This is a genomic window from Levilactobacillus fujinensis (genome assembly GCF_003946335.1).
In the GTDB taxonomy this organism is placed as follows: domain Bacteria; phylum Bacillota; class Bacilli; order Lactobacillales; family Lactobacillaceae; genus Levilactobacillus; species Levilactobacillus fujinensis.
In genome coordinates, this window is record NZ_RHNX01000021.1 from 1 (window position 1) to 55,229 (window position 55,229).

Consider the following 55,229-nt stretch of genomic DNA (forward strand, 5'->3'; position numbering starts at 1 on the left):
TCATACAAAAAGAGCCCTAATCACCAAGTGATTAGAACTCCAATATTTTGTTCACCAACAACAGTTGACGAAGAACCTCTAATCATGCTCTTTATTTTCGCTAGTAACCCTATTACCTGGGGAATTCGTCCTGTCTGTACTGTGATGATTTATCCGGTTGATAATAGATTATTCTCATAATAATTTTATTTTATTACTTGTTGACCGTGCATGTACTTCTGCAAAACCTCCGGAATCTTAACGGTGCCATCTGCTTGTTGATAATTTTCCAAAATCGCAGCAACGGTCCGACCAACGGCCAAACCAGACCCGTTTAACGTGTGGACGTAAGCCACGCTACCATCAGCCTTGCGATAGCGAATCATGGCCCGCCGTGCTTGGAAGTCCAGGCAGTTTGAACAAGAACTGATTTCACGGTAGATGCCTTGCTCTGGCATCCAAACTTCGACGTCATAGGTCTTGGCGGAAGAGAAGCCCGTGTCCCCAGTGGATAACTTGATTACGTGATAGGGCAGGTTAAGTTCCCGCAGAACTTCTTCAGCGTTATCGGTCAATTTTTCCAATTCGGCGTATGAGTTTTCTGGCTTGCAGTACTTGACCATTTCGACCTTGTGAAATTGGTGCATCCGAATCAAGCCCCGAGTATCGCGACCAGCACTCCCCGCTTCGGAACGGAAGCAAGGGGTCATTGCAGTAAAGTAAGTTGGTAATTGATCTTCGCTAAGAATTTCGTCAGCGTAGTAGTTGGTCAATGGGACTTCAGCCGTTGGAATCAGTGTCATACCAGTCGATTCAACCGTGTAGACGTCTTCCTTAAACTTAGGGAATTGACCGGTTCCAAACATGGTCTTACCGGTAACCAAGTATGGTGGAATAATTTCGTGGTACCCCTGCTTTTGCGTGTGCAGGTCTAGCATAAAGCAGTAAACGGCCCGTTCTAGCAGCGCACCGGCATCCTTGTAGTAAACGAAGCGGGCACCAGAAACCTTAGCAGCACGGTCGAAGTCGAGGATTCCCAAGTTCTCCCCGATTTCCCAGTGGGCTTTCGGTTCGAAGTTGAACTTTGGAAATTCACCCCAGGTCCGCATTTCAACGTTGCTGTCTTCGTCAGGTCCGATCGGAACATCGTCGGCTGGCAGGTTCGGGAAACGAACGGCTAAATAGTGGAGGCGTTCGGCGACTTCTTCTTGCGCCGTTTCGGTACTCTTAATATCGTCATTGATCTTCTTAACGTCGTTGATCAACTTTTGACCGGCTTCTGACTTGGGGTCGCTCTGGCTGATTTGCTGCGTCAATTGATTTTTTTGGGCCTTGATTTTTTCAACTTTGGTTAGGGCATCGCGATTTTGTTGATCGAGTTGGAGGTATTCATCCACTTCAGCTGGATCTACTTTCCGTGTCTTCAACTTTTCTTTGACTAATTCTTGATTATTCCGAACAAATTTTGGATCTAACATATGAAAATCCCCTTTGCTAAATAGAATAGACTGAGAAAAAATAAAAACGCCTCATAACCCGGTTAATCCAGGTTATGGGACGTTAGTTTATTAACGTGGTACCACCCAACTTGACACAAGAATGATTGTGTCCTCTGCGAGTATAACGCCTCACCGTGTCTCCTTCGAACGGAAACAAACGCTAAGTGGCGGATTCACTGGCAACTCCCGCTAACTTCCACCGACCGTTAGCTCTCTAGGATGAAGTAACCAGCTACTGTTCACTATGACTGCGCTTTCATATTACATTCTTAAGGTACTTCTTTTCCGCAGACTTGTCAATAACTTTTTATCATTCTAGTAATCATTTCTCAATTATTTTAACTTACTAATCCGGTGTGATACCGGGGCTGCCCGGCATTGTGGTCAGGCCAAAAAATTATTTAAATATTATAGCCTAGTGGCGCAATCCATGTCTATTTTTGTACAGTAAAGGCCCGGCGCACCGGGCCTTTACTGTACATTTTTAACTTTCAACCTCGTTATAGCCTCAAAGTATTTATTACGACCACTGGCGCAATGCTACTAAGATTCAAATTAGACAGCGTGATTCCGTCATTGCCTCACTGGTCAGCAAATATGAGACGCCTGAACTTGACGCCTTTCAGGCAGTCGAAAGCCCCGTCCTTTGGTTGGTGGCATCCCGCCAGCTAATCGTCTTTTGTCCCCCTCTGCAATCCTAATCCGCATCCTGGGCAACTTTGACCGTGGTATCGGCTGTGGTGCCGCTAACCTTGTAGACTTGTTTCCCGTTCTGCCAAGTCACCGAATTGGCTTCATCATCGTCGGTTTGACTATAAACCGTAATGGCCCCAGTGTCAGCACCTTTCGGCAGGCTTGTCTCGGTAATTTGCTGGTTGACCTGCTTAGCGAACTGTTTCGGTGTCCCAGCCGCATCGGCATTACTGGTAACGGCCGTGACCGACCAGCCGCCTTTATTCCAATGCACGTAGGTATGGCCCATCGTGCCTTGAACCACCGCTGTCGTATTTTTATTCAATTTTACCGAAGCACCGTCTGTGTTTCCACCAACGTAATCGACTTGTTTTTCCGCCGTTGTGCTGGTGCCATACGTCTTTTTCTGAAAGGTGGCTGACTGGTCACTATTGCCATCATACTTAACCGTGTAATTCTGTTTTGTTCCACTAGTACTAGTAGCCGTCAGCGTGGTCCCATCCGTTTTGGCCGATGTTGGCGCCACTGTCTGGCCAACTGAACTTACATCGTTGGCCGCATGCATCTGAACTACGGTGCCTGAACCTAACGTGAGGACGGCTAAAGCGACCGTAACCGCCGTCACGATTTTTGTTTTTTGTTGCATATTTATTCAGCTCCTTTTCCTTATTATTCAGTGACGTACGCCATCTGTGCCGTGACATATTTACCATTACTTAACACGAAATAACGTGATCCGGTCAACCGTTTTTTAACCGCGGTGACCGTAAGGGTCGTTCCCTTTGCCACCTTAGTTGCCCGGTTGGCCTTCTTAAAGGAACTACTCGTGTATTCATAAACCGGCTTCTTACTGGTGATGACCTTATTGGTGCCTAACGACTCATAGTACGCGTGGTCGGAAAATTGTGTATTCGCTGACAGGTAGCCCAGTTTCGTCTTAATCCGGTATGACTTGCCACTTGAGGCCTTAACGACCTTTCCGGCAACTGTATCACCAGCGACATAGTAACTCCCCGTCTTCTTGGTCAGACTTGCGTTCGAATAAACGTACAACTTCTTTTTCAGGTTAAAGGAACCGTGTTGCCCAACCCAGTAGCCAGTAACGTCCTCAGACAGGACCCATTTGTTCAGGCCCTCTAAGTAAATTGCCTGTTGCGACTTCGACTGTGTGACCGACTTGACCTGCGTCACCTGATAAAACTTTTGCCGGTCGCTTGCCGCAATGGCATTGCCGTCCGCATCCTTAGTCGCACCCGTATGTAAATAGACGTGCTGGCCCTTTTTATAGCTGCTATACGCATAAGTCGTGGTCGTCGTGTGCGTTAATGCCGTGGTCACGCCATCGGTCCACCAGGAGACGGGCTGAACCGATGTCACAGCCTTACTGTTGTCGGTATATTCACCCAACGCCGATAAGTAATTGTGGTCTGTATACTGCCACAGTGCATGCGCAATCGTTGGCGTATAGGAGTAATTCGCAATCCACTGGGCGTCAAAACTTTGACGCGCCGTATTCGCATAACTGGTCGCAAATGATTGGTAAGAGTAGAAGACTAACTTTTTATTGGTCAACGCACTCATTTCGTCATACCAGGCCTTAACGGCAGCGTTGGTAGTCCCAGATGTCACGTCATTTTCTTCAAAATCTAGAACGTAAAATTGCGCACTCTTATTCGACCGATTGTAGAAATCCTTAGCCTCCTGTTTGGCACTGGTTGCGCTGGTGAATCGTGCGTAATCATATTCGCCAAACGGAATCCCGTACTTCACGTAAAGCGCGGTATTATTGGCCGCGTACAGGTCTTGGTAGGATGACCCATACTGCCGTCGATTAATGACAAACGAAACCTGACTCTTCAGATTGGCGACCTGACTAGCCGTTAACTTCCCCTGCCATTCAGAAATATCCGGAATGGCTAAGGTGCTCGCGTTGGCAACGGTTTGACCGCCCCATGCGATTCCCATGAGGGCACTAACAGCAATGGCTGCTTGTGCCACCCGTTTGGCCCATAGATGTGTTGACATACTTGGCACTTCCCTATTTAGATTTGGTGAGTTCGTTTGCTTTCTATCAGAAACGTCCTTGATTCTTTCACCACCTCATCTCTCAACCACATTCTACTTTAAGCCACTAAAATGTAGATTACGTGTCAGGGGGATTGCAGTTCAGTTACCGGCCTTTACAATTATATTTATTACAGAAACGCCGCTAAATCAACGATAGTCGTGATAATCCAAGCGTAAAATGGTTGGTAGTTTGAACCGACCAAGATGCCGACTGACCACCATTGCGTCCAGTTCAAATTGGGAAAGGTCGGGTCATAACCGTCATTAGTCAGAATGTTCAGCTCTCGTAATCGTTCAAATAGTTAAGTGACCAATCAATGCGTCTTTTCCTCCGGCTATACGAATATTTATATTTTGTTCCCGTTGATTGTTCGGTTAAGAACACGTATGATGGACATATCTTAGGAAGACTTAAATTAGGAGGTTCTCTCATGCGCCGTGCATTGCTTAGCGTTTCTGATAAAACTGGTCTGGTCGAATTTGCCCAAAATCTGATTGCTCAAAACTTCGAAATTGTCTCCACTGGCGGCACCCAAGCCTTTTTAGCTGCGGCTGATGTCCCAGTCATCCCGATTGAAGAGGTGACGCACTTTCCAGAAATGCTGGATGGACGCGTTAAAACCCTAAATCCGCTGGTCTTCGGTGGTATTCTAGCAAAGCGTGAGAACCCCGTTCACCGACAAACGTTAGTTGAACACAACATTACGCCCATCGACTTGGTCTGCGTCAATCTGTACCCCTTTGCACAAACGATTCAAGAACCCAACGTCACCCTCGCTGCGGCCGTTGAACAGATCGATATCGGTGGCCCCTCTTTGATTCGCGCTGCCGCTAAGAACTACAATGACGTGCTGGTCGTCTGTGATCCCGACGACTACGATCAAGTCAGTCACGCCTTGGCTGAACATACCGATGACACCCGTCTGCGCAAGCACTTAGCCGCCAAGGTCTTCCATCACACAGCTCACTATGATGCCGTCATCGCCAACTACTTGACCGATGATACTAAGCCAGAAACGTTGACACTGACCTATGAACGGAAGCAAGCACTGCGTTATGGTGAAAATCCCCAACAAACGGCGACCTTCTACCAAGACTGTCAGCCAGCGCCCTTCTCAATTGCGGCAGCTAAGCAGCTCCACGGGAAGCCGCTTTCCTTTAACAACATCAAAGACGCCGATGCCGCACTGGGTTTAATTCGCGAATTCGACGATCCAACCGTCGTGGCCTTAAAACACATGAACCCTTGTGGTATTGGCTCAGCCAACACGTTGGAAGCCGCTTGGGACAAATGTTACGCGGCCGATTCCATGTCCATCTTCGGCGGCATCATTGTCCTCAACCGCCGTGTTGACTTGGCAACCGCAACCAAGATGCATCAACTCTTCCTAGAGATCATCATTGCACCAGCCTTCGATGATGATGCGTACGCCGTACTCGCTAAGAAGAAAAACCTCCGTCTCTTAACGGTCGATTTTTCCAATGCCAAAGCACCGGAAGACGACGAATTGATCAGTGTCCGTGGCGGCCTGTTGCGTCAAGAACGGGATAATATTGTCGATGATCCGGCTGAATTTCAGGTGGTGACGACCGCTCAGCCGACCGCTGAACAAATGTCCGCGATTACCTTTGGTCTCAAGGCCATCAAATTCATTAAGAGTAACGCCATCGTCATCAACACACCGGATCAAACGCTTGGCGTTGGTCCTGGTCAAATGAACCGAATCGATGCGGTGAAGATTGCCGTCGGAAAGGCCGAGGTCAAGGAGCACTATGCTCAAGCCGTTTTAGTCTCTGATGCCTTCTTCCCCATGGATGACTGTGTCGCATTTGCCGCTGAACACGGTATCAAGGTTATTGCCGAACCCGGTGGCAGTATCCGCGACAAGGACTCCATCGCCATGGCCGAAAAACATGGCGTGGCCCTCGTCTTCACGGGCAACCGTCATTTCCGCCACTAAACCAACACCACGCAAAGAGAGTGGGATAAAAGGCGCTTAGCTGGCGAGCTGGAAGCCCGTCCTTTGGCTGGAAGCGTTCCCCACAGCCAGCGGAATCCCTGGCAGCCGGAGTGCGGCTGTTTTCACTAATTTAGCCGTAATAATTCCTACTGTCGCAAGAGCAACGTAAACAATTTGGCTTTCAACCTTCAAGTTATCAGTTTTAAGCGGAGTCAGCTGCCTTTTGTCCCACGTTTCAGCAACGTAAATTCGGAGATACCAAAAGAGCCTGGGGGTATCCCAGACTCTTTTATTTACGCCATTATAATGTCGAAACGTGCGCCATAAGGCAGTTTGTTGCGCTTAACCCGATAGCAAAAATTATGCCAAAGTCAGGCATAATCCCTGCTATCACGTTAATACTCGCAAACTAATCGCCTTATGTCCCACTCTCTAACTAAAATTACTGTGCTGAAATACCACCATCCACGACAAATTCAGACCCCGTTGCGTAACTGGCGTCGTCTGATGCCAAGTATAAGACCAGCTTAGAAACTTCTTCTGGCTTGGCGATTCGCCGTAACGGAATCGTTTTCGCAAATTGCTTAACGGCTTCCTCCGTTCCGGGCTGCGAGATCATGGGCGTTTCGATGACTCCAGGATGGACCGAGTTCACACGAACACCGGCGGGGGCTAATTCTAACGCGGCTGCCTTGGTCATCCCTCGTACCGCAAACTTGGTATCGGTGTACCCCACGGCACCACCGACCAGACCATTCAGCGACGAAATATTAACAATAGACCCAAAACCTTGTTCTGTCATGGGCTTCGCCACGGTCTTTACTCCCAGGAACGTTCCCAATTGGTTGATTTTGAAGATCTTCACGTAGTCGTCCACGCTAATATCCTGCAGCGCTTTGGCAAAGGTAATGCCAGCGTTATTGACCAGAATATCGACCTTCCCAAACTTCGCTAATGTTTGCGCCAGTACTTCCTGCCAGCCACGCTCACTCGAAACGTCATGCTTTACGAACAAAGCGTTCTTTCCCAATTCCGCAACTAATTGCTGGCCCTCAGCTTCCTTAATATCCGTAACAACGACCTTAGCACCTTCACTGACAAACAAACGTGCATGCGCAGCACCCATTCCCTGAGCAGCACCCGTAATAATTGCGACTTTATCCGCTAATCTTCCCATTGAAAAAGCCTCCATTTCATCAAAATAGGTATAAGAGGCAGTATAGTCGAATGCGCTTTCATTAGCATCTAATTTGCCTACCATTATAGTTAATCCTACTAAAGAATCTTTAAACATTGAGCGTTCTGGGTACCCTTTACTTCCTCACAGGCCTATCATTTGAACTACATCGTAAGGCTTCATGGGGTGAAGTTCTTACGTCCACCATTGCTGGTGGGACTAATTGATTATGCCTATCCGAAAGATAGCTAAAGTTTTGAGCCAGTTAGTTGTCTTGGCTTCTTATTTTCTAGCTTCGAGTGGGCACACATCTACTTTCTTTGGGGAGGAACCAACATGATAACAACAACTTTGCCAAGTCTGACCATTGTGTCTCCATGCTATAACGAGGAACCCATGTTGCCAGCCAGTGCTCCTATTTTACAGAATATTATGACGCACTTAATTCGCGACCATCAAATTGCAGAAAATAGTAAGATTCTCTTCGTTGACGATGGGAGCCAGGATAACACTTGGCAACTCATTTGCGATTTACAACAGAAAGACCCGCTATTTACGGGTCTGCGCTTTAGCCGTAATTACGGGCAAGAGGCTGCCTTGATGGCTGGCATGCAAACGGCTCACCGACATGCCGACCTGGTCATTACCATTGACGCTGACCTGCAAGACGACCCGACGTTGATTCCTGCCATGGTCGCGCAGGCCCAGCGCGGCTTCGATATCGTTTACGGCGTTCGTAATGACCGCTCGACCGATTCCTGGTTCAAACGAACCACCGCCAACGGCTTCTACTGGACGATGGGTAAGCTCGGCGTTAATCTCGTACCGAATCATTCCGACTTTCGTTTACTGACTAAACGCGTCATCACCGCTCTCATGCAGTGTCATGAAAGCAAACCATTCCTGCGGGGAATTATTCCACAATTGGGATTCCCGTCCACTAGACTCTACTATAAACGGCAGCCTCGTCAGGCCGGCGTCTCCAAGTACCCCCTAAATAAAATGTTGCGATTCGCGTTAGATGGCATCTTATCCTTTTCTATTGCCCCCATTCGTGCCGTGCTGTACGCGGGAACCGTTATTTGTGGCACTGCCCTCCTTATGTTGATTTGGATTCTGGTCCAACACCTCCGTGGCGCCGTCATCACTGGCTGGAGCTCCATCATGGCTTCCCTATGGTTTCTCGGTGGTTTTCAGTTAATTGCTATCAGTATTATTGGTGAATACGTTGGCCGGACCTTCACTGAAGTCAAACACCGGCCACGCTACATCGTTCAAACGGATACCTATTCTGCAACCTTTCATGTCTCGACCCCTGCATTGACTTTGGCGCATCGCTCCGTTAAATGAGGCGATGACTGGACTATGTCGCCTAGTTTAAATCTCAGTATTGCTGTTACAACAGTCATACTAGGTGTTTTAGAACTTTCAATCTTTAGTAAGGAGGAGGTCTCACCATGTCCATTCGGCAGCACACCATGACCTTATTTGGGGGTCTGATTAGTATCACCCTTCTGCTTACGGGCGGACTGGCGCTCCTTTTCCCCGTCACGTTTCGGATCGACCATAATTGGCTGAGCCCCTTAGCAATTGCTTTAGGCACCGGCATCTATTTAGGCACCTTAGGCCTCAGCTTTCGCGCATTACACCGCATCAGTTCCCGTCAAAGTCAGTGGGTCGCCGTTGGCCTTTGGCTCCTGCTTTTGACCATTCAAGGCTGGGTTGCCGTCTCCTGGGTCGCAGCCCCACGTGCCGACCTCTACTTCGTTCATCAGCAAGCTCTAGATCTCCTCCACGGCAGTACCAGTTGGCCCGCCTATTTCCAAACGTATGCCAATAATGTCAGCTTTACCATTTTGCTCAGCGGCCTGTTGCGACTGGGTCAAGGCATCATCTCTAATTCTGGGGTCTGGCTCAACCTACTTCAGTTTATCTGGCTTGATTGTGGCCTTTTAGTGGTCTGGCTAGCGCTACGCAAACGAAATCCAGCCCGGGCCAACCTCTGGATCGGCATGCTAATCACCACTGTTCCTCTGTACGCGTACGCGCTAAACGCTTATACCGACGTCTATGTTTTACCGTTCATGCTCTTTGCCATAGTCGCCTTTACCCAGCTTAAACGCAGTCTGCGAGGGCCCGCCATCTTCGGTTGGGCACTCCTCCTTGGTCTGTCACTAACAGGGGCTTACCTATTTAAGGCCAACTATATTGTATTGACCATTGCTGCCTTATTGTTGCTCTGGCTTATCCCTCTCGCCCATCCTCGTCACTGGCTGGTGCGACTGGGAACGACTGTATTGATCGTTGGTCTCTTATTTGCTGGGATTGCTGGTAACCATAACCTCCAACAGGCTAACGGTTACCACCCTAATGCTGATCAAGCACTTCCTGCCATGAGCTGGGTTGCAATGAGTTGGAACCCCGCACACTACGGCGAATACAATCGTCAAGATGCCACCACGGTCATTCACCAGCCCACAGTAGCAGCTAAAAAAGAGACGGCCACAGGACTCTTACACGACCATTTGCAACAGCTGGGACCCATCGGCATCTTAGGTCATCTTTTTCGCAAGGCCCGCCTCTTCCTCGCAACTGGCACGTTTGATGCCTTTCAAATCAACTCGGCATTTGATCGCGCCCCGCACTGGTATCGCCAGCACCGCAGCACAGCCGACTGGCTACTGGCCAATTGGTGTCAGGTCTCCTACCTGGCACTCATCTTGGTCAACCTGGGCTGGGGGATACAACAGTTACGGCGGCGCCACTTATCATCGGCCTACCTACTAGGTGGCATCTTTATGATGGGACTCGTTGCCTTTCACGTCGTCTTCTGGGAAACAGAGGAGCGCTACGCCCTACCACTACTCCTGCTCCTGTTAGCTGGTGCCGCGTCGGGTTACCGCCAGCCACGTAACTTGTTGCGCTGGTCACGTAACCGCCTGACTTGGTTACCACTCGCCATGGCGGGCGCTTTCACGCTTACTTTAGGGCTCGTCGCCTGGCAGAATAGTGCGTTGACCACCCACCAGTGGGTTCAACCCTTAAATGCAGTTAGCCAAAACGAGGGCCGCTATTACCAAAATCATAAATTGGCGATTAAACCTCATCACGCCTTAAGTCAGCCCATTACAGCAACCATTGCTTTTAACAAAATCATCATCGACCGGGGTGAACAGATTACCGGTCATCTACGTTTAACGAATGCACAAGGCAAAGTTGTGTGGCGCTCTCAAGGGACCAAAACTCTGCTGGCACAATCCATTCCAGACCAACCAGCTGGTCGCTATACGTTGACCCTCACAAACCAAGGGACACACAATCTCCGAGTCGTCACGGCCCCGGCGACGTTCCCACTATTGCCTAAGTCCTTGTTGGGGCATCCCAATCAATATCTCCGGCTCACCGTCCAGCAATACCGCGTCGGCCCCATCCTCACACAGAATAAGTTCTGGCTCCTATTTGCCACGATTTGGTTAGGTGGCCTGCTTATCATCGATCGGTTTTACTGGTATCGCCGACAAATTTGAACAAATGACTTGCCTTAAGCCCACTCGAAGGTACTAGAATGAATAGTATAGATAAAATATTGACGCTGCCTAATGGATTTTAAATCGGTCTTGGCGCGTCAGTCGTTTCATCCAAAAGCCTGTTTGCGCAGCGGAACAGTTGTTACTTCCCTATCATCATAGGCAGTAACGCATTTTCGTTCCATCCCCAGACGGTGCCCACAATCTAGCCACTTAATCGGACAAAAGGAGTCGAATTCAATTTGAAATTTGAAATCAATCAGCAAACTTTAACCGGGGAACGAGCCCTCTTTCAGGCCCACGACCTTCACATCACGAACAGCACCTTCGTCGACGGGGAATCCCCCTTGAAACACGGGAAGAATCTAGCCATCGATCACACTATTTTCAAATGGAAGTACCCCCTGTGGTACACGCACCATGCACAACTAAATCACACCACCTGGCAGGCAGACGCCCACGCCGGCATCTGGTATACCGACGATCTGACCATGGCTAACTCTCTCGTTCGGGCAACCAAAACGTTCCGTCACGCTAGCAATATCCACCTCGACAATGTCACCTTTTCTGACGCCGGTGAGACCCTCTGGTGGTGTAACAACGTCGAGCTCAACAACGTCACGGCGACTGGCGATTACTTCGGGATGAACAACGAAAACGTTGTCGCTCACAACCTGAAGGTGACCGGGAACTACGCCTTTGACGGGAGTAAGAACGTCGAAGTCCACGACTCAACATTTATCACACACGATGCCTTCTGGAACTGCGACAACGTGACCATCTATGACTCGACCATCATTGGCGAATACCTTGCTTGGAACGCGAAGAACATTACCTTCGTCAATTGTTGGCTCGAAAGTGACCAGGGATTGTGTTACGTCGACCACCTGACCATGCAGAACTGTTCACTGATCAACACCGACCTCGCCTTTGAATACTGCAGTGATATCGACGCCACCATCAACACTGAAATTGACAGTGTGAAGAACCCCATTAGTGGTAAGATTATTGCACCGGCCATTGGTAAAGTCATCTTCGACGATGACCAGATCGACCCAGCAAACACGACCATCAAGTTGACCAAGGAGGTCCTCAAGCGATGAGTTATAACTTTTCTGAAATGATCGACCGGCGACACACCAATTCCGTCAAATGGGACGTGAAGGATAACGAGCTCCCCATGTGGGTGGCGGACATGGACTTCCGGACCGCACCCGGAATCGTTGACGCCATTAAACGCAAGGCCGATACCGGCATCTTCGGGTATGAAGAGGTCCCGCAAGACTACTTCGAAGCCGTTCAGCACTGGTATGCAACCGAACATGACTGGGCACCCAACACGGATTGGATGCGTTTCGTCACGGGCGTCGTGCCCGCCATCTCATCGGCCGTTCGTCGTGTCAGTCACGTGGGCGATAACGTCTTAGTACAAGCGCCGGTCTACAACATTTTCTACAACTCCATCGTTAACAACGGCCGCCACGTTCTCTCGAGCGACCTCGTCTATCAAGATGGCAACTACACGGTCGATTGGGACGACCTTGCCGCAAAAATGGCAGCGCCCCTAACGACCATGATGATTCTATGTAACCCCCACAATCCAGTGGGTCACGTTTGGCAACCGGACGAACTTCGTCGCATCGCCGACCTCGCCGCGGCCAACCACGTTACCGTCTTCAGCGATGAGATTCACGGTGACATCACCGACGCCGGCCACGGTTACACACCATTCGCAGCCGTCAGTGATACAGCCGCACAGAATAGCATTACGGCAGTGTCACCCAGCAAGACCTTCAATGTCGCGGCCTTACACGCAGCGACCATCATCATCCCCAACGAAGGCCTTAGAAATGTGGTCGACCGGGGCATCAACACCGATGAGTTGGCCGAACCCAACGCCTTTGCCATCGACGGCAGCATTGCCGCCTACACAACGGGTAGTGAGTGGGTCCACGAACTCAACGCGACCATTACGACCAACAAGCAGACGTTGACGGCATTCGTTAAGAAAAACTTACCCGCCCTACACGTTATCAAGGGCCACGCCACTTACCTGGTCTGGATCGATTGCCACAAACTGACGACCGATACCAAAACACTGTGTGACACCATTCGCCAAAACACCGGTCTCTTCATCTCGGCCGGCGAGGTTTACGGCGGTGACGGCCACGACTTTGTCCGCATCAACGTTGCCTGCCCGGCAAAACGCCTGCAAGATGGATTGGACCGGTTAGCGACTGGCATTAACCAGTTTGAAGAAGATAAGTAATGGCCTGCACCATTTAAACTAAATTGGAATCGGTCGAGGGAATATCATTCACGCATGGTATTCTCTTTTTTTTAGAATAAATGGGTGGCTTTCAGGCGAACTGGCGGTCCGTCCTTTAGCTGGAGACGTTCCCCACAGCCAGCGGAATCCCTTGCAGTCGGAATGCGGTCATTGCCACTGATTAGTCGTGACAATTCCCACGCTCACAAGCGTATTTTGACTTTCACCCTTTAGCTTTAACATCAACCAGTAACACGTTATTATTGAAAGCGTTAATCCAAGACCTTTTGCGAGGAGGATGCGCATTTGAAACGCATATTGCAGAATTGTCTAATCATTTACACCATCATGTTTGTCGGCTTAATCGCTTTACCAATCCTATGGCCAAACAGTTTTAGTTTTAAGTGGTCAACGATTTTATGGATCGTCATTGGGTCAGTAATTGGCTTCACTGCCATCTTTATATCTGAAAGACTAAGGCGGATCAGAAAGACTAAATAATCGCCAAAACCCGTGTTGGCTGGTGCCCACGGGTTTTTAATTTACCCGATCAAACGTTACTGGTGAAAGCCTTTGCATCCCGATAATACGGCTAAGCATGCTATACTAATAAAGATATCCAGTGTGTATTTTGTGGAGCGATTGGGTCTAACGATTGTCTTCACAACAATCAATGAGGAGGAATCTTTACCATGACGATTAATCCAGCCGATGCGCAAGACGTCTACCGCGACGCCGGCGACAACATTATGTTCACCACGTACCTAATCGACCACGACCACCTTGACAGTGACCGCGACGCGCTGGCCGAGTTCGCCGACCGGTTAGCGGCCATTGAACGTAGTATGGCCATCCGCTCCCCTGACGCCAACCTCCGAGTGGCCTTTGGTATCGGGTCAACGGCCTGGGATCTGCTTTTCCCAGACGCCAACAAACCCAAGGAACTCGTGGACTTTGCCGAAATCAAGGGGCCTAAGTACACGGCACCAGCCACACCGGGCGATTTATTCATGCACGTTCGCGCTAAGGACATGGCCGTCGTCTACGAAGTCATGGACCAAGCACGCGAATTTCTTCGCGACTGGACGACCGTGGTCGATGAGACGCCGGGCTTCCGCTACTTTGAAGGCCGAGCTATCATTGGCTTTATCGATGGCACGGAAAATCCGGCCGGTCCCGACGCCACGCAGTACGCCTTAATTGGCGATGAAGACCCCGAATTTGAAAATGGGTCCTACGCCTTTGCTCAGAAATACACGCACAACATGGACGCCTGGAATAAACTCAAGACCGAGGATCAGGAGAAATCGATTGGTCGTCACAAGTTTAGTGACCGCGAACTCAACGACGATGAAAAAATGCCAAACGCGCACAACATTGCGTCACAGGACAACGCTGATGGCATCGAACACAAAATTGTGCGAATGAACGTCCCCTACGCTAAACCCGGTCAAGGCATCGTTGGCACCTACTTTATTGGTTACGCGCGACACTTTACGGTAACGCAGCGGATGCTGGACAACATGTTCAGTCAAAGCGACCGGCTGTTAGACTTCAGTACACCAATCACCGGGGCGACATTCTTTATCCCTTCCCGCCGCCTGCTCGAGCGCATCGCTGACGGCGAACTGTTTCCACAAAAATAAGTGACTGTCATTTAACCTGAACGTCAAAAAACGTGTCCCTCGGCAGTACGGGGGACACGTTTTTCAATTACAGTCTGCCTACGCCAAAAACGTTCCCAATTCCCACTAGACCAATCAATATTGCAATAATCGAAAATAATTTTCGTAATTGCCAATCCCCTTTTCACTAAACGATTGCGAGCGCATACAACTAAGTGCTAAGTGTTGACGTTTCGCCGGCATGCGGGTAATGTAGTGGTCGTTACCATCACGAATAATGGTCAAATCGAGGGGCGTCACAAGCGGTGATTCCGTCGATTAATTCACAAAATAAGGAGTTGAACCACTTTGGATGAAGCTGAAAGAGAGAGCGGCCCATGGCGGCGTAATTTACGCGTGCTGTGGTTCTGTACGTTCGTGGCCGGCATGGCCTTCAGCGAAATCATGCCCTTTTTATCCCTTTATATCAGTAGTTTAGGTGATTTTACTAAGTCACAGGTCACCATGTATAGTGGTCTGGTCTACGCTGCCGACTTCTTCGTCAGTGCGATTGCGTCCCCACTCTGGGGCATGGTCGCCGATCGTAAAGGGCGAAAATTAATGCTACTACGGTCCTCATTGGGGACGGCATTTGCCATGGCCCTGATGGGGTTTGCCACCAACGTTTGGCAACTCGTCGCATTGCGGGCCCTTCAGGGAGTCTTCGCTGGCTTCATTTCCAACGCCCAAGCCTTGGTTGCTTCCCAAACGCCACGAAAACACAGTGGCGCGTCGCTCAGTACGTTGATGACCGGAGTGACCAGTGGGATGTTACTGGGCCCCGTTATCGGTGGGGTCCTAGCGCAAGTCTTCTCCATTCGCCTGACCTTCTTCATCACGGCCGCCTTGCTCTTCTCCACGTTCATTTTGAGTTGGGTCCTGGTTGAGGAAAAATTCAAACCGGTCGCACCCAAACCTGCTGGCGAACGCAGCCACAATCCACTGGCCGCCTTTCCCAATCCGAAATTGATTCTGGTACTCCTATCTTCCACGTTGATCGTTCAATTTGGGAACATCTCTATCTCGCCCATTATCAGTCTGTACGTCAAAGAACTGATGCACAACGTCGGCCCCATTACCGTGGTCGCCGGCATCATCGCGGCTTTACCGGGGATCTCCAACATCTTCGCCTCGCCACGACTCGGTCGTTATGGCGATCAGCATGGGTCCGGGAAAGTTCTGATTTTTGGCTACGTCTTCGCCTTTCTGATGTACCTACCACAAGGCTTCGTTACCAGTATCTGGATGCTCGGGGTCCTTCGCTTCATGATCGGTATTTCCGATGGCGCCTTGTTCCCCGAAATTCAAACACTGTTGACCAAAAACTCGCCGGTCGAATTGACGTCGACGGTCTTCAGTTGGAACCAGTCCTTCCAAGCCATTGGCAACATGATGGGGTCGCTACTTGGCGGCTGGATCGCCGGGGTATTCAATTATAACGCGGTGTTCTTCTCCACAGCGCTACTCATGTTGGTCAACTTGGCCCTCGTCTGGTGGCTCGTCCCCGAAATCCGTCGCAGCAAAACCCAACCAGCTTAATAGAAGATATGACGTGCCTGTGGTTGCCAAATGGTGTTCCAACTACTTCTAATTGGCAACCCAGGTCATAAGCCAACCTATTCAGTCGCCGGTAGCAAGGCATCCAAGCCTACACCGATGACCAGCCCGTCATACAACAAAAAAGACGCTGTCGACCAGCCCAAATTTTTGGACTCGCCGACAACGTCTTTTTTCTATTCTGCTGGAACTTGTAAGCTTTCTATTCATCTATAGTCCTATAACTGACACTAACGGGAATTTCGTAGTGGTCTTTTCAATCGGCACAACAGTCTTATGGTCTCGCTGAGTACCCGTGAGTCGCCTGCGTTTTCCACGGGCTAGCCCTCTGGCGCAACATCCCACTGCCGGAATGCCGCCATTTTAAGCGACACCTTCCTACACTCTAAGCCTGTTTTACCCCGCCAAACCATCTAACGGAATGCCGGCTGAAGTTGCGGTAAAAACACGGGGCGTCTCCAACGCCATCAGCGTGCTGATGCCGGCGAAACCTTCGACCAGATCAAAGTTGATGCCCGCCGTCATCAAGGTGCGCCGGGCATCCCGAATTTCACCCGGTAACTCAACGATATCGTCGGTGCGGCTGACGATGACTTGACCGGCGCCGGCTGCGGCAGCCGCAGTGGCTAACGTCCGGGCCATTTGTGCCAAGTGAATCGTGGGTACTAACGCCACGACCACATCTTGATCCAACATCGCTGCGGTCAGGCCGCCTTCGTCAATGGCCTCACCGGTCAGTGCGGTCACCGTCGTTGGCAACGTGACCGCACTCGGGGTGTACACCGTCAGCTCTAACTGACTATTTTGGCTTAATTGGCGGACAAATGTTTTGCTAGCGGCGTCCAGCGCCCCAGCGAGTAAGATTCGTTTCAAGGTCGTAACTCCCTTTCGTTTTTTGATCATGTTTTAGATTATAAAGGGTTCTAGTAGGTCGAAGGCAACCCCTTTTTTAAAATAATTTCGATTAAAATAAATAAGGTTTTTCTTATCTGAAACACATTCTTTTATGTTACGTTGAGAAGAGTGGTTAACCCGCATACCCGCGGGCTTAAGCACTAATTACGAATTCATTTACACCTGAGTATTATCAACGTCGGCAATAGTTTTTCTTTGGAAAGTCCCTCTAACTCGTGTACAATGGGCGTAATTACAGGCTGACATTCACATACGACCGGTCTCCAGGATGCCCCTTCTTCAGGCGCTTCTCGGCACACCGATCGTTATTTTTATAGCGTGCAGGTCGTGAGTCGTTCACGCTGTGCGATTTCTGTCTGGCCGCTGTGCCCCTCAACCAACACTTACTTATGCTGTGGTTGGTTGTGAATAGTCGTAGCGCTGCGCTACGCCGGTAAGCCGGTCTTGAAACTTCTCAGGGCGACCGGCTTTCTCGAAACAGCTTCAAAAAACCGTAAAATTACAGGAGGTTAATCAATGCTACTTTCAATGGAACATCTACGCAAAGAATATCCCAATGGTAAGGTTGCCGTCGACGACTTCAATTTACAGGTCGACCGCGGCGAGTTCATCGCCTTCATCGGCACATCTGGTTCTGGGAAGACCACGACCATGCGGATGATCAACCGGATGCTCAACCAGACCTCCGGTACCATCACAATCGACGGTAAGGACATTTCTAAAATGGACCCGGTCAAGCTCCGACGCTCCATCGGCTACGTGATTCAAAACACCGGGTTAATGCCGCACATGACGATTCAAGAAAACATCGAAATCGTCCCCAAGTTGCTCGGCTGGTCAAAGGAAAAACGGGCCGAACAAGCGCACAAAATGATTGAACTGGCCCAATTGCCAGACGACATGTTGCAACGCTATCCCGGTGAGCTTTCCGGTGGCCAACAGCAACGAATCGGTGTCGTGCGGGCCTTAGCCGCCGACCAACAGATCATTTTGATGGACGAACCCTTCGGTGCCTTGGACCCCATCACCCGAGAATCCTTGCAGGACCTGGTCAAGCATCTCCAAGAGGATCTCGGCAAGACCTTTATCTTCGTGACCCATGATATGGACGAGGCCTTGCACCTCGCCACCCGTGTTGTCATTATGAGCCATGGTAAACAGGTCCAAGTCGACACGCCCGAAAATATCCTGCGGCACCCGGCCAACGAATTCGTGACCAACCTCATCGGTGAGGAACGACTAATTCGGGCCCAACCGAACATTTTAACGGTCAGCCAAATCATGTTGAAGACCCCCGTGTCCATCACGCCTGACAAGACGCTGGATGACGCCATCGACCTGATGCATGACCGACGCGTTGATACGTTGCTGGTCACCGACGATAAGGGTGTGCTCCAAGGCTTCGTTGACTTGGACGACATCAACCGAATCACCGATGGCACCACGCCCATCAGTCGTTTCACCAACCGCAAAGTCTTTTACGTGCAGGCCAACTCCCTCATCGGGGACACGGTCGATCGGATCTTGAAACAGGGGGTTAAAAACGTTCCCGTAGTCGATGCCAAGAAGCACTTAGTCGGCATCGTTACCAGAACGGCCTTAGTTGACATCGTGTACGATGCACTACGAGGAGCGCCAGACGCCGATGAAGAACCAGCTTCACCGATCAACGCTGACATCCATGCCGCCGCCAATCATGAAGGAGGCGACACTGCCGAATGACCCATTTCTTAGCCACATACGGCTGGCAACTCGTTGCCAAGACCGGCCAACATTTATACATCTCAGCCGCTGCACTGGCCCTCGGGGTCATTGTGGCCGTGCCATTAGGCATTCTGCTGACGCGGATGAAGCACGGAGCCAACTTTGTGATCACCCTCGCTGGTGTCTTGCAAACGATCCCGGCCATGGCGTTACTGGCGATGATGATTCCCATCTTCGGGATTGGCTCCACACCGGCCATTGTCGCCCTGTTCATCTACTCCCTCCTGCCCATCCTGCGCAACACTTACCTCGGAATGCAGGGCGTCTCCCCGACCGTGCGTGATGCGGCCAAGGGGATGGGGATGACCTGGTGGCAAATGATGGTCCGCGCCGAGATTCCACTGGCCGCGCCCGTCATCATGGCTGGTATCCGGCTGTCCGCAACTTACGTGATTGCTTGGGCCACGCTGGCGTCTTACATTGGCGCTGGTGGCCTCGGGGACTTTATCTTTAACGGTTTAAACCTCTACCGGTCCGACCTGATTCTCGGCGGCTCGATTCCCGTTATCCTCTTAGCCCTATTGGTGGACTACTTACTGGGTAAAGTGGAATGGGCCGTCACGCCACGACCCTTACGATAGGAGGTTCGTTTGATGCGAAATAAATTACGTAAATGGCTCGCCGCATTTCTGGTTGCCGTCGTCCTCCTTCCGTTAGGAGGTTGCGCGCTGCCAGGATTAGCCGGCTCCGGCAATAACACCGTCCGGATTGCCTCACAGAATACGACCGAACAGCAGATCATGGCCTACATGATTGCTGGTATGATCAGTCACTATACCAACTTACACACCTCAATTATTAATAACTTAGGATCCGGGAACGTCAGCTTCAACGCCCTCAAGAATAACAACGCGGACATCAGTTCCATTCGTTTCAACGGGACCGATCTGACGACCATCCTAGATGAAAAGTTTGAACGCGATCCCGCTAAGGTCAACACCATCGTCACCCAGGAGTTTCAAAAACGCTACCAGATGACTTACTTCAAGTCTTACGGGTTTGCCGATACCTATGCCTGGATGGTTAAGCAGAGCTACGCGAAAAAGCACCACCTAGAAACCGTCAGTGACTTAAAAAAGTTGGCGCCAAACATGACCGTCGGGATCGACCAAATTTGGCAAAACCGGCAAGGCGACGGCTATCCTGCCTTCCAAAAAATGTACGGTTACAGCTTTGGCAAGGTCTTACCGATGCAGACCGGGTTGCTTTACGACGCGCTGTCCGCCGATAAGATGGACGCCATTCTAGGCTACTCCACCGATGGCCGGGTCGGCAGTTACCATCTGAAATTACTAAAAGACGACCGGCAGTTCTTCCCACCATACGACGCCAGCCCCGTCGCTACGGATGCTATTTTAAAGCAGCATCCCGCGTTGAAGGGCGTGCTGAATCGTTTGGTTGGCAAGATTTCACTGACGACCATGCAAAAGTTAAACTACCAGGTCGACGACCAACTCGAAGAACCACAGACGGTCGCGACGAATTTCTTGAAACAACACCACTATTTCGAAGGGGGCAAGTAACGTGAAAGACTTAGGCTTATGGGGTCAATTAATCTACTACTTCTCCCACAACGGGATGTACGTGTTGAGTCAATTTAACCAAACGTTTCTGGTCTCCATCTACGGTGTCCTGTTGGGCGCCATTGTTGGGATTCCACTGGGTATCTGGATTTCACAGTACCGGCGGCTCTCGCCAGTGATCATTGGAGCGGCCAATGTGATTCAGACCGTACCTTCCCTGGCAATGCTGTCCATTCTGATGCTGGGACTAGGGCTGGGGCAAACGACCGTCGTGGTCACCGTCTTCCTGTACTCCCTACTACCAATCATCAAGAACACCTACACCGGCATGCTGAGCGTCGATCCAGACGTCTTGGACGCCGGTAAGGGAATGGGGATGACCCGCTGGCAAGTCATGATGACCATCCGGATTCCCCTCTCGCTGTCCGTCATTATCGCTGGCATCCGTAACGCGCTGGTCATCGGTATTGGGATTACCGTGATCGGCTCGTTCATCGGTTCCGGCGGTCTGGGCGACATCATCATCCGTGGGACCAACGCGACGAACGGTGGTGCAATTATTCTGGCGGGAGCGTTACCGACCGCGTTAATGGCGATTATCACCGACTTGGTCCTCTCCTTCATCGAAAAGCGTCTTACTCCCAAGACGTCTTCGGAACACTAATCGGTTGGTCGCGTTATCCTTTGTTATCATTTAATTCTGATTTCTTTGTTACTAAAAAAGCTTAAAACAGCTGGTGTCGTCCCGATTGGACGCGTACCGGCTGTTTGTCTCTGTTCCTTTGTTAGCACTCATTTCACTTCCGCTGATTGCTTGGCAAGGTTTCATCGAACAAGCGGTGAACGACATTTTAATTTCGACCATCACCTTCTTTTGGCTGCGCAGTTACTTACAAAAACCAAGCTTGGAGACTCGGTATTTTCGAGGCTTCAAGTTGTGTTCGCACCGATTCAGCCCATATCTGCCGGCCGGTAAGGCGATGGTTGGACAACGTTGCCTAATTTTAGACCCAGTATCGTTGTGACAACGGTCATAATGTGTGTTTTGGAACTTTCAACCTCAGCTGTAAGTCTAAGTTCAACTAAACATAACGCCACAGTAAGCCTGAACCAACTTACCTACCGCGGCGTTTTTTAGTCTACGCGACCAATTCAGATAGCCCCAATAGACCAGTCATCCCCCCAACCATAAAATCCCAACAATTATCACCGCAACAAAACCACTAGCACGCCATCAGAGCCGGAACGCGGTCATTTTTCATCCAACCTAATCACTATGCTATACTGGGTTGTAAATGATTAATAGAGGAGATGGTCGGGTGAACCGGCTGAGACAAAGTGGCATCGACTTTTCTGTGGGCACCCTGAACTTTCTGGCAAATATCGGCATTATGTTGCCCTACGTGCTGATTCTAACCAAGTACCAGACGACCCACAGTGAAACGTTTCTGATTGCCCTGGTAGCATTTTATATTTCCCGTGCCGCCAGCATTTTTTATACCAAACGCCTGAACTTGAGATCCACGACGTACCTGATTCTGAGTCTGGTGCTCGGCGCCTTGGGAAGTCTGACCTTTGCGCTAACCGATGCCGTCGGGTGGCTGATCATCGGCAGCCTTCTCTGGGGCTATAGCGCCGCCACAATTTGGCCGTACTTTTTGACCGTGAAACTTCACCTAAGTGCAACCACCGAATTTCGTATGAAGCGGCTCTACTGGGCCATTTTCGCTGGACTAGCACTGGTCATCGGCGTGGACCTATTGGCGAAGTTGAGCTACACGTTGACCTTTGTCCTACTGGCCCTGCTGTACCTCGCCGCGGTTCCCGGGGGCATTCTGTTAGATAACTTTACCAACGACTTCTACCAGAATCGGCCCCATCATCTGCATGGCATCACACAGACTTGGCGCTGGATTCTGTCAGTGATTGGCTTTGCCGTCATCGCCGTGCTGACGACGTTGCGTAAGGCTAGTGTCAGTATTCCCAGTGGCATCGTGCTCGCCATTATTGGTGTGGCGCTAGTCATCCTCGCTATTGAGCTCTATAGCGACCGTCACGTTCTCCCTAACTACAAGGTACGTCTCCTGAACCGAGGATTTCTGGTAAGTCTCGTACTCCTGTTCAACAGTTTCTTCGCCTACTTCTATCTCGGTAGCGGTGGCATGTATGCCGTCTTTGCCCTCTACCTGGTTGGCTTTGAAACGGGCTACCCGGTCTTCAAGGCCCTTGGGAAACACGATGAGGCCCGCGCCCTGCGCCTTAGTCAAATCAGTCTGGTGGCTGGTCACGTGCTCCTGTTGGTTCCGTGGGTCGGCAGCTACCCGGTTGGCCTCCTACTGATTACGCTGTACGTGGGCTACGATAACCCAACCATCAACGAAACGCTGTACGGCTCGGCGGAAATTGATAGTGACACTGCCATCGTCAATAAATACCGTTTCTCCACGTACGGTGGGTTGCTCTGCCAGCTGGCCATGTTTGGTCTGCTGGTCGCCGTTAGTGCCGTGACCCATACGCACATTCTGGACTTCTTTAAGCCTAGCAATGCCGGGAATTTCTGGCTGTATACGTTGACGATGAGTTGGCCGTTAGTGCTGATTTCACTTGGGATTTCGATTGGAAATATTTTGCATGAACCGAAGACCCGTGACGTGACTCGGTCCGTAGATTAACGGTCAATTTCGCATTAAAAATAAACTCATAATCAGTCACCCGTTTCACTGAGCGTTTCCCTACCCTAATCCCTTAGCCAATGCTATACTTCATCACGAATCACAAACCACCGGCCACGTCTTCGTTAGGGAAGATGTGGCCGGTGGTTTTTACCTATTTTAGACATTATATTACGCTTGATGCTAGTTGATTAAAAAGGAATTACGATTACGCCAGCTTCCATTCATGACATCAACATGGTAAAAATAGTGGTAGACCAATCCGCTTGATCATATACTCTAGCTGACGTTGGTTATTTCAAAACAACTTCTGTTCTACAAACAATGGCTATATACCAAGCCACTATCTTTGCTATTAGGTACGTAATCTTATACATTGAGTCGAGACTGGAAGATATCACTTTGTCGCATTGGAGGAAATAATAATGGAAGCCACAACTTATTCAGATTTCAGAAAAAAGCTCAGATTTTACTTAGATCGTGCTACTGATGACTTTGAACCGATCACTGTCACTCGCAAAAATAACCGTAATGCCATCGTAATTTCCGAGGAAGAGTATAACAATATGTTGGAGAACCAATTTGTCCTAGGAAATCCAGCAAATTTGGCTTGGCTCGATAAATCCAAGAAACAATTCGAAACTGGACACACTGAATGCCACACTCTTATTGAACCTAGAGAAAAATAATGAACAATAACTTTTCTGAAAATGTTTGGACAGACTATCAATGGCTTCTAAAAAACAACAAACCATCATTAAAACGAGTTAATAACTTGCTCAGAGACATTGCCCGCCACCCTTTTACTGGCATTGGTAAACCAGAACCCTTACACGGAAATTATGCGGGTACCTGGTCACGGCGTGTGAACCATAAAGATCGCCTTATCTACACTATTAAAGACAATGATATTTTGATATATATTTGTCGGACACATTACTCTCAGAAGTAACGTAATATTAAACCCAGCGATCACGCTCTTCAAACGAAGACGTGACCGCTGATTTTTTACGCAATTAATTTCAAAATTCCATACGTTCCACTCAAAACAATTAGTAGTACTGGCGCCAACACAATCCCCATCGCCATTAGTAAAATGCTCACCCCTAACCGGCTGCTTGGGTCCCAGCTGGCACTCGGTACTAGGTTGAAGTAAGACGCCCACAGCCGCTGGACCGGCTTGTCAATGTGAAAGACCATCTTCTGGTTCAGCTTGGCCAGCAGAATACGCACCACCGGCAATAACAGCCAAAAGCTCAGCGTAAAGTACCACGACGTCGTGTCCCAGTTAAAGATAAATTTGCCAACAATGAAGCGACAGTTGAGGACAATCAAAATGAGATACGCTGGCAAGCCGACAATATAGGTAATTTCGTAATTGGTCCAACGCGTTAGGCTCGGCGTGATGGTGACCAGCGTTTGCAACAAAGATGGTTTCCGACTCACGATGACCCGCCCCTCCCTTGAAAAGTGCTCTCAGTATACGCACTTTTCAGCGAGAGGTAGTTGCCAACGACGCCGTTTTCTCCATGAACAAACTAAGGCCGGGCTAGCCGCCGCCGTAAAACCTCTGCGTACAGCAAGCCAACGACGATGGCAGCCACTAAGCCAATCCACGCGATAGCCATCGTCCACCCGTTCGCAAGGAAAGCAAACACGACCGCACCACCCGGTACCGTCAGCTGAATCACGGTATAAAACACGCTTAGAATCGACCCAATCGCCTCTTCCGGCAACTCTGTAATCATTTCCGCTTGGATTCGTGGATTGAGTAAACCAATCAGGACCCCGTTGACCAAGATGCAGGCGACCAGGATGTAGCGGTTCTGCAGCCACAGTAGATTGGCACTGATGACGCCACTTACACCGATCACCAGCGTCAGGTTAGTCGGAATCGACAGCCAGGCCACCCGCTTCATCGGCGTAAATGACCCCAGAATTATCCCCACGCGTAAATCACGAAAACAATATTGAATAGCGTCGACCCCAACATACTGACAAACGTTGCCAGTGTCAGCAGGCGATAGCGCCTGTTGTGTAGAAAGACCATCATGCCGGTCAGCTCCTCTCTAGTCGAACTCGGCGTGCTGGATAACGACTAGAAAATACATCCCCGTCAGCACCGTCACTCCCCCATAGAGCACTTGCGGCCAAATGACCGCCCAATGTGTCACCATGACTCCGCCCAACACTGAGCCAAATGGAATCATGGCTGAGAGTAGACTTTCGTTAATCGTTGAAATGCGGCCCAAGATTTCACTGGGAAAGGCCGACTGAACGTAAGCGATAAAATTGATGTTCATCATGCTGACAAACAGCGCGCTCACTGAGATCAAGAGGACCGCCAAACCCCCTTGCCGACTCACGACTAATAGCAGGCGACAGCCGCCACCTAAGATCAGGCAACCACCGGCAAAGGTAATCAACCGATTCCCCGTGAGCCTCAATTTCTGTACCAACAATGCGCCTAACAAGCCGCCAACGGCAATTCCCGTCAGCAGGGCGCCGTACCCCCACGCCTGCCTGCTCAGATAGACCCGTGCGAACCGTGGCAAACCGGCATCGGCAGCCCCATAGAAGAGGTTGACTAGCGCAAATGGCACCAATACTTTCAGCATAAATGGGTGTTGCGCAAGTGTTTGTCATCCCAATCTCAGCGACTGCCCGTAGTGCTCATCGGTTGTGGGTCCTGGACTAGCTTGACTAAGCCGCAGAAACTTGAAGACCAACAGGGCGATGCCAAAGACCGGTACCGCTAACAGGAGCGTGTGCTGCACGGAGAGAACCGATAGGAGGCCCAGGACAGCCCCGTTGAGAATCAGGTCCAGTACCTGATAGCTCATCTGAAACAGCCCGTTGACGTGCAACAGGTCGACGCCACTGACAAGCAGCGGCAGGAGTTTGTCCTCGGTGGGATAAATCAATGCTGAACTGATGGTCGATAGCAGGAGGAAACCTAATAAGAGGCCACCTAGGAACCTTCCATTTAGTCGTAGTGCTAGAACGACGACCAATGCCAGGGCCAGAATAACCTGGCTACCAGTTGCCCCAACCAACACGCGTTTTACTCGCACCCGATCCAAGATGGGGCCGAGCAAAAATGAGAGTGCATCCACTCCAGACGTGATCACAAAGACTGCCGTGACAAACCACGCCGACTGATAGCGTGTATTAAAGTCCCACAATACAGACATATAGATCAGGCTGTCGCCGACGTTGGTGAGTATGCGGCCAGCTAGCAGTTGACGAATGGTTTGGGTGTTGGTGGTTGTCATGGGCGCCTCGCTGTCTTAATTACATTATTTTTAACCGCGCAATATAGGAATAAACGTATTATATCACCTTTTTCTCATCTGATTTTAATCTTTCTAAAACAAAGATGGTATCTCTTCTAACCCTCCCATCTACCGCCCATTTCTGGATATTCCAGTTTGGCCGGTCACTAAACAATAGACCCAGCGTCTGGCCCACTAAGAGACTTTCGGTCATTTGCAGGCCAATACCGTTTAACAACAATTATACAAAAAAAGTCACCTTGCTTTCTCACCCTAGAATTGGTAAGGAAGCAAAGTGACCTATATTCATTCTAATTTAACCGAAAGCATTGTAGACGGATGAACTGGTAGAGCTGGTTTGGGTGCTGTCACCACCACCCAAACTGCCAGTCTCTCCACCACTCTCATTACCGCTTTCATTACTGCTTTCATCACTACTACTGCCGCTATTACTACTACTGCTGCTATCACTGGTATCAGGACCGCTGTTATCCGTGCCAATGGCGTCCGGCGTATTCTCGAGTAACCAGGTAATCGTTCCCGTGTACTGCGTGGACGTACTTCCGGAATAAATGCTTGGTAACGCATCAAGATACATGCCATTAGCTGGACTGGTCAGACTTTGATTGGTCGTTGACCAACCTTTAGCAGTATTGAGCGGATAAGTGATACTCCGATCACGCTGCCCTGCCGCAACTAATACGGCACTCGACATGGACTGCTTATTGCCATCGCTGTCGACGTAGACCATGTGACCGTTCAGCGTCCGACCATCATTAGACGTCAGCTCGCTGGCTTGTGCCGTGACGTACCACGGCGTGCCAGAAGCCTGCGTATCAGTGATGGAAACATCCGGTGTCGTTGTCGGCGCGAACAAGGTTTCTTTAGATGGTACGGCTACTGAGCCGAAGTCCATGAGTGAGCTGATACTGCTAAATCTAAGTTCACCAGTCGTCCGTGTAAGAGTAATATTAGAAGTTCCATCCGTTGTGACACCATCTGAGTTAGTTGCACCCATCTTCACAATTAAAGAATCACCATTCGCTAAAGCAGCAATTTTGGCACCCAACCCGGTTTGGTCAGACTTCAATGTAACATCACTCAAATTATAATGGGTATCCAAATAAGAAACGGACACACCCGCCTGTTTAGCAATCCAACTTAAAATTTCACTATCAGATTCACCTTTTAAGTCTTCACTCGTATTGGGATCAATATCGAGGTTAGCCTCATCTGGAGAAATATCTAAAGTCTTTACATAGTTAGCCGAAACAGAAACTTTGTCTCCCATATCATCATACTCAGTAACCATAGCAGCAGTCCTTCCAGTACTTGCATCTGCCATGTTCGCAAGGTAATCACTAAGATTAAACGTAAATGTACCATCTGGGTCTATTACACCATAATAAGTATTATCATTACCATCTTTGCTTAGTGACAGCTCTGTCTTCAATCCTGGCTGACCGGCACCGCCAGTAATAGTCTTATCTGAACCTCTAAGTTGCTTAACATTACCGCCTTGGGTAGCTTTATAAGTTCCATTTAAATAGAAAACAGGGTCAAACGTGGTACCGCCCCAAGCTGCTTCAAGAGCAGAATCCACATCAACTCTCGCGTATATTAGATAATCAGTAGTAGACGTATTACTATATGTCACTGCAAAACCAAAGTTTAACGGCAGTGAATTGCGGAGATCAGATAAATCAACATCCATCTCGTAATAGTTCGATGACACCGTCAAACTCGAAGTAGACGTGGTACTGCCAAGCAAATTTGTCCCTTCGGCAACTTTTCTCGCTGGATTTACATTTGAAGCCATAACTACCGGCTTAATACTAGTAATTTTGGTACTTCCATAACTTGGAACCCCAAAAGAACCACTCAGCAGAATATAGATCTTGGTCGTTTTATCTGTAATTCGACCATTGCTGGAACGACCATTGGCCGCAATTGGTGCCTGTAGCTTCGGTCTTGTAGAAATCGTCCAAGCAGGGGAAGTTTGCCCTGTCGTAGACCCAATAGAGGTTTGCCCAATATACATGGGAGCATTATCCGTTCGCGCCTCATAATAAGCGGATTGCGTACTTAATGGCCCAACGCCAGCTGGCAACGATGCTGCTTCCACTGATTTTTCACCAATCAAACCAACGCCCAGCACCACGGCAAGCAATAAGCCAAGTTGTCGCATGAATTTACGTAGCTTCATCTCGACTCACTCCCTCTCCCTTAGCAGGCGTGCTTGGTGATATACGACCAATCCTAAGATCAAGACCATCAACAGTAGAATCCCTACTAAATCTGCTAAAATACTTTGAACTTCACCCGTTTGGGGCAACCGACCAGCTGCCAACGCTGCCATAGTCGATTTGACTGCCGCAACGCCGGAACCACCCTTCCTTGGTGACGCCGTGCTTGTACTTACTGGCGTCACCGTGTCAGCGGCACTCCCCGTTTTAGGCGTTGACGTTTTGGTAACCTTGGTCCCATCCGGAATTGTATCATTGATGGCATCCCCGTCACTACCGTCCTTAACCGTAGGGGTTACCGGAGTCGTTGTACTGGTTCTCGAGTTATTTCCTGTAAAAGTAATCCCCACACTGGTCGAACCAGTGTCTGTCGTCTGAGCCTTAGCGAGCGTTGATGTCCCCATGCCTAGTCCAAGAACCAGTGTGAGCACCAACATTAGCTGCTTAAGTGTCTTGTTCATGAGCAACGCCCCCTCTCCACAACGATTTAACTCGTTATTCAGTTTCATCCTCGTCATCATCACGACGACGGCGACGAATCAAGTAAATAATCAATAGAATCAAAAGAATCAGTAACAACATCCCTAACGCACCTAAAGCGACTAATAACCAAATACTGATGCCCGACGTTTCAACGGATCCTTTATTAACATTGTTAGCTTGCGTTTGCGTAATCGTAAAGTTCCGGTCAAAAACCCATTTATGATCAGTGTTCTTGACTACCATATGGAGATGATAACTACCAGCCTTCATCGGCGTCTTCCCATAAAGTAAAGCATAATTGAAAGTCGTGTTAGGTGCCATTTGAACATTTTTTAGTTTGGCATGCTTAACAACTGCACCCCCATCACGGTTCGTAATAGTCGTATCCATCTTCAAGTTAGGAATAATAACCGCCGTCGTATTCCGCAAGTCAGAGATAACCCCACGGTGATAGTCTCCTAGACCAGCAGTAACCTTGCCTAGACTCATCGATGGGCTAGGTACCTTACCCATTGTGTACTTCATACCAATGACATAAGAATACTTGTTGGTCATATTATTAGCGCCCTTAACGGTACCAGTGACCTTACTATCAGCACGTTCAAAATACCAACCACCTAAGATGACCCCATTGAAGTTTGTCTTAGGAATCTTAACAGTGGCCGTCACAACTTTTGAGCCCTTGGCAGGAATCGTAAATGTTTGTTTTCCCTGAATCTTACTAATATCACTCATCTTGTAACGTAACGATGAATCGAATGTTTTTCCCGGCTTAACATATTCAATCGCACCACCTGAACTAGTCCAAGCTGTATGAATGGCTGATCTGACGGTCACATCTTGATTGCTTACGTTGAATACTTTTACTTTCAGTGTTTCGGTCTGACCAGATTTCATCCGTAAATCATAAAATGTATTTTTTTTATTGATTTGATTCTTAGGAATCTGAGCTGAAACGTTGAAACCAATCTCACCAGCTGAAGCAGCGCTCGCAATCAGTGGGACACTACCCCCAACAATCATACCAACAACCAATAGAAACATGAGTTGAATCTTCTTAAACCCGCGCATCCTACACCCCTACTTACCCTAGTTAAGTTATTTGATAAATTCTGTAATACCTTAATGGTACTACTATGTAAGCGAAAAAGGTGCTCATTTTTAAGATATGAACACCTTTGCCGTCTTTAAATATTAAGCACCTGGTGTGTCAGTTAAAGTCCAGTTCAGGTTGCCCGTGTAAGTCCCGGCCTTAACGTTGGCTGGAATTGAGCCTAATGTAATATTTTCTGGAGCCAGCTGGAAAGCAGTAACTAACATCCCGCTACCAGCTTGTGCTGAGTAAATCGTGTGGGTTGCTGTGTCGGTACTAATTGTCCCATCACTACCGACAATTCCGGCAGGTAAATTTTGATCGCCTTTGTTGTACCCGGTACTTGTATCAGAAACAGCCGAATTCGTAATGGTTGCATTGCTGGCATCCAGCTGCAAGGTAGCACCCTTTAAGACATCTCCGGCCGTATCCTTCATTTGGTCAGCAGTTACGTTGACTGTCCAACCTGCGTTAGTCCCACGAGTATCTTGAACTTCAGTAAGAAGATTTGCATTAGTCTTCGTAGTCCCTAAGTCGGCAGTTGTTACTGTTGGCTTGTTTGAACTCGTCACGGACGTTGCAGACACATGTGAGCCAAAGTCCATGTTAGGAGAAACATATAAGAAGGTTAAATCACCTGTCTTAGTAGGATCTGGTGTATCAACACCACCATTGCCGCCATTAGGATCCTTAGTTCCAGGATTGTTAGGGTCAGCAGGGTCAACGTTAGTCCCATCTGGCTTAGTAAATGTAATTGTGTTTTCAGTTTGACCAGTTTTACCTGTATCGTCTCCGGTTGCCGCATTGGCAACTACTGGCGCAACGGAACCTAATAACAATGCCCCGGCTAATAATAAACTACTTACTGTTTTGTTCATGATTCATGCACCCCTCTTGTATGATTTCCGTAACAGCTAAACTTTTCAACGATAGTCTTTACTGTGGCCCTTAACTAATTACCACTCCCATAGTAGTGATGAATTAGTCGTTTGTCTCAGTAGTAAATGCTTAGGTTCGCAATACCCGTTACATTTGCTTAACTATGTAACAACATCATTATATGGCTAAGCAGTTAACTTGTAAACCTTTTTCGACCAAAAAATAAAAGTTTTTTTAAAATAAACTTAAAACAGTCTAAAAGCCTTCTAAATCAGCTTTTAGACGGATTTTAAGTGTGTTCCACATCGAATATTGGCTATTTTGTACGCCCCACAGTTCAATTATCGTCTAAAAAACGAGTTTAATAGTTATTTGTGCCTTAACGCCTGAGGTAATGGCGTTTGTAGCACTTCCAAACCCCGGATTATTATTCACAGTATGTCGTATCTAGCGTACCCCCTATAAACGACTAAACCGTATTTTTGGCAATTACCAAGTCATTTTTCTATCATACGATAGATTTAAATATTGTTTGACATTGTTCCAACTCCTTACGGCTCTAGCTTTTATCTCACACTTTATCATTTCTGTTACCCAACACCTGTTTGCCACACCCACCAAATTCTGGCAATCTCACACTCGTTAAAAAAAACGGTCAATTTTCTATTGCTAGCAATTAATCACTAGTATTTTTTAACCTCACATTCTCAAAATTTAACTATCTTCTTGATAATTATCAATTTTGACCGTTAATTTTTCTGTCAACTAAGGTCATCAGATTGTAACGGTCATTGCCCACAGAAAACCTATTAGGTCATAATCTTCCCCTCTTAATTAATCCTGTCGTTTACGAGACATATCCAAACATCGCCAGCACTGGTGTCGTCCTGCCCGACGTGCCATGAGCCACCATTCAACTCACGTGACTTTCCCCATCACAGTTGGTAAAATCAGGGCGCTCAACCAATTGTCGTCGTCCATTTTGGTTCTCTATTAGGAGGAAAACTTATGCCGTTAATGCGAGTAGATATGTACCGTGGCCGCAGTAAGGCCGAAATCAAGAATATCCTGGATATCGCTTATCAGGTCGCTACCGAAGAACTTCACCTGCTGCCGCGCGACCGCTATCAGATTGTGACGCAACACGATCCAGAAGAAATGATCATCCTCGACGTGGGCTTGGGTCTCGACCGGACCAAAGACGTCATGGTCTTTAGCCTCACCTCCAGTCCCCGCGAGGAAGCCGATAAGGAGCGCTTTTACGCCCGACTCGTCAAGGAGCTGGAAGCTCGTGCGAACGTGGCACCCGCGGATGTCATGGTCAACATCACCACCAACACCAAGGCCGATTGGAGTTTTGGAAATGGTGAAGCACAGTTTATGAATGGAAAGCTAAAGTAAGCGTCAAAAAAGACTAGTCCTTGAAAAAAATCAGACTAGCCTTTTTCATTTACACTCACCAAAGATTTAGTATTTATGGTGTTAAAAAATAATCGTCTATTTTTCTAATAGTTGCTCCACCAACCGTTGTGTCGCTGCCGTTCGTTTCTCCTGTTGATCTTGCACGGTTAAATAATAGTGAGCTAGTGCTGACAACGTCACGTCCGCTTCAGCCTGTGGTAGCGCGTATAGCCGGTGAAACTGCGCCGTGACCTGTTCAAAATCCGTCTTCGATTCCACTAACTGCCGCAACTGCTGTGGCGTCACATGATTCTTTCGTGCCGGCACCCATCCCGCCTGTGGTTGCCGGTCGAGTCGTTGCTGAAAGGCCCGGGTCACTGCTGCCGGCCACTGTGGTAATGCCTGGCCTTGTGCTAATCGTTCTTTGAGCGTCATCAGGTCCGCGTACACGCTCGCCGGAACTTGGCGACCTTCCCAACTATTCTGGAGCAGCACTACCGCTTTTTGTCGTTGTGCCGGCGTCAGGTCAAATCCAACTGCCACATTGAACACTTCGTCGTCCCAGTCGCGTTGGCGTTGGGCAGCAAGGTGGCGACTCACCCGATTCAAGTCCGCCACCAGATACCGGGGCACAATTTGCAACCGTACGGCGGTAATCTCGCCACGCTGTGCGAATTCTGTGGCCATCACACCCAGCTGATACGAGTTTATTAATTTTTGGAGACTGCGCGGCATAGTCAATTTTGCCAACTGGGCCTTGAACGCTGTCAGCGATAAACGCTGAACGATCAGTGCCCCCACCGCCGTTAGATACGCTTGGTAGTCCGCAGACGCCCGCAACTGTTTCTCAGTAGCCGTTTGGGCTGCGTCCGCCGCGGCCCAGGCGGCTTGCTCATCGTGCTCGGCGACCTGCTGGGCTTGCCGTTTCCGCTGTTGTTGCTGTTCCACTAACGCTGCCGTTGCTTGGCGGTCAGCAGTCTGTAAGTCCGAGTATGCCGTTAAGTAAGGAGAGAGCTGATTGTCAGGAACCACTGTCGACCGATACTTCAGGTAGCCGGTCACCGTACTGCGCGTCCCTTTTTGGACCCATCGATGGCGCTGATGCTGCTGCTTGGGCAGGTTGGGCAAGGCTTCCTGGTCCCACATGATCTCCGGAACCTGCGGATAGTGGGCGGTCAAATCGTCGTACTGCGCCACCGCATGGATGTTGTCCTCCGTGGTGATGGTCATCAGGTACTGCATCTCGTCGCTCATAAACTTCTTGACGCACTCCGAACCAACCACGATTTTATGGCCATCCTGACGCAACACCACGTGATATTCGTAGCGCACCGGCTTGTGGCACAAGGCACAGTGACGCCAGTCCGTCCGCTGATTACTGGGATTGATGACATATGGCGACTCTGCTAATAACTTCCACGCGTCACTGCCGGCCACTAGCCAGTCCACTCGCTGGTCCAATAACGCTTGTCTGGCCGAGCGTGGCAAAAAGTCACTGGTATCCTTGATGGTGGGATGGTCGCGTAACAGCGGCATTAATCGCGTTAAATCGGGTAGCTTCAGCGCCCGTTGACTAAGCTGAAGAAATCGGTTTTCGGCGGGAGTCAGAATAGTGGTCGGCATAGGAAACATCCTTTCTGGGAAAAATTCAGTGCTTTTAGTCTACCATAACTTCGTCGAAAAGCGAACATGTGTTTTGTACTTCAACTTGAAGAAATTGATTTCTAAAACCATTGGACTAGCCATCTTGATTGGTAGGAGCCATTATGATGGTCAATATTTAACGGCAAATAAATCCGTTTAAAGACGAATATTATGTCTTTAATTAAGATACACTTTTCCGAAAGAATCACAGCATTTAGCATAAGCCACTCTAGACAAACGTATGTTTCGATACTTCTGATCGACTATCCTGTATGCTTAAGTGATACCTATTTTGTTCTTTGAATTGGGCCTTGCTAGTTTAAAAAACACTATAGTTACTTTGTCTGTTAAACAACGTAAAATACACTTTGGAGGCAACCATTATGCAAAATGAAGACCTGGAACAGATTACAATTAATATTCAATCTGACATTAGCGCCCGTGCGCAAAAAGTATTAGAACACGATGGCTTTACACTCTCTGAGTACCTGCAACTCGTATTAACCTCTGTAGCCAATAACGGCTTACCCGAAGACTTTTTAGAACCCAACTCTGAAGTGACAGCCTCCATCCTAGAAATGGTCGACCATATGGCTAAAAATAAACCACTTTCCGGTGGGCATACCTCTGAAGAATTTGAACGTGCTTTGAACGAGTGAGTCATGTTCTAAATGCAACAACCCATTTCAAAAAACAGTTTAAGCGGGTTAAAAATGATTCGCGCTGGTCCCCAATTTTCAACGTTCAAGTCCCTTTTGATTCTCAGCAACGTTCTCCATGGGACTACATTAAACATTGTTTTTTAAGCGGAAAACCAATTCTTGTCTATTTCTATGTTCATCCACTCCACCTGGCGAAAACAACTCAAAAGGCGATTCGTTTTCGACCAAAATATTAAAATTCAGGTTCTCGAGCTGCACTTTGATGGTCATAGTGGTGATCATCTACTAGTCTTCTATCATGATAAAGAAATGACAATCTATATCGCAATTGGGACGCACAGTTCCCTATTCTAATCGCATCAAAAATCGAGCCTGGGACAAAACCCCAGACTCTTTTCGTATTTTCAAGTCTATATTGCTGAAACGTGGGATAAAAAACAGCTAATCGCCCTTTGTCCCACTTTCAATTTCTACTCAATTTTCATTAATCCACTGTTTCAACGCCACTCCAGTCCGCGAGTCAGCGACCTTAATCGCCTCGCGTGGCGTACCGCTATACTGGATTCGACCGCCATAACGACCGGCATCCGGCCCCACGTCGATCAACCAGTCTGCCTGACTAATGACGGCCAGGTTGTGTTCGATGATGATCAGTGAGTTCCCCGCTGCAACCAAGTCATTGAAGAGCGTCATTAATCGCGCCGTATCCTTTAAGTGCAACCCAGCTGTGGGTTCATCCAGCAGGTAAATCGTCCCCTGCTTCCCTAATTCAACCGCCAATTTCAACCGTTGCAGTTCACCACCCGACAGCGTCGTCAGGGGTTGGGCCAGTGTCAAATAGCCCAGACCAACACGATCCAAATTAGCCAACTTCGCCGCTAATTTTGGCGTATCCTGGAAGAAATCCGCGGCTGCCTTGACCGACAGTTGGAGGACTTCCGCAATATTTTTACCCCGATAAGCGTATTGCAGTGCCTCTTCACTGTACCGTTTGCCCTGACACAGCTCGCAGGTCTGGACGACGGGGTCCATGAACGCCATGTTAGTAATCGTGACGCCCTTGCCCTTACACCGCGGACAGGCGCCCTTACCGTTATAACTGAACCAACTAGTCCCTACGCGGCCGTTCGCCTGGCTAAATAGCTTCCGAATATCGTCCAAAATTCCCAGGTAAGTGGCCGGTGTCGAGCGAATGTTGATGCCCACTGGTGTCTGTGCCAAATCGATGTACGCCTCGTGGAGCTGGTCCTTCAACGCCGTCACCAATGAAGATTTCCCCGACCCAGCGACCCCGGAAATCACGGTCATCACGCCCAGGGGCACGTCGACGTTAACGTCTTGTAGATTGTTCCGGGTCACGTGCCGCAACGCCAGTTCTCCACTGGCATGACGTTCCGTACCCCAATGATGCGCCTTGCGTAACCAGGTTCCAGTCAACGTCTCCGATGCCAATAGTTCAGAGACCGTTCCAGTAAACGTGACGGTTCCACCGCCCTGACCGGCCTGCGGGCCCATTTCAACCACGTAATCGGCAAAGGTGATCATCGCCGGATTATGTTCAACCACTAAAATGGTGTTACCTTTTTCCTTTAACTTGGTCAATGCTTGTTTGATCAACTGAATGTCATGTGGATGCAGGCCCACACTGGGTTCGTCTAGGATGTAGACCATGTCGACCAGTGCACTCGTCAGGTATTTAGCAATCTTGATACGCTGCGCCTCACCACCGGACAATGAGCTGGTTCCCCGGTCGAGCGTCAGATAACCCAGACCAATGTCGACCAGCGATTGTATCTTGGTGCTGAGCTCCCGAACCACGTCGGTCGCTAGTGGCGCGGTGATAGCCTGTAAAAATGTCAGCACATGCCGCAGATCCATCGCACTGATTTCAGCAATGTTATGGCCATTAATGTGGTTAGTCAAGACTTCTGGCTTTAACCGTGTCCCGTGACAAACGGGACATGGTTTGCGGGTCACAATCTCAGCGATGGCGTCGCGGTGATGTTCCGCTTCCTTTTTGCCGATCACCGACCGCCGAATCCGTGGCACGACACCTTCGTACAAGGCCGTACGCGGAAACCCTTTGCCCGGATGTTTCAGATTCTGTTGTGGGGCATGCATCAGGAGGTCGTATTCCTCGGCCGTATAGTCCTTGATGGGCTTGTCGTCGTCGAACAGGCCACTCGTCGCGTACCGCCGCCAACGCCAGGTATTTGGCCCAAAACTGACAAAGGTAATTGCACCCTGATTCAGCGACTTCTCTGGGTCGATCAGCTTGTCCTCATCGATGTCATCCACGTACCCTAGGCCCTGACAAGCCGGACACATCCCCTGTGGCAGGTTAAACGAAAAGCTGTCTGAATATCCGATAAACGGCTTGCCAATCCGTGAGAACAACAGGCGCAACAGGGAATAAATGCCGGTGTACGTTGCCAGTGTGGACCGTGCGTTTTTACCCAGCCGTTGTTGCGCGATGACAATGGCAACCGGCAAGTGTTCGATATCTTTCACGTGGGGTTGCCCGAATTTCGGCAGATATTGCTGGGTGAAACTAGGAAACGTCTCATTCAGTTCTCGCCGCGAGGCCGCCGCAATCGTGTCGAACACCAGCGACGATTTTCCCGACCCCGACAGGCCGACAAACACCGTCGTCTGGTACTTGGGTACCCGTAAGTTCACGTGTTGCAAGTTGTTCTGGGTGGCATCTTTGATGTCGATATAACCTGACTTAAAAGTTGGTTGCATCCCGTTACTCCTCTCTTCGTCTCGTCTCAATCCCTACGTTTTCCACCTTACCATATTCTAAAATTTTCCGCTTAACGTTGGGTTCTAAAGATTGAAAGTTCCAAAACACACATTATGATCGTTGGCACAACGATATTGGGTCTAAGACTAGGCAACGTCGGCCAACCATCGCCTTACCGGCCGGCAGATATGGGCTGGAACGGTGCGAACACAACTTGAAGCCTCGAAAGGACCGAGTCTCCAAGCTTGGTTTTCTACTAAGCCAGCAGGAAACCCACCTGCCGACTAAGTAGAACGACGCGCCTGAGCCCATATCTGCCGACCTCTCGGCTGACCTAGTTGGTTTGAGGCGACATGAATCATGCCGCTAGGATCGCTGTTGAATTATGCTTAAACTTTAGCAACCACTTGGAATTTAGTGATTGGAATTACCTGCACAATCAGAGCCGAAGGCAGCCAGGGATGGAGCTAGCCGTGTCAACGATGTTAGTCGGAGTTTTCCCGGCTTACATCGTGGGACGACCTGGGAGACGCCTGATCTTGGCGGCTTTCAGGCGAGCTGGAAGCCCGTCCTTTGGCTGGAAGCGTTCCCCACAGCAAGCGGAATCCCTGGCAGCCGCAGTGCGACCAGCTCCCAGCCACTCTCAGGCCATAGATTCTGTGTATCACGCTACAAGCTTATTTTCACCCAAACTATCTTGAGAGGCCTATACTCTAACCTGTGATTAACATTGAAGGAGGAATTACTTATGTCCTTATTTAAATCTAAAAATCGACATCCCCTCGATTTGAAGGCTGCCGTAATTGCTGGCGGTGCTGCCGGCGTTATTTCTGGTTTGGTCAAACTCGGGTGGGAGAATGTCTTGCCCCCACGGACTGAAGCACGCGACGCGACCAATCCACCACAGACCTTACTCGAGCAGTTCGGCGTCCCCACTAAGGTGACCCACGCCACCTATCACTACTCCGGTCATGAACTACCGTGGGTCAGTTATGTGATTCACTTTGGCTTCTCAACCACCTTTGCCGTCCTCTATCAACTCATCGGTGAGAAGATTCCCGCCGTTAAGAAGGACGCTGGCACCTGGTTCGGCCTCGCCATCTGGGTCGCCTTTCACCTCGGCATCATGCCACTCATGGGCACCGTTCCCGCTCCCGAGAATCAACCCAAAGAGGAACACATCTCCGAATCTCTCGGCCACATTGCGTGGATGGTCACCAACGATTTAGTTGGCGCCGAAGTCTACCGTCGTTTGGTCGCCGAGAAAAACAAAAAGTAATCACGTCACGGGCCAACCGGACACGACCATATCGCCTCGTCAGTTGGCCCTTTTGCATCCCTTAATTTCAGTGCTTGTAAACTTTAGGAGGCTTGCCCTTTGAATCACACTTGGCAAACAAAATGGCCGGAACGTATCAGCTACGGTCTCAGCGACGCGGCCGACAACCTGGTCTTTCAGATGATGACCACTTACCTACTTTTCTTTTACACCGACGTCTACGGCCTGTCCGCTAGTGCCGCCGCCATTCTCTTCATCGTGGCCCGTCTCGCCGACGTGGTCGAAAGCCTCGTCATTGGCCTCATGATTGACCGGACGCATTCCAAATGGGGCAAGAGTCGGCCGTTCTTTCTCTGGTACGCACTCCCCTACGTGCTCTTCGCCGTCCTGACCTTTGTCACCCCACCATTTAGCGGCAGTGGCAAATTGATCTGGGCCTATGTGACCTATCTGGGACTGGGCTTCTTCTACACCGCCGTCAACCTCCCCATCACGTCGATTCTACCAACCATGACCCAAAACACACAGGAACTGACTCTGCTTGGTGTCATTCGCCAATTCGGTGGCAGTTCCGTACAAATCATCGTAGCCATTTTCACCCTGCCCCTGGTCGCCTTCTTTGGCCATGGTAGCCAACAACGCGGATTTTTGTTGACTATCGCCTTGTTTGGCCTGATTTCTCTCGCACTCATCTGGAACACCTTTTTCCACGTCCGCGAGCGTTTCACCAACCCCGAACGGTCGCATCAATCCTGGCGAGCGGTTGGGACCATGTTGCGTAAAAATCAGCCGTGGCTGGTCATTTCCGTGGTCATCTTACTCTACTGGCTGACTACCGCGATTAAAAATCAAACCACTATTTACTATTTCAAATACATTCAACACAGTGAGGCGCTGGTCCCATGGGCCAACAGCTTTACCTTTGCCGCGTTGATCGGCGTGCTACTCATTATTCACGTCTCCGACCGCTGGGGCAAAAAGCACACCATGCTCGGTGGCATCGCCCTGGCTGCTTTGGGCCAACTGATTCTGACGATTGGCGTCTTACTCAACCAACTCATCGTCTTATTTACCGGCATCCTAATCAATTCGATCGGCAATGGCCTGATCATCGGCCTCGTCTCTATCATGATTGCCGATACGATTCGCTACGGGATGGCGATGGGCATTCAGGCTGAGGGCATCCTGGCGTCAACTGACGATTTCGGCGTCAACGTTGGGCTGGGCTTAGGCGGTCTGGTAACCGCGGGCCTCTTTCATTTCTCGGGTTACGTCGCTAATCACACACAAAATGTCGCGACCCAACACATGATCACACTCAACTACGCGTGGTTGCCGTTGATTCTTTACATCGTGATGTTCGTCATTCTCCTGTTGTATAATGAACGTAGACTAATGGCTGCGATTGACGCGTAATGCCAGTCGGCAAGCCACCCGAAAGGATCCGTTCACATGGAAAAAGACAAACTGCACACCGTTGACCTCTACCTGCCTGGAGACGATAGTATCGCCATCGAACAGCAGAAATGTTTAGACCAGCTCTACGACTTCAATCAGACTCGCCCGACAGAAGGTGCCAAACGTCAGGCTCTGCTCAAGGATATGTTCGCTAGTATCGGCCCGGATTGCTATATTGAACCACCATTTCACAGTAACTTTGGTGGGCACCACGTCCACTTTGGCGCACACATCTACGCCAACTTTAATCTCACCATGGTCGATGACACCTACATCTACGTCGGGGATCACACCATGTTCGGTCCGAACGTGACCATTGCTACGGCCGGTCACCCCATCCTACCCGAGTTACGTCAACAGGAATACCAGTACAATGCCTCGGTCCATATTGGTAAAAATTGTTGGCTCGGTGCAGGCGTCATCGTCCTTCCCGGCATCACGATCGGTGACAACGTCGTCATCGGCGCTGGTAGCATCGTCACCAAGGATCTCCCGGACAACGTGGTGGCGGTCGGCAACCCTTGCCACGTCATGCGTCCGGTCAACGACCACGACCGTGAGTTCTACTTCAAGGACCACCGGATCAATCCGGATCTTTTAAACTAGTCTCTGCCAACATCTTACCAGGTAGTCAAATAGACTGGTTTTAGCTGCCCTGCTGAAGGTTGAAATTGACGGACACAATCGTATAATCGTATCCGGACGCCATCAGGGATGCAATTAGCCATGTCGACAATGTTAGTCGGGGGTCTCCAGCTTACATCGTGGGACGATCTGAGAGACACCTGAACTTGGTAGCTTTCAGTCGAATTGGAGGCCCGTCCTTTGGCTGGAGGCATTCTCCACCATAGCAAGTGGCGTCCCCGGCGGTTGGCGTGCGACTATTTTCACTAGTTTCACCGTGACAATTCCTACTGTCGTAAGAGTAACGCAAACATTTTGGCTTTCAACCTTTAGCTGAACTGTCTGATTTCGACTGCTAAATAATAAACGCTAGAATTGTCTGCATTGACGGGGACAGTTCCTAGCGTTTTTTTCGTGACATGAAAAGCGATTACAGAAACCGATTGCGTGAATCCACCACATCGTTGCTAAGCGAGCGAGAAGACTGAAGCGCCCCCACAGCAGACGAAATCCCTGGCAGCTGCAGTGCCAACACGCTTAACCAAGCTCGTCAGCTACAAAAAAAGACGACCGATCATTTTACCGGGTCGTCGTCTCAGAAATTTTATTTGATTAACTCCGGCGGCTCCGGTTAGAGTTCCGCCGTTTATCATGTAGGCTATCAAAACCGACAAAGCCAGCCGCAATGGCACGTTCGTTCGCCTTGTGGAGCACCTCGATGAAGTGCTCAGCTTCGTCCTTGCCGAAGAAACCTAGCCATCGGTGGAACCGTTCGTCCGTAGCTTGGGCCAAGTTCCGTTGAACCCGACTCCCGGCAGCCGTTAAGGTAATATACTTCACCCGCCGGTCGTTAGGATCAACCTTTTGCATCACGTAATTTTCTTTCAGCAAAACGTTGACTTGCCGTGCAATCGCACTCTTAGAGACGCCCTCTAACTTAGCTAACTCAACTAAGGTTTGGCCGTTCTTGCTTCGGGCCACGTTGTCCATTACCATGTAGGCTTCAAAAGTCAGATTGTACTTCTGAGTGGGAATGGAAACGAAGTCGCCGATGTACTTGAAGATATGCATGTACAAATCGTCAAATTCTTTTTTCAGTTGGGCTTCCGTTACAGCCTCATTAGTCGTTTCAGTCATTATCAGTCCATTACTCCTTCTAAGACAGCGGTAGGCACTGCCTTTTCCCTTAAGAATTGCACAGCTACGGGACTTAATTGTAGCCGATAATCATAGCTACGTCACCAACCAATATTTCTAAAGTGGATAACCATACATATATTTTACCATTAAATTAAATAACTGGGTGAAATGAAATTTTAGACTTGCAAAAACGAACATCCGTTCTATAATGGAATTAATCTTTTCCGAGGACGTGATGACGTTTATGCAACTTGCTAGCCAACAAATTCGGCCCCTACTACGAGCCGCTTACCAAAACAATCAAATAACTTCCCTAATCTTTCATGACGTGATGTACACGGGAACCGTTGACTATCTCACCGAATCGACCGTTTATTTAGGTCTTACCGCAGGGAGATCTCGTCAAATTCCGCTGACTCAAATCACGCAGGTCGACTTACACCAATCGCAACCTTGGTGGCACCTGTACGAAAACGGTACCAAGTAGCTTCCCCTAGTATCACCTCTCCCGCCATAAAAAGAAACCCTTTTTTCGAAATTGTTGCTTTTTTATTTACAATTAGCAACAAACGTTACCTTTATTGAACCCGTTCGGCTTTTTTCATGTATTCTATGCGAAGAAAAGCCCTTTTAGTTAGTCCTAGTCTACCCTGATTATACCGCACCCACCGGCTCGCGCTATACCCCATTTTGAGTGAACTGGTAACAATCAAAAAATTATACAGATTGATTAATTGAGGGGATAAGAGTGTAAACCCACGCGCTGTTTTCATCAATAAACGTCTAGTCGTGTAATTATCCGCAAACGCTAATGTTATCGGCTATGGTCAGACTAAACTGGCTGGTATTAGCCTAGCATGTGAGCCGCCACTTTCACCAGATAATTTTTGTTCTCACGCTTCACGTTCAAAGTTACTTTACCAACATCAAATTAATGGTTTGTCGTGCTAAAACATGCTTTCATTTTTCGGCTATCATCTGTAACTGCGTGTAAATTCGTCAATTTATTGGACTCTCTTTGTTCACGGCCTGATAGTTAATTCGCCTTATTAACTGAAAATTTCTTTTCATAAAACCAAAAAAACCGGATTATTTATCAACAAGCCTCCCCCGATTTAGATTTCTCCTTTTTCGTTGGAATTTTGTTGCTACATAATCCAGGTGTTCATGTGTTATCAATATATAATTGTGTTCTGTGGTGCTGAGTCATCTCGTGCCGTAGTCCAATTCCTATCTACTTTGTACACCGAAGGCCCATCACACGCTACCTTTACTGTACACGCTTAACTTTCAGTCTCGTCTTTAGAGAAGCTATTCACTCTCCACTAACCGTAGCGGTCCTAAAAAGACAAGTGCATACTACCGTTGTCTCCATAAGCCATTCTACTCTGACGTCTGATCCATCACATGACCCACAAACGCTTGCAGAGCCCGCTGTTTCAGTTGGCTCACACTCGCCTGTGGGTCTTGCTTGAGCCGCCGAGCAACGTACTTGGTTGTGTAGGTCTGCGCCTGCTGTTGCGTCACTTGTCGGTGGAGGTTCGTCTCTACTCGTTTGACAGCGGCCTTGGTCAGTACGTGCCAGCGCGGCGTCAGGCGGTAAATGACCGTCTGTTGCTTCAGCTGCCCGGCATTCGTCACGCCGGTGAAGAACCACTTTGCCCACTGATTCGTGTAGACGTAGCGGTTATTTTGTGTTTCTCGTACAGCCTTAGTCGCGCTGAACGTGACCCTGATGCGTTTATGCTTATTCACGACCACCGCCGTTTTACCATCGTTACCATCGGCTCGCTGACTAGCATAAGCGGTATAAGTCGTTTTGCCTTCCTTAATCGCCTTGGTCATCAGCACGTGGTTACCGCGAATACTCCCGACTGGTCGAATCGCCACTTGGTGCGTCGACAGTCGTTCGGTGGTACCGTAATGATTCTGTGAATCCAGCAATAATAAGCCTTGCCCGCAGATGATCACCACCGTCATGACAACCGCCCACGCCAGCCGCCGACTGATAAATAGCCAGCCAGCCGCGATGACACTCAATACAATCACGCCTAATAACATGTTAAGCCGCCTCCTGACTCTTGGAACTCAAGAAAAACGCTGGCAGCACACCTACCAAGGTACCAATGCTAATCCACATGAACGTGTGGAAGTAAGCCGTGTGTAGCATCGCCGTGGTCGCCAAGTTGTTTCCCTCATAACTAGCAATGACCGCAGCCAAGACCGCCGTTGCGACCGAACCGCCGATATTTTGCGCCATCCGGGTAGCCACCGTCGCCTCCGCAATTAGGCCGTGATCGATACCCGAATAGCTGTCAGACATCACTGGAATCGTGATACCACTGCGGCTGAGGCCCATCAAGAAGAGCATGATCAGAATCAACCAGGTTGGCGTTCCCTTGTCAAAGTAGGCAAAGGGCACCGTGGTAATGGCCGCAAATAGTAAGGAAATGATGACCACCCATTTTGCCCCGTACTGGTCGGTCAGTTTCCCCGCCTGCGTCCGGGTAACCAGCATACCCGCACCCAACGCAATTAGGTACAGTCCGGTATCAATGACGCTCAAACCGCGAATATTTTGCAAGAAAAGTGGTAAGGCAAACATCGCCCCGTTTACCAGCAGGCCTGAGAGAAACAAAAGGGCGGTCGACGCGGAAAAGTTGGGCGTGTGGAATAACTTCAGGGGCACCAGCGCCCGCGTCGGCTGCTCGAACGCGTAGACCACGTAGCCCAATAGACAGTCCAGCCCAATGAAGACTGGCAGGAGCACACTAAACTTGCCAAACACGTCATCTGTACTGAAGTTTGTGACCCCGATTACCAAACCGGAGAACAGACCCACTAAGAGTAAGAAGCCCATGAAGTCAAACGGCTTGCGCTGCCCCGCCGTCGGTTCAAACGCCGGTAGGAAAACCACATCTAGGATCAAGGCGACCAGTACCAGCGGAATGTTGATATAAAACAGCCAGTGCCAGTTGAGGAATTTAATCAGTGCACCCCCAATCGTCGGTCCCAGAATGGGCGCAAACACAATTGGTAAGCCAACCACAGACATCAACTGGCCCAGGCCTTGACCACCGGCGGCTCGAATTCCCAGCGTGGTGACCAGGGGAACAATGATACCGGCCGCGGCCCCCTGAATAATCCGACCGATCAATAGGAACGTGAGGCTGTCGGCTAACCCAGACATCACGGAACCAATCAAAAAAATAATCAGTGATAGCTCCGTTAACAAACGACCCGACATTTGGTTCACCAGCCAACCGGCAAGTGGTACGGCCAATCCTAAGGCCAGCACGTAGGCCGTCGTCACCCACTGGATAGTGTTGACAGTTGCGTCTAAATCTTTCAGAATAGTGTTAAGGCCAATGTTAGTCATGGTTGTGTCGAGCATTGGTGCCATTAATCCCAGGACCAGAATCAAGGCCATCTGAGTAACCGAAACCTTGGGTTGTTGCCCGGTTTGGTTCATGTTAAGTTGTTTCGTCATGGATTATCTCTCCTTTTAAGGTACTAGTAGTACCCAATTGGAGATACTAAACCTTTTATTTGTGATTTGCAAGGGAGGGTCATTTATTTTGGAAAAAAATCATCGTCGCCGGGGGAAGGAATTAGAAAATGCCATTCTGGACGCCGCGTGGCAGACCATGCAAGCTCAAGGCTACGCACAGCTCACCATGGACGACATTGCGGCGGCCGCCCATACCAATAAGAACGCCATTTATCGCCGCTGGGACACCAAGTTGGCAGTCATCAGTGACGCCGGAAAACGCGCCCTCAGTCAGGGCAATTACGTCAGCCCACTGACTTTTGTGGAACCCAATACGGGGAAGCTGCGGGACGACTTGATTGCCCTACTTAGCATTCCCCTGCCCATCACCGAACAGATTGGCCGGGAAAATCTCAAGGCTTTCATCCAGGATTATCTCCCCCATCTAACGTTGAAAACGACTGAATTCCTCTTGAGCGATAGTTTTCTCCAGCGCTATCTGACGGGGATCCTGGACCACGCCTATGCCCGTGGCGATATTCCCACGGCCCCAGCCGACATTCCCGTGGTGGTCAAACGCCAGCCCGCGATTCAGTTATTAGCCAACATTTTGAGCGACGAGCCCTATGATACGGCAACCATCGTGCTGTGGGTCGATCGGATTCTGTTACCCCTGTTCAAAACACCTTAACGATTGGGGGCAACTTTACTGCTAGACCAGCGAAAATAAGCCGAAAATAAGCCAAGGCTGGATCGGTTTGATCGCCCTATCTGCCAGCTAATAAGACCACGGCTAGGCAATTCTAGCTGGGAGGCCTTTCCGACTTACATCGTGGAACGACCTGAGAGACGCGTAATCTTGGCATTTTTAGGCGAGCCGGCAGCCCGTTCTTTGGTTGGAGGCGTTCCTCACAGCCAGCGGAATCCCTGGCAGCCGGCGTGCGACTGTTTCAACTACTTTAGCGGTGGCAACTCCTATTGTCGCAAGAACAACATAACCATTTTAACTTTCAGGCTTTCTTTAGAACCCAAAAACCGTCGAACACGGATTAAGTGTTCGACGGTTTTTGCTATACTTTTGGATTTTACAGGTACCACGCTGACATGAAGGGGTCATGCCAGCACACCGGAATTCGCCAGATTTTCAGCTTGAGGAGTTAGCTGATATGGACGCTGCCGTTCTTGGTATGCGCAATCACATTGGCTGCCGGCTGGTCACCAACCTGACCAATTTTATGATGCTTGTCACCCAACGTTAGAGTTGCTTCTTCTGGTACCTCAACGTGACTATCATCGTTCTTGGCGTCGAACGTGTAATCGGTCAGGATCGGCATTTGCACAGTCACACTGCTATTATTGCTCTTGGCGGTGATGTCACCGGTCAGTTGACTGACCTGCACGTTGATACTGCCATTCTTCGACTGGAACACGCCACTCCCGTTCAAGTTCTGTGCCCGCACCGAGCCATCTGCTGAATGACCTTCAACATGACCCGTTACGTTCTCAAATTTGACAGCGCCGTTACGACTGTTAACAATGGCGTTCCCCACGGACTCACTCAGCTTAACGCTGCCGTTCGTGGATTCAACGGCGCTAGCCCCGGTCGTCTGCTTCAGCTTGACGCTCCCGTTACGACTGTAGATGTTGAATTTATCCGCGCTACTCTGATCGATTCTGACCGACCCGTTCATTGAATTCATATTTAAGAGCTGGACGTGGTCGTCAAATGCCCGCATACCACCATTAGTTGCCTTGGCATCCACAATCAGAGGCGTGTTCAAATCACTGACTTCCAGGCTACCATTGCCAGCATGGACGCTCACCTTACCTTTCAGTTGTGTTGGCAGAAAAATTTCGGCCCGCATGTGGACTGGCCAGAGGTGCGGCCGGTCACCCTGCTTGATATCGAGCTCACTGCCCCGTCGCGTAGAATGTAGGTAGAAACGGCTGTTGTCACGGCTCATATACTCGTTGACCACGATATTATTGCCAGCGGCCGGCCCGATTTTAACAGCGGCGTCGCGATAATCGATGGCCAAAAGATTCAAGTCCGCTGGTGAAAATGAGGTGGTGTTGACCAGCCGTAAGGACTCCACGTAAGTCCGCCGGGGCCGTTCGCCGTTGATCCGCACATCATCGCCATTTACATCGACAATACCATTCGCAACTGTGACGTGGTCCCCATCGACCTTGACCAAGCCGCCAAGGTCAACCTTGTCGTTGTCGCCATCAACGATGACGTGGTCGCCCCAGCTAATTTTGTCGCCGACGATTTTCAACTTACCGATTTGAACGCGGTCTTCTCCATTCTCTTCGTCGATATGAATCGTGGTATCGTGGTCGTCGTCAGCGGTATCATCCGCTTGATCGTCGGCCTGCCCCTGCTTCTCATCGGCTCCAGTCTCAGCATCGGCATTGGCCGCCTGCTGATTACTATTTTCTGCCGCCACATCCTTGAGCAACGTGTCGATGTCGCCCAATTGGTCCATGGCCTCGTCTAACGCTGCATCCGTGGCCATTCCCTGATTCATTTTTTCCGTCACGGCCTCAGTCAGGTCGCCCACCAATTCTTCTTTAAGTTCAGTCAATGCCCGTGATGGCTGGTATTGGCTGAAAAGTTGATCGAGCCGCGTCCGTACTTCCATTGTCATATTATCCATAGCTAATCCTCCTCGGTTGTAATCTTTCCGGTGATCAAATCGTCAATAATTGGCTTAGCAAACTGCCAGGCCGTCGTATTTTCTGCAAGTAGCTCACGACCCGCATCGGTCACATGATAGTACTTGCGCCGGGACCCCTGTGTTTCATCGCCCCAATAGTCAGTCAACGCACCGTTCTTTTCCAGTCGGCGAAAGACCGTGTACAGCGTGGCTTCATTCAATTCATAGTGTCCTGCGCTGAGTTCCTTCACCCGCTTGGCCACCTGGTACCCGTAGCTATCCCCCTGTTGCAAGATATTCAAGATGATGGTATCCGTATGGCCCCGGATTAAATCTTTGGAAATAATCTCAGCCATGCTGCCACTTCCTTTCCTTTTCGATGGTCTTAATGTATCACATACTACTGTGTGTGTCAAAGTAATTTGTTCAGAATAGTATTTTAAAGTGTTAAGTACGTTAAAAAACACGTCAGCAGTTCGCCTGCAGCTACCAGAATTACGCCTGTCATGGGGAACGCCTCCAGCCTGTGAAGCGGGCTTCCAGCTCGCATGGAAACTGCGCTCCCAGGGCGGCATCTCACGATACAGACTGGGGCCGAAGGTTGAAAGGTCTGAAATGTCCATCATGACCGTTGTCGCAACGATACTGATACTAAAATTAGGCAACGTTGTCCAACCATCGTCTTACCGGCCGCCTCCGGCTTTGGATAGTTTGTTAATCTGATATGCTTTGGAACTGGAACTGTTAGTGGAAATTAGGCATGTAGCCGAACCGTCCCCATAGCGAGTGACCCCTGGCAACCGAAGTGCGGCATTTCTACATAATTTGCAATTTAGCCTACGACAAAAAGGGCGGTCATCTTAAAAATGATGATCGCCAAAATAACAAATTTAAATGCAAGTGCTGAAACGTTTTACTTCAAGTCGGTAAAGGCACCAGGGAGAACGCCTTCCACCGTGGTTTCGGTGAACGCACCCTTTTGGTTGGTCAGATAAACTGGGGCGTCGGCGTCGAAGAATTCGGCGATGACTTGGCGACAAATACCACATGGTGCAATGGGACCGTCTGTATTTCCAGTGACCAGCAGTGCTGTGAAGCGTTTTTCACCGGCTGCGATCCCTGAGAAAATCGCCGTTCTTTCCGCACAGTTAGTCGCCCCATACGACGCATTTTCGATGTTACAGCCACCATAGATTTTGCCGCTAGCACCGACTGCTGCCGCGCCAACGTGGAAATGTGAGTAAGGCGTGTAAGCTTTGTCGAGCATTGCCGTTGCAACTGCCAGTAATTCTTTTTGATCTGCCATGTTGTTTCCTCCTCGTATTACCTGTTGTGAACTGTTCTGCTTCTTTATTGTTACATATTTTCATTGAAAGCGCTACCTTTTGCACAAACTTTCTCGTCATTTTACTTAAGATTTTGCTAAACGAGCTAAGAACGAGATGGGCTATGCTAAAATAAAACTTAAATATTGGCCTGTAATGTTACTGTAAGCGGCCGTGTCAACTTTAGCTTGGGGGAGTTTGAATCGTCATGAAAATTTTACGCAGTATTTTAAGCTGGATTGTGCCCGTCCTGGTGGCCCTCCTGGTCGTGCTAGTCGTGCGCACCTATTTATTCGAAATCGTTAAGGTCTCCGGTGGATCCATGGAACCCAACTTGGCCGACAAGGAACGAATGGTCGTCGTCAAGCCGCTCAAATTAAAACGGCTCAGCGTCATCGTCTTTGACGCTTATGGGGAAGATCCGACTGCCGCGCCGAACACCAACTACGTCAAGCGTGTGATCGGTCTACCTGGTGACAAGGTCGTCAGCAAGAACGGCTACATCTACGTCAACAATCGGCCCATCAAGCAATCTTTTATCAGTACCACCGAACGCACAACGGGTACCGGTAACTGGACGCTGGGCAGTCTCGCCAAAGCTGGCAATTGGAAATACCAAGGTAACACGGTCCCCGCGAACCACTATTTCGTGCTGGGTGACCACCGCAGTATTTCCGAAGACGGCCGTGCCTGGGGCTACGTGGACGCCAACAAGGTCATGGGGGTCGTCAAGGTACCGTTCTGGCAAGGCACCAAGACACATCGGGTCAATGTGAACGATATGGCGAGTTAAACAGATATGTGCTAAAAGGGATTAAGTAGCCCCACATTGGCTGCTACTTAATCCCTTTTGATTCTAATGAACTTTGAGAAAAGCATGCATCACTTTTACAGCACACAAGCATATCCAGGGACGACCATCACAACCTAATTTTATCTCAAACAAAAAAGGCAGCCATTTCTGACTGTCTTTTTATGCTTGGGGTAAAGGTGCCCACAGCACATCATGATTGGCGTCGCAAGGAAGACTATCCGCACACGGCTCTTTACCCCAAAGGCTTCAATTTTTAACTAAACATCCGCTTCGTTGCCTTCAACAAGGTCTTAGGATCCTTGTCGTAACGCGGCGTATCAACCAAGTTGTCCATGGAAATACCGGTAAAGTGGTAAGCTGCAATTTCCCCAGAACGAACCGCACTTTGTTCCGTGAAGATCATCTGGTAAGGTTGTTCCGCAAATTCACCGGTGAAGGCTAAGTTGGTGGAATGCGCTGGAATAACTTCTGGTCGATCTGACTTTGCCCGGTTGTTGAACAGCGCAGAAGCGTATGGCATGTAAACTGGAATATTGTTGATGATACTGTCCAGAATTTCAGGTTCCTTATCCTTAATGTTGTTGGGACCTGGGTCGACCTTGGACAGTTGTCCAATCAATTCCTGAGCCATTTCCTTCCCGGTCATCTTGATGTATTGCTTGTGGACGAACTCACCGGTCCGACGTGGGTACAGGAAGTAGCCCCAGATAACAGATTCATTAGGCTTCTGGGTCGTAAAGTGAGGTTGGTGGTGAACCACGATTGACATGTTAATATCCTTTTGACCTAACGGCGTGATTGGCGTCGTGGACAGGAAGGAGTTCAACGCGTTCCCAGGAACTTGCGTGGTGATCCGTGTGATTTCGTTTAACAGCAGGTGATTCTTCGTCGTCAACGTGAAGCTGACCCATTCGGAATTCTTCCGATCGTTAAAGAACTTATCCGGTGTCCCCAAGTTGTAGAACCGTTCCGTAGCTTTCTTCCAAAGGGCAGCACTGATACCATATTCCATGTTTTCTCTGGCTGGCGTGTTGTAGTCACCCATCGTGGCAGAATCGGTGATCGACCCATTAGTAAAGATAACTGCGGTATCGTCGTCGATGTCCACTAACTCTTCGCTCTCAGTCTCCAAGTTCTTCACGTGCAAGCCAGTAACGGTAATTTCGTCTTGCAGTGGACTGTCGGCAAATTCCCAATCCGTGACGATCCGGTTGTCGAGGAAGGTGACCCCTTGATCCTTTAAGTAGGTAATCAATGGGAGCATGATACTGTCGAACTGGTTGTAACGGGTCCGGTTAACCCCGACTAAATGTTCAATTTGCGTAAATTCATAAATCATTTGGTGCATGTAGCGCCGCAACTCTTGAACGGAGCTTTCAATGCGGAAGGCAAAGGTCGTTTCCCACATGTACCAGAAATTAGTTTGAAACATATGGGGATCGTCTTTGAAGTATTCAGCAATTGTAACATTGTCGAGCTTGGTTTCTTCCTCATCAGGCATCAGAACTAACTTGGAGAGTAAGACCCGGTCTTTATTGTTGAGGCCCAGCTTACCACCGTCGATGATTCCCTTACCGCCTTGCAACAGCCGTGCCTTGTCGTAGGTCCGGTGATGCGAGTCGAAATCGTGGGTATCTTCGGCCGCCGTCATCCCCTCTTCAGTAACAGAAGGAATCCGGTCGAGTAAGTCCATCAAATCAACGTACGTCCGGTAATTCAGCATCCGTCCACCACGAGCAACGTAACCTGTTTGGTTGGCTAACGGGTGATTCTTGTTCCAGTATTCGTCGCCGAATTCACTGGTTTCGCCACCATCGTTAGCACCGTGCATGTCAGCACCGTAGAACGTAATTTGTTCTCCGCGCCAGTGGGCTTCTTGAATCAGGTAAACCGCTGCGGCCATATTTCCTAAACCTGCACCGATCATTACTGCTTTTGTTTTAACCATATCAAAAACACCTCCGTAGATTCTTCGTGCCTTTACGACTCCATTATGCTTGCTTTGTCATACATTGTAAAGCGTTTACTTTTAGACCTTATCAAGTTCTAAGAAACGTTAGGAAACCTTAATCTGCCGGCCATTGCAACAGGTCGTGTTCCGTTTACACGTGGTCTCAAATATTGTAAATAGGTCACTTCAAATGCGGGGGATTTTAGATCAAGATTTGAAGATTGAAAGCTGAAGGTTGAAAGCCAAAATTTTTGCGTTACTCTTGCGACAGTAAGAACTATCACGGCCAAATTAGTGAATCCCAAGTGGCTGCTAAAGTTTAAGCATAATTCAACAGCGTTCCTAGCGGCATGATCCATGTCACCTCAGACTAACTAGGTCAGCCGAGAGGTCGGCAGATATGGGCTCAGGTGCGTCATTCTACTAAGCCAGCCCATATCTGCTGGCCGGTAAGACGATGGTTGGACAACATTGCCTAATTTTAGTTGACTGTCACTGACTACTGTGTTTGCAACCAAAGCCAGAGAAGATGGCCGCGGTCCGTTATGCGACAGCCTTTTTGATTGGCTCCATTGTACAACCAATAGCACGTTAGACGGGTTACAAATACTCTTATAGCAAGGCTAACTAAACGAAAACGCTCAGTATGGAATAATGTAGCGTCTAACCTCATAGCCGCTAACCCCCAACCTACATTTTGACGTTATGACAGTACGTCAAAAAAAGCAGTAGTTATTAGATGAATTATATAACCTCATCTGATAACCACTGCTGGCCCATAATATTTGTTGTTTGCCTTAATCATAATGATTTCTGCAGGCCACAATAATCAAATGATTGTTTTTAAAGGTATAGACCAATCTATTCTTACTATCAATTCTTCTTGACCAACCATCTTGATATTTCAATCGTTCTGGCTTTTCCAGGCCCAGTTCTAAACCATCTCGTTGAATGGACTTAATAAGATTATTGATACACTTTAATGTTTTATGGTCTTCGCCTTGCCAAAAAAAATATTCAGCCCAGGCATCATCTAAAAACTCGATTCCCATCATCTATTGTTTACCATCGTCTAAAAGCTGGTGAGACTGAATATCCTGATTGTTAGCCACCTTTTGGAAACGTCGATTAAGTTCTGCCTGATTTGCCTCGCTATAAAATGGATCTTTAACTTCAAATGGCAAGCCACCTTCCGCAATACTCTTTTTGATAAAGATATTAATGGCAGTAGAGAGGTTAAGACCTAAGCCATCAAATATTTCTGCAGCCCTTTTCTTATCCGCTTGACTGGTTTTGACAGAAATTGAAACCTTCTTTTTTTCAGCTTCTAACATGATGCTCACCTCACAGATATAATAACACGAAACACATCCATTGTATGTTAATCAGACTTATATTTGCGCAAAAACAATCCGAATATTACGCAAAATTCTCTGCTGGAAGAAAAACGCAGCTGAAACATGCGCTTTAACTCTCAATTTTTCGTTCTAAACAAAAAGCGAGCCACCGTAGTAGCTCGCCCAATCTGGAAGAGTATTCGTCTCAAATTAATTGCTTAAAATTTACCAGCAACTAATTTTGATGCCAGAACCCAGCCCTTGTTGGTAACCAAGAGGTACTGAACGTTCTTCTTGCTCTGCTTAACTGTGATCTTCTTGGTTGCATAGTAAGTCTTGCCAGCAGCCAAAGTCCCCTTCTTAGTCAACGTCACCTTAGGTTGGTCAGCGGCAAATTTGCCGGTGAAGTAAGCTGGCTTCGTTCCCTTGAAGTGAAAAGCGGTCTTCTTGATGTTAACGGCCTTTGCTAAAGTATAAGTCTTACCCTTAACAGCCGCTTTCTTAGTGGTTGCCTTTTTGGCAGTGGCTTTCTTAGCCGTCGTCTTAGTCGTTACTTTCTTAGCAACGGCCTTCTTGGCTACAGTCTTCTTAGCAACAGCTTTCTTAGCTACTGTCTTCTTAGCAGTCGTCTTTTTAGCCGTTGTCTTAGCAGTCGCAGTTACCTTGGTCCCCGCCTTGACAGCATCAGCAGTCTTCGTAACAGCATTCTTGCCATCAGCCGCCATGAACTTGCCGGCGGTCAACTGGGATAACTTAGCCCAGCCAGAAGTTTTACCGCTCTTGACGAAGACTAAAGTTTCGCTCTTAGCCTTGGCCGTCTTGGTTGCCTTGGTTTTGATAACGATCTGCTTGGTTGCGTAGTAGGTCTTTTCGCCAGCTAACGTCCCCTTCTTAGTTAAGCTGACCGTTGACTTGTCTGCCGCAAACAGTGCACTAAACAGTTCTGGTTTGCCACTCTTAACGTGGTAAGCAGCCTTTTTGACAGCTTTGCTGCTAGCCAACGTGTAGGTGACCTTCTTGGCAGCTGACTTAGTCGCCGCGAAAGCAGTAACTTCGGCATTAGCGGGAGCAATAGCTCCTAAACCTAATGGTAATACCATAGCTGCCGCAGCCGCGATCATTGCAACTTTTTTCATCATAACAATTACCCCCCAGTAGATTGTGTTGCTTGAATTCATCTTGAATTCATTGTCATAATACCACGCTACTTTTTTTTAGCCAGTCAATAACCCTTGAATCGCTCAGTTTTGCGTAAATAAATCTAATCGAAGTGTAAATTCAGCCAACTTACGTTGAGGGGCCTTATTGGTGAAGAAACAAAAAAGTCGTGAACCCTATCATATCAAGGATTGCACGACCTTTGAAACGGTTTTGTTATGGTTCTATGATATTTGGTGTTGATAGAGAAATCTGTCGACGCCATTTTCTGTATAATAAAAGGGGCACACTGCCCCA

The 55,229-nt window shown here is 49.0% G+C and carries 48 protein-coding genes and 1 other annotated feature; of the genes, 23 read left to right on the forward strand and 25 right to left on the reverse strand.

The window, feature by feature from the left end; all coding sequences use genetic code 11:
- The coding region (locus tag EKM89_RS14225; protein WP_225421855.1) for a hypothetical protein at positions 1–180 on the forward strand (180 nt) is incomplete at its 5' end.
- 5 nt (positions 181–185) lie between these two features.
- Here the strand turns inward: EKM89_RS14225 and serS are convergent.
- The 3 genes from serS to EKM89_RS08430 form a co-directional block, all read right to left on the reverse strand.
- Positions 186–1,457: a serine--tRNA ligase gene (gene serS, locus EKM89_RS08420; RefSeq protein WP_125687581.1), complete on the reverse strand. Its 1,272-nt coding sequence runs from the start codon at positions 1,455–1,457 to the stop codon at positions 186–188.
- Between the two features lie 72 nt (positions 1,458–1,529).
- Positions 1,530–1,736 (reverse strand) — a binding site (T-box leader).
- A 439-nt stretch (positions 1,737–2,175) separates the two neighbouring features.
- Positions 2,176–2,817, reverse strand: a complete 642-nt coding sequence (locus tag EKM89_RS08425) for a hypothetical protein (RefSeq protein ID WP_125687583.1) — start codon at positions 2,815–2,817, stop codon at positions 2,176–2,178.
- A gap of 23 nt (positions 2,818–2,840) precedes the next feature.
- Complete coding sequence (locus tag EKM89_RS08430; RefSeq protein ID WP_382333241.1) at positions 2,841–4,136, reverse strand: GH25 family lysozyme; 1,296 nt, start codon at positions 4,134–4,136, stop codon at positions 2,841–2,843.
- A 533-nt stretch (positions 4,137–4,669) separates the two neighbouring features.
- Here EKM89_RS08430 and purH point away from each other — a divergent pair.
- Complete coding sequence (gene purH, locus EKM89_RS08435; protein ID WP_125687587.1) at positions 4,670–6,199, forward strand: bifunctional phosphoribosylaminoimidazolecarboxamide formyltransferase/IMP cyclohydrolase; 1,530 nt, start codon at positions 4,670–4,672, stop codon at positions 6,197–6,199.
- Between the two features lie 442 nt (positions 6,200–6,641).
- On the opposite strand, the gene EKM89_RS08440 is transcribed toward purH, so the two are convergent.
- Entirely contained in the window at positions 6,642–7,376 is a 735-nt protein-coding gene (locus EKM89_RS08440) for a glucose 1-dehydrogenase (RefSeq protein ID WP_125687589.1), read from the reverse strand.
- Between the two features lie 336 nt (positions 7,377–7,712).
- Between EKM89_RS08440 and EKM89_RS08445 the strand changes: the two genes are divergently transcribed.
- The 6 genes from EKM89_RS08445 (at position 7,713) to EKM89_RS08470 (ending at position 16,375) form a co-directional block, all read left to right on the forward strand.
- On the forward strand, positions 7,713–8,726 hold the full coding sequence (locus tag EKM89_RS08445) for a glycosyltransferase family 2 protein (protein WP_125687591.1): 1,014 nt from the start codon (positions 7,713–7,715) through the stop codon (positions 8,724–8,726).
- Positions 8,727–8,833: 107 nt separating this feature from the next.
- Entirely contained in the window at positions 8,834–10,903 is a 2,070-nt protein-coding gene (locus EKM89_RS08450) for a glycosyltransferase family 39 protein (RefSeq protein ID WP_125687593.1), read from the forward strand.
- 242 nt (positions 10,904–11,145) lie between these two features.
- On the forward strand, positions 11,146–12,006 hold the full coding sequence (locus tag EKM89_RS08455; RefSeq protein WP_125687595.1) for a DUF3737 family protein: 861 nt from the start codon (positions 11,146–11,148) through the stop codon (positions 12,004–12,006).
- Entirely contained in the window at positions 12,003–13,172 is a 1,170-nt protein-coding gene (locus EKM89_RS08460; RefSeq protein ID WP_125687597.1) for a MalY/PatB family protein, read from the forward strand. Before EKM89_RS08455 ends, EKM89_RS08460 begins: the two co-directional genes overlap by 4 nt.
- Before the next feature lie 692 nt (positions 13,173–13,864).
- On the forward strand, positions 13,865–14,818 hold the full coding sequence (locus EKM89_RS08465; RefSeq protein WP_125687599.1) for a Dyp-type peroxidase: 954 nt from the start codon (positions 13,865–13,867) through the stop codon (positions 14,816–14,818).
- A 327-nt stretch (positions 14,819–15,145) separates the two neighbouring features.
- A complete protein-coding gene (locus EKM89_RS08470; protein ID WP_125687601.1) occupies positions 15,146–16,375 on the forward strand; it encodes an MFS transporter in 1,230 nt (409 codons plus the stop codon).
- Positions 16,376–16,789: 414 nt separating this feature from the next.
- Here the strand turns inward: EKM89_RS08470 and EKM89_RS08475 are convergent, their stop codons facing one another.
- Positions 16,790–17,266: a Rossmann-fold NAD(P)-binding domain-containing protein gene (locus EKM89_RS08475; protein ID WP_125687603.1), complete on the reverse strand. Its 477-nt coding sequence runs from the start codon at positions 17,264–17,266 to the stop codon at positions 16,790–16,792.
- Positions 17,267–17,824: 558 nt separating this feature from the next.
- Here EKM89_RS08475 and EKM89_RS08480 point away from each other — a divergent pair.
- From EKM89_RS08480 to EKM89_RS08510, 7 genes are all read left to right on the forward strand, one after another.
- On the forward strand, positions 17,825–19,030 hold the full coding sequence (locus tag EKM89_RS08480) for a betaine/proline/choline family ABC transporter ATP-binding protein (protein ID WP_125687605.1): 1,206 nt from the start codon (positions 17,825–17,827) through the stop codon (positions 19,028–19,030).
- Positions 19,027–19,653 (forward strand): ABC transporter permease, encoded by a 627-nt coding sequence (locus EKM89_RS08485; protein ID WP_048734472.1) that lies wholly within the window; start codon positions 19,027–19,029, stop codon positions 19,651–19,653. Before EKM89_RS08480 ends, EKM89_RS08485 begins: the two co-directional genes overlap by 4 nt.
- A 12-nt stretch (positions 19,654–19,665) precedes the next feature.
- Positions 19,666–20,595, forward strand: coding sequence for an osmoprotectant ABC transporter substrate-binding protein (locus EKM89_RS08490; protein WP_125687607.1), 930 nt, complete (start codon positions 19,666–19,668; stop codon positions 20,593–20,595).
- Between the two features lie 55 nt (positions 20,596–20,650).
- A complete protein-coding gene (locus EKM89_RS08495; protein ID WP_191988759.1) occupies positions 20,651–21,259 on the forward strand; it encodes an ABC transporter permease in 609 nt (202 codons plus the stop codon).
- Between the two features lie 655 nt (positions 21,260–21,914).
- Positions 21,915–23,267: a hypothetical protein gene (locus EKM89_RS08500; RefSeq protein WP_125687611.1), complete on the forward strand. Its 1,353-nt coding sequence runs from the start codon at positions 21,915–21,917 to the stop codon at positions 23,265–23,267.
- 425 nt (positions 23,268–23,692) lie between these two features.
- Entirely contained in the window at positions 23,693–23,956 is a 264-nt protein-coding gene (locus EKM89_RS08505; RefSeq protein WP_125687613.1) for a type II toxin-antitoxin system Phd/YefM family antitoxin, read from the forward strand.
- Entirely contained in the window at positions 23,956–24,219 is a 264-nt protein-coding gene (locus EKM89_RS08510; RefSeq protein WP_125687615.1) for a Txe/YoeB family addiction module toxin, read from the forward strand. The genes EKM89_RS08505 and EKM89_RS08510 overlap by 1 nt, the downstream gene beginning before the upstream one ends.
- A 56-nt stretch (positions 24,220–24,275) precedes the next feature.
- On the opposite strand, the gene EKM89_RS08515 is transcribed toward EKM89_RS08510, so the two are convergent.
- From EKM89_RS08515 to EKM89_RS08550, 8 genes are all read right to left on the reverse strand, one after another.
- Positions 24,276–24,713 carry a hypothetical protein gene (locus tag EKM89_RS08515; protein WP_125687617.1) on the reverse strand — a complete coding sequence of 146 codons (438 nt, stop codon included), beginning with the start codon at positions 24,711–24,713 and terminating at the stop codon, positions 24,276–24,278.
- A gap of 92 nt (positions 24,714–24,805) precedes the next feature.
- Complete coding sequence (locus EKM89_RS08520; RefSeq protein ID WP_125687619.1) at positions 24,806–25,186, reverse strand: MFS transporter; 381 nt, start codon at positions 25,184–25,186, stop codon at positions 24,806–24,808.
- Positions 25,187–25,336: 150 nt separating this feature from the next.
- A complete protein-coding gene (locus EKM89_RS08525) occupies positions 25,337–25,885 on the reverse strand; it encodes an MFS transporter (RefSeq protein ID WP_125687621.1) in 549 nt (182 codons plus the stop codon).
- Positions 25,886–25,909: 24 nt separating this feature from the next.
- Complete coding sequence (locus EKM89_RS08530) at positions 25,910–26,542, reverse strand: MFS transporter (RefSeq protein ID WP_125687623.1); 633 nt, start codon at positions 26,540–26,542, stop codon at positions 25,910–25,912.
- A 316-nt stretch (positions 26,543–26,858) separates the two neighbouring features.
- Positions 26,859–28,748: a WxL domain-containing protein gene (locus tag EKM89_RS08535; RefSeq protein ID WP_125687624.1), complete on the reverse strand. Its 1,890-nt coding sequence runs from the start codon at positions 28,746–28,748 to the stop codon at positions 26,859–26,861.
- Positions 28,749–28,754: 6 nt separating this feature from the next.
- Positions 28,755–29,249: a hypothetical protein gene (locus EKM89_RS08540; RefSeq protein ID WP_125687626.1), complete on the reverse strand. Its 495-nt coding sequence runs from the start codon at positions 29,247–29,249 to the stop codon at positions 28,755–28,757.
- A gap of 34 nt (positions 29,250–29,283) precedes the next feature.
- Positions 29,284–30,342, reverse strand: a complete 1,059-nt coding sequence (locus EKM89_RS08545; protein WP_125687627.1) for a DUF916 and DUF3324 domain-containing protein — start codon at positions 30,340–30,342, stop codon at positions 29,284–29,286.
- 123 nt (positions 30,343–30,465) lie between these two features.
- Positions 30,466–31,242 carry a WxL domain-containing protein gene (locus tag EKM89_RS08550; RefSeq protein WP_125687629.1) on the reverse strand — a complete coding sequence of 259 codons (777 nt, stop codon included), beginning with the start codon at positions 31,240–31,242 and terminating at the stop codon, positions 30,466–30,468.
- A gap of 1,009 nt (positions 31,243–32,251) precedes the next feature.
- On the opposite strand from EKM89_RS08550, the gene EKM89_RS08555 reads away from it, so the two are divergent.
- Positions 32,252–32,644: a tautomerase family protein gene (locus EKM89_RS08555; protein WP_125687631.1), complete on the forward strand. Its 393-nt coding sequence runs from the start codon at positions 32,252–32,254 to the stop codon at positions 32,642–32,644.
- A 96-nt stretch (positions 32,645–32,740) separates the two neighbouring features.
- Here the strand turns inward: EKM89_RS08555 and EKM89_RS08560 are convergent, their stop codons facing one another.
- Positions 32,741–34,267: a hypothetical protein gene (locus EKM89_RS08560; RefSeq protein ID WP_125687633.1), complete on the reverse strand. Its 1,527-nt coding sequence runs from the start codon at positions 34,265–34,267 to the stop codon at positions 32,741–32,743.
- Between the two features lie 404 nt (positions 34,268–34,671).
- Here EKM89_RS08560 and EKM89_RS08565 point away from each other — a divergent pair, with 404 nt between their 5' ends.
- The gene (locus EKM89_RS08565) at positions 34,672–34,947 is read left to right on the forward strand and encodes a type II toxin-antitoxin system RelB/DinJ family antitoxin (RefSeq protein WP_125687635.1); all 276 of its coding nucleotides are present in this window, start codon (positions 34,672–34,674) and stop codon (positions 34,945–34,947) included.
- Positions 34,948–35,424: 477 nt separating this feature from the next.
- Here the strand turns inward: EKM89_RS08565 and EKM89_RS08575 are convergent, their stop codons facing one another.
- A complete protein-coding gene (locus EKM89_RS08575) occupies positions 35,425–37,695 on the reverse strand; it encodes an ATP-binding cassette domain-containing protein (protein WP_125687639.1) in 2,271 nt (756 codons plus the stop codon).
- A 749-nt stretch (positions 37,696–38,444) separates the two neighbouring features.
- Between EKM89_RS08575 and EKM89_RS08580 the strand changes: the two genes are divergently transcribed.
- The 3 genes from EKM89_RS08580 to EKM89_RS08590 all read left to right on the forward strand — a co-directional run bounded on the left by EKM89_RS08580 (position 38,445) and on the right by EKM89_RS08590 (position 41,039).
- On the forward strand, positions 38,445–38,975 hold the full coding sequence (locus EKM89_RS08580; protein WP_125687641.1) for a DUF1440 domain-containing protein: 531 nt from the start codon (positions 38,445–38,447) through the stop codon (positions 38,973–38,975).
- Positions 38,976–39,074: 99 nt separating this feature from the next.
- On the forward strand, positions 39,075–40,391 hold the full coding sequence (locus EKM89_RS08585; RefSeq protein ID WP_125687643.1) for an MFS transporter: 1,317 nt from the start codon (positions 39,075–39,077) through the stop codon (positions 40,389–40,391).
- 36 nt (positions 40,392–40,427) lie between these two features.
- Positions 40,428–41,039, forward strand: coding sequence for a sugar O-acetyltransferase (locus EKM89_RS08590; protein ID WP_125687645.1), 612 nt, complete (start codon positions 40,428–40,430; stop codon positions 41,037–41,039).
- 630 nt (positions 41,040–41,669) lie between these two features.
- On the opposite strand, the gene EKM89_RS08595 is transcribed toward EKM89_RS08590, so the two are convergent.
- Entirely contained in the window at positions 41,670–42,194 is a 525-nt protein-coding gene (locus EKM89_RS08595; protein WP_048734407.1) for a MarR family winged helix-turn-helix transcriptional regulator, read from the reverse strand.
- Positions 42,195–42,405: 211 nt separating this feature from the next.
- On the opposite strand from EKM89_RS08595, the gene EKM89_RS08600 reads away from it, so the two are divergent.
- Positions 42,406–42,684, forward strand: coding sequence for a hypothetical protein (locus EKM89_RS08600; protein ID WP_225421856.1), 279 nt, complete (start codon positions 42,406–42,408; stop codon positions 42,682–42,684).
- A gap of 896 nt (positions 42,685–43,580) precedes the next feature.
- On the opposite strand, the gene EKM89_RS08605 is transcribed toward EKM89_RS08600, so the two are convergent.
- Together EKM89_RS08605 and EKM89_RS08610 are read right to left on the reverse strand one after the other, a co-directional pair.
- The gene (locus EKM89_RS08605; RefSeq protein ID WP_125687647.1) at positions 43,581–44,258 is read right to left on the reverse strand and encodes a DUF4811 domain-containing protein; all 678 of its coding nucleotides are present in this window, start codon (positions 44,256–44,258) and stop codon (positions 43,581–43,583) included.
- A 1-nt stretch (position 44,259) separates the two neighbouring features.
- A complete protein-coding gene (locus EKM89_RS08610) occupies positions 44,260–45,687 on the reverse strand; it encodes a DHA2 family efflux MFS transporter permease subunit (RefSeq protein ID WP_225421857.1) in 1,428 nt (475 codons plus the stop codon).
- Between the two features lie 88 nt (positions 45,688–45,775).
- Here EKM89_RS08610 and EKM89_RS08615 point away from each other — a divergent pair, with 88 nt between their 5' ends.
- Positions 45,776–46,378, forward strand: coding sequence for a helix-turn-helix domain-containing protein (locus EKM89_RS08615; protein WP_125687649.1), 603 nt, complete (start codon positions 45,776–45,778; stop codon positions 46,376–46,378).
- Between the two features lie 466 nt (positions 46,379–46,844).
- Here EKM89_RS08615 and EKM89_RS08620 read toward each other — a convergent pair whose 3' ends face one another.
- From EKM89_RS08620 to EKM89_RS08630, 3 genes are all read right to left on the reverse strand, one after another.
- Entirely contained in the window at positions 46,845–48,347 is a 1,503-nt protein-coding gene (locus EKM89_RS08620; RefSeq protein WP_125687651.1) for a DUF4097 family beta strand repeat-containing protein, read from the reverse strand.
- 2 nt (positions 48,348–48,349) lie between these two features.
- Positions 48,350–48,703 (reverse strand): PadR family transcriptional regulator, encoded by a 354-nt coding sequence (locus EKM89_RS08625; protein ID WP_125687653.1) that lies wholly within the window; start codon positions 48,701–48,703, stop codon positions 48,350–48,352.
- A gap of 557 nt (positions 48,704–49,260) precedes the next feature.
- The gene (locus EKM89_RS08630; RefSeq protein WP_125687655.1) at positions 49,261–49,653 is read right to left on the reverse strand and encodes a cytidine deaminase; all 393 of its coding nucleotides are present in this window, start codon (positions 49,651–49,653) and stop codon (positions 49,261–49,263) included.
- A gap of 227 nt (positions 49,654–49,880) precedes the next feature.
- On the opposite strand from EKM89_RS08630, the gene lepB reads away from it, so the two are divergent.
- Positions 49,881–50,465 carry a signal peptidase I gene (gene lepB / locus EKM89_RS08635; RefSeq protein ID WP_125687657.1) on the forward strand — a complete coding sequence of 195 codons (585 nt, stop codon included), beginning with the start codon at positions 49,881–49,883 and terminating at the stop codon, positions 50,463–50,465.
- Between the two features lie 274 nt (positions 50,466–50,739).
- Here lepB and EKM89_RS08640 read toward each other — a convergent pair whose 3' ends face one another.
- The 4 genes from EKM89_RS08640 to EKM89_RS08655 form a co-directional block, all read right to left on the reverse strand.
- Positions 50,740–52,434 carry an oleate hydratase gene (locus tag EKM89_RS08640; RefSeq protein WP_125687659.1) on the reverse strand — a complete coding sequence of 565 codons (1,695 nt, stop codon included), beginning with the start codon at positions 52,432–52,434 and terminating at the stop codon, positions 50,740–50,742.
- Positions 52,435–53,234: 800 nt separating this feature from the next.
- On the reverse strand, positions 53,235–53,489 hold the full coding sequence (locus EKM89_RS08645) for a Txe/YoeB family addiction module toxin (RefSeq protein WP_125687667.1): 255 nt from the start codon (positions 53,487–53,489) through the stop codon (positions 53,235–53,237).
- Positions 53,490–53,492: 3 nt separating this feature from the next.
- On the reverse strand, positions 53,493–53,771 hold the full coding sequence (locus EKM89_RS08650) for a type II toxin-antitoxin system RelB/DinJ family antitoxin (RefSeq protein ID WP_125687661.1): 279 nt from the start codon (positions 53,769–53,771) through the stop codon (positions 53,493–53,495).
- Positions 53,772–53,992: 221 nt separating this feature from the next.
- The gene (locus tag EKM89_RS08655) at positions 53,993–54,913 is read right to left on the reverse strand and encodes a hypothetical protein (protein WP_191988758.1); all 921 of its coding nucleotides are present in this window, start codon (positions 54,911–54,913) and stop codon (positions 53,993–53,995) included.
- Positions 54,914–55,229: the final 316 nt, after the last annotated feature.

What these genes read in the sequence shown, in the direction of transcription:
- EKM89_RS08590 (WP_125687645.1), top strand. Translation starts at nt 40,428, where the DNA reads ATGGAAAAAGACAAACTGCACACCGTTGACCTCTACCTGCCTGGAGAC.
- EKM89_RS08445 (WP_125687591.1), top strand. Translation starts at nt 7,713, where the DNA reads ATGATAACAACAACTTTGCCAAGTCTGACCATTGTGTCTCCATGCTAT.
- EKM89_RS08520 (WP_125687619.1), bottom strand. Translation starts at nt 25,186, where the DNA reads ATGAAGCGGGTGGCCTGGCTGTCGATTCCGACTAACCTGACGCTGGTG.
- EKM89_RS08595 (WP_048734407.1), bottom strand. Translation starts at nt 42,194, where the DNA reads ATGACTGAAACGACTAATGAGGCTGTAACGGAAGCCCAACTGAAAAAA.
- EKM89_RS08480 (WP_125687605.1), top strand. Translation starts at nt 17,825, where the DNA reads ATGCTACTTTCAATGGAACATCTACGCAAAGAATATCCCAATGGTAAG.
- EKM89_RS08640 (WP_125687659.1), bottom strand. Translation starts at nt 52,434, where the DNA reads ATGGTTAAAACAAAAGCAGTAATGATCGGTGCAGGTTTAGGAAATATG.
- EKM89_RS08655 (WP_191988758.1), bottom strand. Translation starts at nt 54,913, where the DNA reads ATGATGAAAAAAGTTGCAATGATCGCGGCTGCGGCAGCTATGGTATTA.
- EKM89_RS08575 (WP_125687639.1), bottom strand. Translation starts at nt 37,695, where the DNA reads ATGCAACCAACTTTTAAGTCAGGTTATATCGACATCAAAGATGCCACC.
- EKM89_RS08510 (WP_125687615.1), top strand. Translation starts at nt 23,956, where the DNA reads ATGAACAATAACTTTTCTGAAAATGTTTGGACAGACTATCAATGGCTT.
- purH (WP_125687587.1), top strand. Translation starts at nt 4,670, where the DNA reads ATGCGCCGTGCATTGCTTAGCGTTTCTGATAAAACTGGTCTGGTCGAA.
- EKM89_RS08425 (WP_125687583.1), bottom strand. Translation starts at nt 2,817, where the DNA reads ATGCAACAAAAAACAAAAATCGTGACGGCGGTTACGGTCGCTTTAGCC.
- EKM89_RS08645 (WP_125687667.1), bottom strand. Translation starts at nt 53,489, where the DNA reads ATGGGAATCGAGTTTTTAGATGATGCCTGGGCTGAATATTTTTTTTGG.
- EKM89_RS08540 (WP_125687626.1), bottom strand. Translation starts at nt 29,249, where the DNA reads ATGAACAAGACACTTAAGCAGCTAATGTTGGTGCTCACACTGGTTCTT.
- EKM89_RS08560 (WP_125687633.1), bottom strand. Translation starts at nt 34,267, where the DNA reads ATGCCGACCACTATTCTGACTCCCGCCGAAAACCGATTTCTTCAGCTT.
- EKM89_RS08610 (WP_225421857.1), bottom strand. Translation starts at nt 45,687, where the DNA reads ATGACGAAACAACTTAACATGAACCAAACCGGGCAACAACCCAAGGTT.
- EKM89_RS08530 (WP_125687623.1), bottom strand. Translation starts at nt 26,542, where the DNA reads ATGACAACCACCAACACCCAAACCATTCGTCAACTGCTAGCTGGCCGC.
- EKM89_RS08430 (WP_382333241.1), bottom strand. Translation starts at nt 4,136, where the DNA reads ATGGGAATCGCATGGGGCGGTCAAACCGTTGCCAACGCGAGCACCTTA.
- EKM89_RS08630 (WP_125687655.1), bottom strand. Translation starts at nt 49,653, where the DNA reads ATGGCAGATCAAAAAGAATTACTGGCAGTTGCAACGGCAATGCTCGAC.
- EKM89_RS08545 (WP_125687627.1), bottom strand. Translation starts at nt 30,342, where the DNA reads ATGCGCGGGTTTAAGAAGATTCAACTCATGTTTCTATTGGTTGTTGGT.
- EKM89_RS08535 (WP_125687624.1), bottom strand. Translation starts at nt 28,748, where the DNA reads ATGAAGCTACGTAAATTCATGCGACAACTTGGCTTATTGCTTGCCGTG.
- EKM89_RS08565 (WP_125687635.1), top strand. Translation starts at nt 34,672, where the DNA reads ATGCAAAATGAAGACCTGGAACAGATTACAATTAATATTCAATCTGAC.
- EKM89_RS08580 (WP_125687641.1), top strand. Translation starts at nt 38,445, where the DNA reads ATGTCCTTATTTAAATCTAAAAATCGACATCCCCTCGATTTGAAGGCT.
- EKM89_RS08495 (WP_191988759.1), top strand. Translation starts at nt 20,651, where the DNA reads ATGTACGTGTTGAGTCAATTTAACCAAACGTTTCTGGTCTCCATCTAC.
- EKM89_RS08625 (WP_125687653.1), bottom strand. Translation starts at nt 48,703, where the DNA reads ATGGCTGAGATTATTTCCAAAGATTTAATCCGGGGCCATACGGATACC.
- EKM89_RS08490 (WP_125687607.1), top strand. Translation starts at nt 19,666, where the DNA reads ATGCGAAATAAATTACGTAAATGGCTCGCCGCATTTCTGGTTGCCGTC.
- EKM89_RS08600 (WP_225421856.1), top strand. Translation starts at nt 42,406, where the DNA reads ATGGAATTAATCTTTTCCGAGGACGTGATGACGTTTATGCAACTTGCT.
- EKM89_RS08525 (WP_125687621.1), bottom strand. Translation starts at nt 25,885, where the DNA reads ATGCTGAAAGTATTGGTGCCATTTGCGCTAGTCAACCTCTTCTATGGG.
- EKM89_RS08505 (WP_125687613.1), top strand. Translation starts at nt 23,693, where the DNA reads ATGGAAGCCACAACTTATTCAGATTTCAGAAAAAAGCTCAGATTTTAC.
- EKM89_RS08650 (WP_125687661.1), bottom strand. Translation starts at nt 53,771, where the DNA reads ATGTTAGAAGCTGAAAAAAAGAAGGTTTCAATTTCTGTCAAAACCAGT.
- EKM89_RS08550 (WP_125687629.1), bottom strand. Translation starts at nt 31,242, where the DNA reads ATGAACAAAACAGTAAGTAGTTTATTATTAGCCGGGGCATTGTTATTA.
- lepB (WP_125687657.1), top strand. Translation starts at nt 49,881, where the DNA reads ATGAAAATTTTACGCAGTATTTTAAGCTGGATTGTGCCCGTCCTGGTG.
- EKM89_RS08620 (WP_125687651.1), bottom strand. Translation starts at nt 48,347, where the DNA reads ATGGATAATATGACAATGGAAGTACGGACGCGGCTCGATCAACTTTTC.
- serS (WP_125687581.1), bottom strand. Translation starts at nt 1,457, where the DNA reads ATGTTAGATCCAAAATTTGTTCGGAATAATCAAGAATTAGTCAAAGAA.
- EKM89_RS08485 (WP_048734472.1), top strand. Translation starts at nt 19,027, where the DNA reads ATGACCCATTTCTTAGCCACATACGGCTGGCAACTCGTTGCCAAGACC.
- EKM89_RS08440 (WP_125687589.1), bottom strand. Translation starts at nt 7,376, where the DNA reads ATGGGAAGATTAGCGGATAAAGTCGCAATTATTACGGGTGCTGCTCAG.
- EKM89_RS08460 (WP_125687597.1), top strand. Translation starts at nt 12,003, where the DNA reads ATGAGTTATAACTTTTCTGAAATGATCGACCGGCGACACACCAATTCC.
- EKM89_RS08555 (WP_125687631.1), top strand. Translation starts at nt 32,252, where the DNA reads ATGCCGTTAATGCGAGTAGATATGTACCGTGGCCGCAGTAAGGCCGAA.
- EKM89_RS08605 (WP_125687647.1), bottom strand. Translation starts at nt 44,258, where the DNA reads ATGTTATTAGGCGTGATTGTATTGAGTGTCATCGCGGCTGGCTGGCTA.
- EKM89_RS08450 (WP_125687593.1), top strand. Translation starts at nt 8,834, where the DNA reads ATGTCCATTCGGCAGCACACCATGACCTTATTTGGGGGTCTGATTAGT.
- EKM89_RS08465 (WP_125687599.1), top strand. Translation starts at nt 13,865, where the DNA reads ATGACGATTAATCCAGCCGATGCGCAAGACGTCTACCGCGACGCCGGC.